The sequence below is a fragment of the Roseivivax sp. GX 12232 genome, assembly GCF_021272185.1.
Lineage (GTDB): Bacteria > Pseudomonadota > Alphaproteobacteria > Rhodobacterales > Rhodobacteraceae > Roseivivax.
On record NZ_JAJSEC010000001.1, the window covers coordinates 453229 to 509114 of the forward strand.

The 55886-nt window shown below is 66.0% G+C and carries 52 protein-coding genes, 2 tRNA genes and 2 pseudogenes (1 of these 56 running past the window's edge); 29 read left to right on the forward strand and 27 right to left on the reverse strand.

Translation table 11 applies throughout. The annotated features are described in order from the left end of the window. A protein-coding gene (locus LR948_RS01990) for an ABC transporter substrate-binding protein (protein WP_232752256.1) crosses the window boundary here: on the reverse strand, positions 1-38 show its 5' end (the start). 1849 nt of this gene lie to the left of the window's left edge; the window shows 38 of its 1887 coding nt (coding positions 1-38); its start codon is at positions 36-38; its stop codon lies off the left edge, out of view. Positions 39-227: 189 nt separating this feature from the next. Between LR948_RS01990 and LR948_RS01995 the strand changes: the two genes are divergently transcribed. Then, positions 228-1169 carry a LysR family transcriptional regulator gene (locus LR948_RS01995; protein ID WP_232752257.1) on the forward strand — a complete coding sequence of 314 codons (942 nt, stop codon included), beginning with the start codon at positions 228-230 and terminating at the stop codon, positions 1167-1169. A 6-nt stretch (positions 1170-1175) separates the two neighbouring features. Here LR948_RS01995 and LR948_RS02000 read toward each other — a convergent pair whose 3' ends face one another. Both LR948_RS02000 and LR948_RS02005 read right to left on the reverse strand, forming a co-directional pair. Continuing rightward, positions 1176-2132, reverse strand: coding sequence for a hypothetical protein (locus tag LR948_RS02000; protein WP_232752258.1), 957 nt, complete (start codon positions 2130-2132; stop codon positions 1176-1178). A gap of 16 nt (positions 2133-2148) precedes the next feature. Next, positions 2149-3270, reverse strand: coding sequence for a CapA family protein (locus tag LR948_RS02005; RefSeq protein ID WP_232752259.1), 1122 nt, complete (start codon positions 3268-3270; stop codon positions 2149-2151). A gap of 363 nt (positions 3271-3633) precedes the next feature. Between LR948_RS02005 and nadA the strand changes: the two genes are divergently transcribed. Then, positions 3634-4686, forward strand: a complete 1053-nt coding sequence (gene nadA, locus LR948_RS02010) for a quinolinate synthase NadA (RefSeq protein WP_232752260.1) — start codon at positions 3634-3636, stop codon at positions 4684-4686. A gap of 117 nt (positions 4687-4803) precedes the next feature. Continuing rightward, positions 4804-5652, forward strand: coding sequence for a carboxylating nicotinate-nucleotide diphosphorylase (nadC, locus tag LR948_RS02015; RefSeq protein ID WP_232752261.1), 849 nt, complete (start codon positions 4804-4806; stop codon positions 5650-5652). A gap of 240 nt (positions 5653-5892) precedes the next feature. Here the strand turns inward: nadC and LR948_RS02020 are convergent, their stop codons facing one another. The 7 genes and pseudogenes from LR948_RS02020 to LR948_RS02050 form a co-directional block, all read right to left on the reverse strand. Further along, positions 5893-9888, reverse strand: coding sequence for an ankyrin repeat domain-containing protein (locus LR948_RS02020; RefSeq protein WP_232752262.1), 3996 nt, complete (start codon positions 9886-9888; stop codon positions 5893-5895). Between the two features lie 163 nt (positions 9889-10051). After that, positions 10052-11968: an ankyrin repeat domain-containing protein gene (locus LR948_RS02025; RefSeq protein WP_232752263.1), complete on the reverse strand. Its 1917-nt coding sequence runs from the start codon at positions 11966-11968 to the stop codon at positions 10052-10054. Continuing rightward, on the reverse strand, positions 11965-12825 hold the full coding sequence (locus tag LR948_RS02030) for a hypothetical protein (RefSeq protein WP_232752264.1): 861 nt from the start codon (positions 12823-12825) through the stop codon (positions 11965-11967). Before LR948_RS02030 ends, LR948_RS02025 begins: the two co-directional genes overlap by 4 nt. A 482-nt stretch (positions 12826-13307) precedes the next feature. Then, on the reverse strand, positions 13308-13475 hold the full coding sequence (locus LR948_RS02035) for a hypothetical protein (protein WP_232752265.1): 168 nt from the start codon (positions 13473-13475) through the stop codon (positions 13308-13310). A gap of 15 nt (positions 13476-13490) precedes the next feature. Next, complete coding sequence (locus LR948_RS02040; protein WP_232752640.1) at positions 13491-13697, reverse strand: hypothetical protein; 207 nt, start codon at positions 13695-13697, stop codon at positions 13491-13493. Positions 13698-13766: 69 nt separating this feature from the next. After that, a pseudogene (locus LR948_RS18975) lies at positions 13767-14033 on the reverse strand (DUF2793 domain-containing protein); the annotation flags it as partial. Positions 14034-14064: 31 nt separating this feature from the next. After that, a complete protein-coding gene (locus tag LR948_RS02050) occupies positions 14065-14271 on the reverse strand; it encodes a hypothetical protein (RefSeq protein WP_232752266.1) in 207 nt (68 codons plus the stop codon). 299 nt (positions 14272-14570) lie between these two features. Here LR948_RS02050 and LR948_RS02055 point away from each other — a divergent pair. From LR948_RS02055 to LR948_RS02065, 3 genes and pseudogenes are all read left to right on the forward strand, one after another. Next, positions 14571-15160 (forward strand): annotated as a pseudogene (locus tag LR948_RS02055) (zinc ribbon domain-containing protein); the annotation flags it as partial. Beyond that, positions 15157-15537 (forward strand): hypothetical protein, encoded by a 381-nt coding sequence (locus tag LR948_RS02060; RefSeq protein ID WP_232752267.1) that lies wholly within the window; start codon positions 15157-15159, stop codon positions 15535-15537. The pseudogene LR948_RS02055 and the gene LR948_RS02060, both read left to right, overlap by 4 nt. A gap of 567 nt (positions 15538-16104) precedes the next feature. Next, complete coding sequence (locus LR948_RS02065; RefSeq protein ID WP_232752268.1) at positions 16105-18423, forward strand: hypothetical protein; 2319 nt, start codon at positions 16105-16107, stop codon at positions 18421-18423. Here the strand turns inward: LR948_RS02065 and LR948_RS02070 are convergent. Then, a complete protein-coding gene (locus LR948_RS02070) occupies positions 18366-19391 on the reverse strand; it encodes a site-specific DNA-methyltransferase (protein WP_232752269.1) in 1026 nt (341 codons plus the stop codon). The genes LR948_RS02065 and LR948_RS02070 overlap by 58 nt on opposite strands. Before the next feature lie 728 nt (positions 19392-20119). On the opposite strand from LR948_RS02070, the gene LR948_RS02075 reads away from it, so the two are divergent. After that, entirely contained in the window at positions 20120-21451 is a 1332-nt protein-coding gene (locus tag LR948_RS02075) for a tyrosine-type recombinase/integrase (protein ID WP_370634843.1), read from the forward strand. Here the strand turns inward: LR948_RS02075 and LR948_RS02080 are convergent. The 4 genes from LR948_RS02080 to LR948_RS02095 form a co-directional block, all read right to left on the reverse strand. Further along, positions 21424-22056: a recombinase family protein gene (locus LR948_RS02080; RefSeq protein ID WP_232752271.1), complete on the reverse strand. Its 633-nt coding sequence runs from the start codon at positions 22054-22056 to the stop codon at positions 21424-21426. The genes LR948_RS02075 and LR948_RS02080 overlap by 28 nt on opposite strands. A gap of 213 nt (positions 22057-22269) precedes the next feature. Beyond that, positions 22270-23037 carry a ParB N-terminal domain-containing protein gene (locus tag LR948_RS02085; protein WP_232752272.1) on the reverse strand — a complete coding sequence of 256 codons (768 nt, stop codon included), beginning with the start codon at positions 23035-23037 and terminating at the stop codon, positions 22270-22272. A gap of 229 nt (positions 23038-23266) precedes the next feature. Then, complete coding sequence (locus tag LR948_RS02090; protein ID WP_232752273.1) at positions 23267-24547, reverse strand: AAA family ATPase; 1281 nt, start codon at positions 24545-24547, stop codon at positions 23267-23269. A gap of 248 nt (positions 24548-24795) precedes the next feature. Then, a tRNA-Ser gene (locus tag LR948_RS02095) sits at positions 24796-24885 on the reverse strand. A 203-nt stretch (positions 24886-25088) separates the two neighbouring features. On the opposite strand from LR948_RS02095, the gene LR948_RS02100 reads away from it, so the two are divergent. The 8 genes from LR948_RS02100 (at position 25089) to LR948_RS02135 (ending at position 33115) form a co-directional block, all read left to right on the forward strand. After that, complete coding sequence (locus LR948_RS02100) at positions 25089-25988, forward strand: SPOR domain-containing protein (protein ID WP_232752274.1); 900 nt, start codon at positions 25089-25091, stop codon at positions 25986-25988. Between the two features lie 67 nt (positions 25989-26055). Further along, entirely contained in the window at positions 26056-27222 is a 1167-nt protein-coding gene (locus LR948_RS02105) for a D-alanyl-D-alanine carboxypeptidase family protein (RefSeq protein WP_232752275.1), read from the forward strand. After that, the gene (tmk, locus tag LR948_RS02110) at positions 27222-27863 is read left to right on the forward strand and encodes a dTMP kinase (RefSeq protein ID WP_232752276.1); all 642 of its coding nucleotides are present in this window, start codon (positions 27222-27224) and stop codon (positions 27861-27863) included. The genes LR948_RS02105 and tmk overlap by 1 nt, the downstream gene beginning before the upstream one ends. After that, on the forward strand, positions 27860-28996 hold the full coding sequence (locus LR948_RS02115) for a DNA polymerase III subunit delta' (RefSeq protein ID WP_232752277.1): 1137 nt from the start codon (positions 27860-27862) through the stop codon (positions 28994-28996). Before tmk ends, LR948_RS02115 begins: the two co-directional genes overlap by 4 nt. Positions 28997-29068: 72 nt before the next feature. Further along, the gene (locus LR948_RS02120; RefSeq protein WP_232752278.1) at positions 29069-29872 is read left to right on the forward strand and encodes a TatD family hydrolase; all 804 of its coding nucleotides are present in this window, start codon (positions 29069-29071) and stop codon (positions 29870-29872) included. Then, positions 29869-30669 carry an MBL fold metallo-hydrolase gene (locus LR948_RS02125; protein WP_232752279.1) on the forward strand — a complete coding sequence of 267 codons (801 nt, stop codon included), beginning with the start codon at positions 29869-29871 and terminating at the stop codon, positions 30667-30669. Before LR948_RS02120 ends, LR948_RS02125 begins: the two co-directional genes overlap by 4 nt. Positions 30670-30688: 19 nt before the next feature. Continuing rightward, positions 30689-31624 carry an AEC family transporter gene (locus tag LR948_RS02130; protein WP_232752280.1) on the forward strand — a complete coding sequence of 312 codons (936 nt, stop codon included), beginning with the start codon at positions 30689-30691 and terminating at the stop codon, positions 31622-31624. A 1017-nt stretch (positions 31625-32641) separates the two neighbouring features. Further along, entirely contained in the window at positions 32642-33115 is a 474-nt protein-coding gene (locus LR948_RS02135) for a hemerythrin domain-containing protein (protein WP_232752281.1), read from the forward strand. 262 nt (positions 33116-33377) lie between these two features. On the opposite strand, the gene LR948_RS02140 is transcribed toward LR948_RS02135, so the two are convergent. Together LR948_RS02140 and LR948_RS02145 are read right to left on the reverse strand one after the other, a co-directional pair. Next, positions 33378-34265 (reverse strand): formate/nitrite transporter family protein, encoded by an 888-nt coding sequence (locus LR948_RS02140; RefSeq protein ID WP_232752282.1) that lies wholly within the window; start codon positions 34263-34265, stop codon positions 33378-33380. A gap of 135 nt (positions 34266-34400) precedes the next feature. Continuing rightward, positions 34401-34475: transfer RNA gene (locus LR948_RS02145), tRNA-Thr, on the reverse strand. Positions 34476-34573: 98 nt separating this feature from the next. Here LR948_RS02145 and LR948_RS02150 point away from each other — a divergent pair. The 7 genes from LR948_RS02150 (at position 34574) to LR948_RS02180 (ending at position 39470) form a co-directional block, all read left to right on the forward strand. Beyond that, complete coding sequence (locus LR948_RS02150) at positions 34574-34723, forward strand: hypothetical protein (RefSeq protein ID WP_232752283.1); 150 nt, start codon at positions 34574-34576, stop codon at positions 34721-34723. A 4-nt stretch (positions 34724-34727) separates the two neighbouring features. Continuing rightward, positions 34728-35996 carry a UDP-N-acetylglucosamine 1-carboxyvinyltransferase gene (gene murA, locus LR948_RS02155; RefSeq protein ID WP_232752284.1) on the forward strand — a complete coding sequence of 423 codons (1269 nt, stop codon included), beginning with the start codon at positions 34728-34730 and terminating at the stop codon, positions 35994-35996. Then, on the forward strand, positions 35993-36454 hold the full coding sequence (locus tag LR948_RS02160; RefSeq protein ID WP_232752285.1) for a DUF2948 family protein: 462 nt from the start codon (positions 35993-35995) through the stop codon (positions 36452-36454). The genes murA and LR948_RS02160 overlap by 4 nt, the downstream gene beginning before the upstream one ends. Positions 36455-36522: 68 nt before the next feature. Next, positions 36523-37821: a histidinol dehydrogenase gene (hisD, locus tag LR948_RS02165; RefSeq protein ID WP_232752286.1), complete on the forward strand. Its 1299-nt coding sequence runs from the start codon at positions 36523-36525 to the stop codon at positions 37819-37821. 78 nt (positions 37822-37899) lie between these two features. After that, a complete protein-coding gene (locus tag LR948_RS02170) occupies positions 37900-38379 on the forward strand; it encodes a UPF0262 family protein (RefSeq protein ID WP_232752287.1) in 480 nt (159 codons plus the stop codon). Then, entirely contained in the window at positions 38380-38829 is a 450-nt protein-coding gene (locus tag LR948_RS02175) for a low molecular weight phosphatase family protein (RefSeq protein ID WP_232752288.1), read from the forward strand. Beyond that, positions 38826-39470: a GNAT family N-acetyltransferase gene (locus LR948_RS02180; protein WP_232752289.1), complete on the forward strand. Its 645-nt coding sequence runs from the start codon at positions 38826-38828 to the stop codon at positions 39468-39470. The genes LR948_RS02175 and LR948_RS02180 overlap by 4 nt, the downstream gene beginning before the upstream one ends. Before the next feature lie 33 nt (positions 39471-39503). On the opposite strand, the gene LR948_RS02185 is transcribed toward LR948_RS02180, so the two are convergent. Together LR948_RS02185 and LR948_RS02190 are read right to left on the reverse strand one after the other, a co-directional pair. Next, positions 39504-39659, reverse strand: a complete 156-nt coding sequence (locus tag LR948_RS02185; protein ID WP_232752290.1) for a DUF2256 domain-containing protein — start codon at positions 39657-39659, stop codon at positions 39504-39506. A gap of 9 nt (positions 39660-39668) precedes the next feature. Then, the gene (locus LR948_RS02190) at positions 39669-39953 is read right to left on the reverse strand and encodes a hypothetical protein (RefSeq protein WP_232752291.1); all 285 of its coding nucleotides are present in this window, start codon (positions 39951-39953) and stop codon (positions 39669-39671) included. A gap of 155 nt (positions 39954-40108) precedes the next feature. Here LR948_RS02190 and pepN point away from each other — a divergent pair, with 155 nt between their 5' ends. Further along, the gene (pepN, locus tag LR948_RS02195) at positions 40109-42661 is read left to right on the forward strand and encodes an aminopeptidase N (RefSeq protein ID WP_232752292.1); all 2553 of its coding nucleotides are present in this window, start codon (positions 40109-40111) and stop codon (positions 42659-42661) included. Between the two features lie 163 nt (positions 42662-42824). After that, on the forward strand, positions 42825-43712 hold the full coding sequence (locus tag LR948_RS02200) for a lysophospholipid acyltransferase family protein (RefSeq protein WP_232752293.1): 888 nt from the start codon (positions 42825-42827) through the stop codon (positions 43710-43712). 89 nt (positions 43713-43801) lie between these two features. On the opposite strand, the gene LR948_RS02205 is transcribed toward LR948_RS02200, so the two are convergent. Then, positions 43802-44725 carry a transglycosylase SLT domain-containing protein gene (locus tag LR948_RS02205; RefSeq protein ID WP_370634844.1) on the reverse strand — a complete coding sequence of 308 codons (924 nt, stop codon included), beginning with the start codon at positions 44723-44725 and terminating at the stop codon, positions 43802-43804. A gap of 144 nt (positions 44726-44869) precedes the next feature. On the opposite strand from LR948_RS02205, the gene gatB reads away from it, so the two are divergent. Then, positions 44870-46384, forward strand: coding sequence for an Asp-tRNA(Asn)/Glu-tRNA(Gln) amidotransferase subunit GatB (gene gatB, locus LR948_RS02210; protein ID WP_232752294.1), 1515 nt, complete (start codon positions 44870-44872; stop codon positions 46382-46384). A gap of 106 nt (positions 46385-46490) precedes the next feature. Further along, positions 46491-47132, forward strand: coding sequence for a DUF4177 domain-containing protein (locus LR948_RS02215; protein ID WP_232752295.1), 642 nt, complete (start codon positions 46491-46493; stop codon positions 47130-47132). A 10-nt stretch (positions 47133-47142) separates the two neighbouring features. Here LR948_RS02215 and LR948_RS02220 read toward each other — a convergent pair whose 3' ends face one another. Then, positions 47143-47400, reverse strand: a complete 258-nt coding sequence (locus LR948_RS02220) for a BolA family transcriptional regulator (protein ID WP_232752296.1) — start codon at positions 47398-47400, stop codon at positions 47143-47145. 77 nt (positions 47401-47477) lie between these two features. Here LR948_RS02220 and LR948_RS02225 point away from each other — a divergent pair, with 77 nt between their 5' ends. Then, positions 47478-48104: a J domain-containing protein gene (locus tag LR948_RS02225; RefSeq protein ID WP_232752297.1), complete on the forward strand. Its 627-nt coding sequence runs from the start codon at positions 47478-47480 to the stop codon at positions 48102-48104. A 148-nt stretch (positions 48105-48252) separates the two neighbouring features. On the opposite strand, the gene msrB is transcribed toward LR948_RS02225, so the two are convergent. The 4 genes from msrB to LR948_RS02245 all read right to left on the reverse strand — a co-directional run bounded on the left by msrB (position 48253) and on the right by LR948_RS02245 (position 50831). Continuing rightward, complete coding sequence (gene msrB, locus LR948_RS02230; protein WP_232752298.1) at positions 48253-48723, reverse strand: peptide-methionine (R)-S-oxide reductase MsrB; 471 nt, start codon at positions 48721-48723, stop codon at positions 48253-48255. Positions 48724-48855: 132 nt separating this feature from the next. After that, positions 48856-49419: a fasciclin domain-containing protein gene (locus LR948_RS02235; RefSeq protein ID WP_232752299.1), complete on the reverse strand. Its 564-nt coding sequence runs from the start codon at positions 49417-49419 to the stop codon at positions 48856-48858. A gap of 108 nt (positions 49420-49527) precedes the next feature. Continuing rightward, positions 49528-50253, reverse strand: a complete 726-nt coding sequence (locus LR948_RS02240) for an anti-sigma factor domain-containing protein (protein ID WP_232752300.1) — start codon at positions 50251-50253, stop codon at positions 49528-49530. Further along, on the reverse strand, positions 50250-50831 hold the full coding sequence (locus LR948_RS02245) for a sigma-70 family RNA polymerase sigma factor (RefSeq protein ID WP_232752301.1): 582 nt from the start codon (positions 50829-50831) through the stop codon (positions 50250-50252). Before LR948_RS02245 ends, LR948_RS02240 begins: the two co-directional genes overlap by 4 nt. A gap of 134 nt (positions 50832-50965) precedes the next feature. Between LR948_RS02245 and cobS the strand changes: the two genes are divergently transcribed. Next, positions 50966-51952 (forward strand): cobaltochelatase subunit CobS, encoded by a 987-nt coding sequence (gene cobS, locus LR948_RS02250; RefSeq protein WP_232752302.1) that lies wholly within the window; start codon positions 50966-50968, stop codon positions 51950-51952. 515 nt (positions 51953-52467) lie between these two features. Here the strand turns inward: cobS and LR948_RS02255 are convergent. After that, on the reverse strand, positions 52468-53028 hold the full coding sequence (locus LR948_RS02255) for a 5-formyltetrahydrofolate cyclo-ligase (RefSeq protein ID WP_370634845.1): 561 nt from the start codon (positions 53026-53028) through the stop codon (positions 52468-52470). After that, a complete protein-coding gene (gene mgtE, locus LR948_RS02260) occupies positions 53025-54422 on the reverse strand; it encodes a magnesium transporter (protein WP_232752303.1) in 1398 nt (465 codons plus the stop codon). Before mgtE ends, LR948_RS02255 begins: the two co-directional genes overlap by 4 nt. Positions 54423-54556: 134 nt before the next feature. Here mgtE and guaD point away from each other — a divergent pair, with 134 nt between their 5' ends. Beyond that, positions 54557-55846, forward strand: coding sequence for a guanine deaminase (gene guaD / locus LR948_RS02265; RefSeq protein ID WP_232752304.1), 1290 nt, complete (start codon positions 54557-54559; stop codon positions 55844-55846). Positions 55847-55886: the final 40 nt, after the last annotated feature.

Consider the following 55886-nt stretch of genomic DNA (forward strand, 5'->3'; position numbering starts at 1 on the left):
CCGGTGCTGGCAAGCAGGGCCGCGAGCGTGACGCCCAAGCCTGTCCTCATGAGAGTCTGAGTGTCGCGTGCCATTCTGTCCTCCTCCATTGGCCACGGTGTGCCCGCTCCTCCGGGGCCGGTTTCGGACCCACCTGAAACGCGCTTACAATCATACATTATCCACTATCTGTCGATTCGACTAATACTCGCACTTGGTTCACCGATAACCGGATGTTATGAGTAGACATGAGCGGCCCGGCCAAACGTATCAATCTGCGCCAAATGGAGATGCTGTGGGCGATCCTGCGCCACGGCACTATGGGCAAGGCGGCACAGGCGCTCAATATTTCGCAGCCGGCGATCAGCCGCATGGTGCGCTACGCGGAGGACCGGACGGGCCTGCAGCTCTTCGAGCGGCGCGGCTCGCGGCTTGTCCCGACACCCGAGCTGCTTCTGCTGGCGGAAGAATTCGACCGTGTCTTCACCAATGTCGACAGCGTCCAGAGGCTGACCTCGGCCCTGGCGGCGGGTTGGGGCCGCCCGATCCGCATCGCCTCGATGTCGATGATCGCCGACAGCTTCCTGGTCGAAAGCATGGCCGCGATGCGCCGCGACCACCCCAAGGTGCCGTTGGTCGTGATGATGAACAACCGCGCGGGCGTCGAGGCCTCGGTCCTGAATGAAAACGCCGATATCGGCCTGGTGCACGGATTCGTCGACGTCGAGGATCTGACCTCGGTGCCGATCGCCCTCGGCGGCGTTGTCTGCCTCATGCCCGAGGACCACCCGCTGGCCGATCTCGACGAGGTCACGCCCGGCGCGCTGGCGGAGGTCGACCTGATCACGATGGGGCGCCGCTCACCGCTCAGCCGGTCCCTCGACGCGGTCTTCGAGGAGCACGGGATCGACCGGCGCATCGCGGTCCAGATCGCGGACTCGCGCCTCGCGGCGGAATTCGTCCACGCGGGCATGGGCGTGGCGCTGGTCGACCCTTATTTCGTCGGCTCCATCCCCTTGGACGGCATGGCGATCCGCCCCTTCCGTCCCGCGGTGGAGACCTCCTGCTTCGTGATCCATGGACGCAATCGCATCCTGTCGAAGCATACCGAGCGGCTGATCTTTCACCTGCGCTCGGTCGGAGAGCGGTGGATGAGCGAACATGCCGCCCATATCCCCGCTCCCCGTTAGACGCGCCTAGCCGGTGGCCTTGGCCGCCGACACATCCTGCTTTCGGACCTGGCCTTTTGCCGCCTGCTCCGCCCAGAACGGGGCGGTATCGTAGTTCGGTGTGTCCAGTTCCTCGGTCTCGCCGCGCCAGAGCTTCGCCCCTTCGCGCATGTAGCGGATGGCGATGGCCAGGGCCTGGCCGTAGACGCTTTGATTGGCCTCGGCGCCTGCCGCAACCTCGTCGATGCGGCCCTGCTCTACCTGCGCACCGGACCGGACGGCTTCGGCCAGTTGAATGGCCGGGTCGTCCTCGCGGTAGAATTCCTCTTCGATCCGGAAGCGCTGCATCTTGTCGGGGTCGGGGTCGACATAACCCTCGACGAGCCGCGCGATGTCGATCGTCACCGGCTGGATGAAATCCACGCTCCGATCGAGCCAGCCGTCCATGTCCTCGATATTGGGCGACAGCGTGTGCAATCCCTGAAGGCCGCGCAGCACCATGGTGCGGGCGTAGTCCTCGATGGCCTGCCCGGTCGAGGTCGGGTTCGCCGCCAGCAGAAACTTGTTGAAGAAGGCGCCGTCCTCGCCGCCGCCGAAGACCTTCTTCAGCACGAAAGCGTCATGGTAGGCGTAGAGCCAGCGGTTGGCGGCCTCCAGCGGCCTCTCATGCGCCTCGTCCCGGCGCACGACCATGTTGCGATAGGGCTTGATGACATTGTCGATCGCCTGGTGCGGCAGGCCGCCCAGCGCATAGGCCAGCTTGCGGTCCTGGGCGGGATGGGCCTCGGCCTCACCCCAGGCGGCGCGGGCCCTCTTGATGATCGGGCCCATCCACTGGTTCCCCCCGCGCGAGACGGTGCCGAGGCGGGCGTATTCCAGGTAGGTTTCGATCACGCGGCTCAGTTCGGGGTCGAACTTGTCGTCCTGCACGGCAATGTTGCGGGCGTCCTCGAAGATCGCCCAGTGAGACAGCATATCGGACATGTCGCGGTCCTTTCGGTCAGAGGGATTCCAGTGCGAGGTCCGGTTTCGGCCGCGCGGCGTCGGCGGGATCCGACAGGGTCAGGTCCAGCGCGTTTTCGGTAAGGGTGATGGCATCGCCCGAGAGTTCCTTCAGCCGGGCGACGATCCTCGCGCCATCGGCGCTGGACAAGCTCAGCGGCGTCACCTGGTTGTCGGCGTCGCGCATCACCGGAACCAGGCGGATCCGGCACCGCTCCGATCCGTCGAAATCGAAGCGCAACATCAGACCGTCCTTGTGGCGGTCGTGCATCTTGGGCCAATCGAAGGCGAAGTTGCCGAGGCTGTAGAAGATCGGCTTGCCGTTGTGGAACTCGATCGGCTGGATCACATGCGGGTGGTGGCCCACGACGATGTCGATGCCCGCGTCGATGGCCAGCCGCGCCAGCTGGCGCTGGTAGTCGGTCGGCTCGGGCGAGCTCGACACCCCCCAATGACAGGACAGGATGGCGATGTCGGTCTCTTGCTTGAGGGCGCGGATCTCGGCCTGCAGCTCCTCGGCGTCGGCGGGCTCGACCCAGGTGACGACCTCGGGCGGGGCGCCCGGCATCTCCAGGGCCCGTCGGCCCGGACGATAGGCCGTGCCCGCACGGATCACCGCCGTGCCGGGCGTATCGCGGTCGGCGGCATGGCGGGACGGCCAGAAGACGGTGGTGAAGCTCAGAACGCCGATGCGCAGATCGCCGTGCCGGAAGATGGCCGGCCGCCTGGCAGCTGCGCGGGTCTCGCCGACGCCGGCAAAGGCCACGCCGGCCTGGCGCAGAACCTGCGCGCTGCGCAGCGCGGCGGTTTGCGGATAGCTGACATTGCTGGCGCAGCTGACGGCGTCGATGCCCGCGTCGGTCAGCGCCCGCACCATGTCGGGATGCGAATGCCGCCAGCGCTCCTTGTGCGGGATGTCCGGGTCGGCGGGATCCTCGGAGGGTTCGCAGAGGGGCCCTTCGAGATGCAGGAACCGGAGATCCGCGGCCTCGAGCACAGGCAGCACGCCCGCCAGCGCCGAGACCGGGTTCTCGCGGTTCTGGATATTGGTTTCGCCCGCGATGACCAGGCCTGTCAGGGCTTGGTCGAAGGGGGCCAGGGGAAGCTCGGATGTCGCCATCGGGTCAGATCTCCGTCACATTACCTGACATAGATCGCCCCTGCCCTTGATAACCTCAAATCAAACTATGTCTCCAGGCCATAACCGATTGTTAAGTCGCACGGCTTACCGCGGGTCTCCATTGCGCCGCGCAGGCCAAAGCGGGGCTGCCTGAACCGCCCCCTCAGCGCCGCCGCGCTGATACGGACCGGGCTTGCGCTTCGCAGTCCATAAACCGGAGACATCCGCGACACCCGCGCGGACCCGCCCAGAAAACCACAACTTGCCCCTACGTCAACTTGCGTCTAATCAAGGCACGCCCGCCTGAGCCCCGCCGTTCAGGCTCAGCCGTTTGACGAATTTTCCGGGAAGGTCTCCTCCGACATGCTGGATCACGCCGCTATCGCCGAGACGCTCGGCGACCACTACGACCTTGCGCCTTCGCCAGAGACCGCGGACCGGCTGGGCCCCATCTACGCGCGCATGCGCCGGGTGGTTCCGCCGGCTGACTGGGCCCTGCATGCCCCCTATGTCGCGGCGATCAACGACCTCAAGGCCGAGCGCAACGCCGTCATCCTCGCGCATAACTACATGACGCCGCAGATCTACCACGGCATCGCCGACGTCGTTGGCGACAGCCTGCAGCTGGCGATCGCCGCCGCCGAGATCGAGGCCGATGTGATCGTGCAATGCGGCGTGCATTTCATGGCCGAGACCTCGAAGATCCTGAACCCGGGCAAGACCGTGCTGATCCCGGACATGGACGCCGGCTGCTCGCTGGCCGAGAGCATCACGCCCGCAGACATCGCTGGGCTGCGCCGCCGCTATCCCGGCGCGCCGGTGGTGACCTATGTGAACACCTCGGCCGAGGTGAAAGCCGCCTCCGACATCTGCTGCACCTCCTCGAACGCCGCGCAGATCGTCGCCGCGCTCGACGCCGAGACGGTGATCATGGCGCCCGACAAATACCTGGCCCAGAACGTCGCGCGGCAGGTGCCGCAGAAGACCGTGGTCTGGCACGACGGGTCCTGCATCGTGCACGAACGGTTCACCGCGCGCGAGTTGCAGGAGTTTCGGGAGTGGCAACCCGACACCCGCATCATCGCGCACCCCGAGTGCCCGCCGGACGTGATCGCCGAGGCCGATTTCTCCGGCTCGACGCATGGCATCATCGACTATGTGACCCGCGAGCAGCCGGGCAAGGCGCTTCTGGTGACCGAATGCTCCATGGCCTCGAACATCTCCGACGCGCATCCGGCAGTGGAGTTCGTGGGCCCCTGCAACATGTGCCCGCACATGAAAAAGATCACGCTCGAAAAGGTGCTCTGGTCGCTGCACAGCATGCAGGGTGTCGTCGAGGTCGATGCGAGTCTTGCCAAACCCGCCCGACGCGCCGTGGAGCGGATGATCGACCTGTCCCGGCAAGCGCAGGCCTGAGGACATGCCGGACCGCAGGACGTTCGAGGCAACTTCCGTTCGGGCAGGGGTTCCCACCTTGCCCCACCCGTCGAAAAGGCCCGCCCGGTCCAACCGCAGATCGAAGGAAAACTCCCGATGCCCGTCCCGCCTCTTCCCGACCTGATCCTTGACCCACTGGTGCGCGCGGCCTTGCTCGAGGATCTCGGGACCTCGGGCGACCTGACCACACGGACGGTCATCCCGCCCGGCACGAGGGCTCGGGCGCGTCTTACGAGCAGAGAGGCGGGCGTGGTCTCGGGCATGCAGATCGCCCGGATGGCCTTCCAGCTTGTCGACCCGGCTCTCTCCGTGACCACGCACTGCCTGGACGGGGCCCGCGTCCGCCCGGGCGAGGTGCTGATGGAGATCGAGGGAGAGGCCGCCGCCCTCCTCGCCGCCGAACGCGTGGCGCTGAATTTCGCCGGCCGGCTCTCCGGGATCGCCACCACCACCGCGGCTTATGTCGCCGAGACCCAGGGCACCGCCGCCCGGATCACCTGCACCCGCAAGACGACCCCCGGCCTGCGCCTCGTCGAGAAACAGGCGGTTCTGCACGGAGGTGGCTTCAATCACCGGTTTTCACTCTCGGACGCGATCCTTGTGAAGGACAACCACATCGCCGCGGCGGGAGGCATCGCCCCGCTTCTGCGCGCGATCAGGGCGCAGGCCTCGCACATGGTGCGCGTCGAGATCGAGGTCGACAGTCTCGACCAGCTTGGCGAAGTGCTGGAGGACGGCGGCGCCGATGCGGTCCTGCTCGACAACATGTCGACCGAGACCCTGCGCTCCGCGGTCGCAATGACCCACGGCCGCCTGCGGCTCGAGGCCTCGGGCTCCATGCGGCTCGACCGCATTGCCGAGGTCGCGGCCACGGGCGTCGACTACATCTCCGTCGGCGCGCTGACCCACAGCGCGCCCACGCTCGATCTCGGCCTCGACATCTGAGGGTTGGGGCGGTTGGTAGGCAGGAATCCTTCCGGAGGGAGGGCGTCGTCAGACCTATGAAAACAAGGGGTTCCGGCGAGGGCAAAACGCTCAGGATCAATGCAAAAAAGCCGGCTGGCGGTGGGAACGGGACCGGCGTCGAACCTTCTCTCCATTTACCTAAGAAAGCCCACTGCACTCTGGTCTCAACGCGAGCCTGCTGTCTGCTGAAAGTCAATCACCTAAGTAATTGATTTCGCTTTAAGGTTCAATAATGACCATGCAGGATTCGTCTTCGTTGCGAGCAACTCCCATAAATATGGCACCCGTTACTGAAGAGCGACGCAACTCGACTTCGAGGTCCAAGCCTAGGCACCGCTCGAGTCTTTGAAGTCTTTGTGGCGTAACCGTACCCGTCACATATAGCTCGCGCTCTGTGTTCGCTAATCTCGTAAGGATCACCGGGGCAGCCAGCCGAGCCTCGATTACTGGTGCCCCCCTGGACCAGCGAGACTGAGTGGTTGGAGGTGCTGGCTCCTCGGCCTCGACAAAATCCGCGGCTTGGGACAAAAGAACTCGTAAGGTTTCAGCCTGTCGCTGCACTTCGAGCTGCTGCGCTTCGTCATGCAGACCAAGCCCGCCAATCAGCCTGTCTTGGTGAAAAAGCCCGTCCTTGATCAGCACTTTCGCGACCTCGACGGCGGCCTCTTCAGAATTGGGATAGAACGCCCGCAGGGTGATTGGCCGAAATTTCGACAGGCTGTTCCACCCCCAACGTTCCAGTCCGACCGTGAAAACCGCCTCCCAGAACCCGAGCTCGTCCGAGGTCGCATAATCGAAGACCACGCTGGTGATCGTGACGAATTGGCCGGCAGGCGCCGCCGATACCAAGAACCGCACCATGTCTTTGAGCCCGTCTCCGGCCGCAACGACCAACCGTTCATGTTCTTTCTGGTCGAAGGTACGCAGCGCCGCCTCGATGGCGACCGCAAGGCGTTTGCGTTCGGGCGGAAGCGCGGCGAAGCCACCTTTCATCCCCGAAACGAAGTCCGCATAGGCGGATCTCAGAATGTCGCCCTGAAGGGTGCCTGCCGGGACGGTGAAAGCGTATTCGAAGAGCGGTGCGACATCGGTGTCTAGAAAGCTCAGCAGGCTACCGTCTTCGCGTATCCAGTAGCTGCCCTGCGGTGTCGTCAAGCGATAGGCTGGCGGGCCTCCGGCCTTGAATCGCGCACGGTCGAACCGCGCGCTGTCCCGCAGCGCCGCAAAGAATACCGCGCGCAGAGCCGCGTTGCCTTGCGTCGGGACCGCAGTATTCCATGCCGTCGCGTCGAAGTCGATCTCGGCTAGCCACGCAGCGATGACACCCTCGGCCCCCGCTGGCGTGAGCAGTGTCAGATCCAAAACGTCGGGTTTGGGATCTCCCAGCTCCGTGCCATTGGCGACAGGCTGGGGCAATTCCGCGACGCGACGCAGCAAGGGATTGAGCCAAGGCTTCCCCGTCATTTGTCGAAGTTCGGCCCCCCATGTGCCGCCGGTGAGGTCGGTGGCCGACAGGGTGCGCACCGCGGCCGCGCTGAAGGCTTCGGTCAACAGTTCCTTCGTGACCGCGATCCGTTCGTCCGACAGGCGCAGTGCTGCCTCCAGCGCTGGCGCTGCGGCGCCGTCGCCATAGGCAATCAGCTCTTCCCGCTCCAGCCTCAACGCGTCTAGGGCACGGTCGAGCGTATCGAGATTACCGGCGATGCCGGCCAAACCGTCCTGGGCCGCCTGCAGCCTTGTCTGATCGTCCGACAGGGCGACCGACAGCGCAAGTTGCGCCAGATGATCGGCACCAAAGATCTGCCATACCAGATCCAGTCCTGCCATAACGGTGCGCATCTCGGCAAAGCCGGGTGCACTGATGCCGGCCGCGTCCATGGACTGCCCGATTTTCTCGATCTCGGCATAGCCCCATAGCGCTTCGCCGGCGACAATCCGGCCGCTGCGCCAGCCGCCGACGAAGGTGACCATGGCGCCATAAAGCCGGTCGTGATCGGGCCCGTAGCGATCCGCGATATGGGTCTCGCGTTCCTTTGCCAGTTCTTCGAGCAAGGCGCGCCGCGCCTCGAAATCCACGGTGTGACGGGCAATCAGCGTCTGCGCGTCGGCATACTCACGCTCCAACTCGCGCAAGTCGAGGCGCTCGTCGTGGTTCAGCTCGTTCAGATCTCGCGCCAGTTGGTCGTCAATCGACTGACGTTGAATTCGAAAGAGACGAAGTTCGTCATCAAGTAGGGCTCTTGTTTGCGCAATACTTGCGCCGACGGTTTGAACTTCGCTCTGGGCTGAACTCAGTATCGTCTCGATGCTATCTCGCTTTGCCATGAATCCGCATGTATCCGGATTGTGGCAATGTGTTCTTTGCGCTTCATTTGCGGCGTCACAGGCAGCAAGATGGTTTTGCAAAGCGACCCTGGCCATTGACTGTAGTCGCTCTGCTCTTGCGACCTTCCGCTCTGCCTCACTAAGTTCGACCAGTTCGTCTCTCAATCGACTTTCGCGCTCTGCTACTTCACCGCGCAAGTTCTGGACTTCTTCAGAATGGAGTGTTCGAAGGTCGTTGCGCAATGAGGCATATATTTCTCTTTCCTCAGAAATCTCGGATGCCGCATGTTTTGCCTTGCGGCGCGCCTCGCCCAGCCTGTCAAAGCGAGCGTCGTTGCCCATCACGAAGTCCTCGTGCAGCGCCTCGAGATCCGATGTGATCGAAAGCACCTCTTGGCGGGCTTGCAAATACTGGTTGAGCAGCGCCTGAAATTCAGCCACACGCGCCATGACGTCCGCACGTTTGGCTGCCCGCGCCTTGTCAAGGCGGGTCAGCTGCGCCTGCAGGTCCAGAACGGTCTGCGACAACCGCGCGCGATCGGCCAATAGCACGTCTTTCTGCTGGCGCAGGGCGGCACGGCGCGCCAAGAATTGCCGCTCCTGATCCGCGATGACCCGCAACCTTTCATCAACCGTGCCGTCGGGCGGCGCTGCCTGGAAGTGGGTGCGAAGGGCGCGATGCTCTTCTGACCGCGCATGCTGCGCGAGCCGGTCGAGGTACTGCGCGATCGGCGGGCCGATCCCGCCATCACCGTCTGCATCCAGTTCAGAGGGAAAAACAGGATCAACCCGGTTAGGGCCCGGCGGCGCATCCGCGAGGATCTGATCCTGATGCGAAGACAAGCCCGCGACATCCGGCGTGATTACCGAACCGGGCGTGCCGACGGGCCGGTTGTTGTGGTCCCGCAAGAGCGCGAGCAGGGTCTGTCCGTCCGGGGCGCCCAGTATCGGGTCGGCCTTGGCCGCAAGCAGGTCGGACACCAGATCGAAGGCCCCGGCTTGCGCCGCAATAACTGCGGCCGGCCGGCCCATTGCATCGCGGCCGTTCGGATCTGCGGCGTTGCGCAGAAGCACGCGCATCGCCGCAGCATGCCCACCCGACACGGCCAAGGCCAGCGCGGTTTCGCCGTTGTCGCGGCTGGCATTCGCAGAGGCGCCCCCCTGCAGCAGAACGTCCATCGTTTCGGCATGCCCGGCGAAAGCGGCCGCGACAAGCGCGGTGCCCTGCGACCCCGACCGCAATTGCGGGTTGGCTCCCGCCTGCAGCAATGCGGCGGCGATGTCGCGGCGTCCAGCCGCTGCGGCCATCATAAGGGAGCGCCTGCCAAACCGATCGGGGGTGTCCGCGGCCGCGCCCGCGCGCAAAAGCGCGGTGACCGCCTCGGTGCGGCCTGAGGCAACGGCAAGCTGAAGCGGCGTGCCAAACCGGCCCGCTGCATCGATCTCGACCGTGCCCCGGCCCAGCAGATGCAAGACAGCCGGCGGGACGTCCTGCGTGACGACACCGGCCAAAACCCCGTCCTGCAGCGAGGCGGGCAGCGAAAAGCGCCGATGCCGGTCGAAATCCGCGCATAAGGTCTCGAGATCGCCGGCGACCGCCGCGCTGCGCCAACGGTCCAGCAGCGCTGTCGAAACGGGTTTCAGCGCCGTGTCCCACTCATCCAAAAGCGTTCTGGTTGCCGCGTGCGCGCCGTCGATCGGACGTCGACCCACACTGTCGAGAATGAAAGGCGAGGCTCCGTATTGCCAGAGAAGGCTCACTATCGCCGCGCCGTCCGATCGCGCCGCGGCTACGGCAAAGATCGTGCGTCTGGCCGGATCCCCATTGGCGCGCCCGTTTGGGTTGGCACCTGCCTTCAAGAGCGTTTCGACAGCGCCGGTATCACCCAACCGAACGGCATTCAGAAGAGCGCCGGGCGTGGGTGATTTCGCAGCCGAAGCGATAGCACTTGCACAGATGCTTGATGGATCCGCCTCCGCCATGCTGGACCAGAGGAAAAGCAGGCCGCTGCAAAGGGTCCGACGGAGTGCGGTTGGCATAGTCACGTGTGGTTCACCGCGCCGGACAGGAGAGACCAAGCGCACTGATCATGCGATCGAGTCTGTCTTCCTTTGTATCGAGAGCCAGATAAGCTTCGCGCTCTGCCTTGAGTTTTTCGCGTAGGTTCGCGGGCATATTTTGCAACATCTCGTCGGATGGAAAGCGCCGGCTTAACATTGCGCGGCCAAACATCGCCTGGCTACACACCGTCTGTTCTAGAGACAGCCTGCCCTGGGGTGTTTCCAACGGGTCGAGGGATATGCCTGCTTTCTCGAGTGGTTCAAGGCATGTGTCACAGGCTTGGCTGACCAGAAAGAAGGCAAAAGACGTCGGTGGGCCGAACGGGCTGGGCACGTCGCGTGCTGTATCTGCACCTTCGGACAGTAGCAGGTCGAGCACCGCGCCATGGTTGCCGGCGACCGTGCGCATCACAGGCGTGAAGCCTTCGTTGTCGACCAATGACACATCGGCGCCGCGAGCGATCAATACCGCCACCTTAGACAGGTTCCCGCGCGTCGCGGCGTAATGCAGAAGGCTGCGCCCTGAGGCATCCGTTGCGTTTACGTCCGCTGCACCCATTCCATCGGCGCGCGGTACAACAGCCAGCACGCGCGCATCGCAGAACCCGGCATCACGATCCGAGAGAACCGGCAGGCTACCATCATTCTGCAACACAAGAAGCTGCAGATCTCTGAGACCCTTTCCTGGCGCGAGGGCAAGGGCGTAATTAGCAATTCGAGTATGCGCGGACGGCTCTGGCAGTCGCCCAGCTTTCAACGCCATCGCGTCGTTGAAAGTCGCCGTCCAGTCGGGGAACGGCACGGGCCCATCATTCGGCGGAATGGCGAAGGCAGGAGGGCCGTCGTCGTCTTGAAAGACGTCGATCCGCAAAGCGGTCTTCGCAGTCGTGAAAAGCCGGCCGTGCAGGTCCTCGAACTCGTCGACTGGCGTTTCTGACAAGATCGGAACACCGCCGATTATGTTGTTTGGGTAAACTGGCACTGGCACGAGAAACAGCGAGAGCTCGCCGGCGATCGTTGTGGCCACAAAGAGTTCGCTTGCGATGCCGGCGAAGGGAGCCGCTGTCAAGGTGATCCGCTCTGCGGCTCCCGGCGTGCCGGTCTCGGAATCCAAGGAAATTAAGTCGATCACCACGTTTGACGCCCGCGCAGCTTGCGACGGAAAGGGCGAATAGACTAACGCAAGCCAAGATCCGACAAAAGCTGCTCCCGCCAGATCCACTGATTGCGAGAGACCGTTCGCATCCGTCATCCGCGGCGCCTCGGGAAGGAACAGTTGTCCGCGGGGCGCAAGCGCACCTTGGGTCAGCGCCAAGGCGTGCAGGACCGGCTGCTGGCCTTTTGCATAGAGCGCGTAAGCGATTGGCAGACTTTGCGAGGACCAGACCCGGGCGCTTTCAAATTGCCAAACCGCCGGAGGCGCCATGGCCGAAAGACGGCCAGTTTGCGTGTTCACGCTATATATTTTCGAGAGCGTCCTGTCGTCTCCGCACCCAGATTGATCATCGAGGATCAGCGCACCAACAAAGCGCTCGCTATCCGCGCTGCAGAACTGGCTTATCTGCCCAAGGCTCGAGACGGACTCGATCAGAGGGAACTGCGTGCGCAGCGCGGCGACATCCGCGTCGTTCTGACGGAACACCTGTCCGATCTGCTGCGCAGCGATCACAACGTCTTCGACCGTTGAAAAAAGTGGACCGACTGGCGGAATGCCGCTCCCACCGCCATAGAGGGTGTCCACGTGAATGCTTGAACAGCGATAGGTCACGGGATCAGGGTTGGAAACGACGAATTCCACCGTCAGGCCATCTTCTGCGACTCGGCTCTGGATACCGAGATCATCGACACCCGCCGCAGCGGTTGTGGCGACAAGGGCGGCTGCCAGAACGGTTCCCGCGTAGCGCGTCATTGTGCGAAGGCCAGAGCTTGGAATTGCGGCTGGGTGATCGCTCCCGCTGCCGTGTAAGGCTTACCCCCGGCGCCAAATTCCGTACCGGCGGCGCCTGACGGCACTTCCCAAGCGCATTCCCCGAAGACACAGCCGCATCTACGGCCGCCGTGGCCGTCTCCGGGAATGCCCGCGGGTCCGCCCCAGCCACCTTGACCTGATTGCAAGTTTAAGCTCATTTGTACGGGTTGCCCATTTCGAAAATATGGGATGGCATCGTCGACCGGCCACCAGCGCACTATCAGCGGGCGCACATTGCCGGGGGCTGCACCAGGACCGCCGTCTCCACCGATGCCACCATCGCCGCCGGGATCTCCATTGCTTCGCGAAAGGCCGCATCGCGATCCGCCGCCTAAACCGCCCTTACCGCCTTGACCGCCATGGCCCCCTGCTTGCGAACGCAAGACGACCTTTAAACCGTCAATTGCAGCGATGCCCAGTTCCAGCGTCAACTGTACGGTGTCCGCCCCCTCGGCCCCTGGGCTGCCACTCCCGCCTTTTTGACCTTTCTGGCCGTAGTCGGGCTGCCCGCCCTGACCACCTTGCCCCCCCATTTTCGCGCGCCGGTCGAACATCTGATAGATGGCGGAACCTTTCGACGCCTCAAAACGACTTACGCGCACCGTCAACGATTTGCCGGCATAACTTTGCGGGATTACCAGCGATGCATTGGTGCCAAGGCTTAGGAATTCGTACTTAATCTCAGCTAGCCCAGCTGGTAATTCAACCCGACCACCTTCTGGAACAATTAACTCACTAGCCTCAGAAATTGCTGCGAAAAAAAGTATAAACGCTCCAGCAAACATGATGCTTTGCAAAGATCCAACCCTCAAACATGTTCAGAACTCAGAAAGAATATAACAGAGGTTAGCGCAGGTTTTGAGTTATTTTCAACTCCGTCGCTTGCTCGGGGTATTCTAAATGCTCCAAGGGTGTGGCTGTGTTTCCCACCTTGTTCTGCAGCCCCACAAGGACGTGTGATCGCCCGCGAAGTGCCCATCATGCGCGCGGAAATATCCCTATAGCCCGACGGCATCACCTGCCGTCAGCGCCACCATCGTCCACAGCCAGAGGGCCGTGACTTCCGAGACATACGTGCCATTGACCTCGGCGATTGAGCCGCGGATTTCGGTCACGCAGTTCAGCACGAGCCGCCCGCGCATCCGAGCCGAGGTGCTGGAATTGATCTAGCAGAGCAGCGTCGCGCCCAAAAGGTATGTGCCGTCCAAGGGGCCGTGAACAGGTTGGTTCCGGCGTCGAACACACCTTGGTAGTTGTAGTCATTGTTGTTCAGATCGATCTACGTCCAAGCCCCCCCCACACCGACATGGTCGTCGTAGTTCGTGCAGGTCTTGCACCGTGGCAGCCGGGGCTGGTCGACGATGCCGTTGGCGTTGTCGACGCTCAGCCCGTCGAAGAAGGTGCTGCCATCGGCCGAGACCGCGAGGCGGAACTTGTCGGAGCCCAACGGGCCCACCAGCACCTAAGCCACGAAGCCGGTTTGCAGCGTGAGGCTGAGATCGTCGGCGGCCATTTCCTTGTTCATGGTGTAGAACAGATCGCCGGTGCCGCCCTCGGCGACGGCCATTGCCGTCCAGAGTGCGGCGTTCAGCTTGGCCGAGAACGGGTTCGATGCGTCCCCCGTGGAGCCCAGCACCAGCAACACGAGGTTCTGCAGCGCTGCGGGCAATGTGCCAATCCAACCTGCACCGTCATAGACCGGCAGCAGGCCCTCGTCCTCGACCCGTGCGCGCCAGCCGGTTCGGAGTGGCAGGCGCAGCCACGCGCCGTGGGTCCAGAACGCGACGTTCAGGTCCCAGTCCGCCCAGTCGCCGGTCGCGCCCGAGCTGACGATCTAAAGGTCCCTGTCGGCGGGGCTGGCGGGCGGCGCGGTCATGTCGCGCTCAAGAACCGAGAGTTGGACGAGCCCGTCGAGCAGTCGCGGCGCCTCGTTATGGGTGACGTGTTTCTGAGCCTGCGCCGCAATGATGTAGGGCAGTAGAAGATATGTCATCGCGTCGGTCATGGGAAAGCCTTCAGAATGTGAGCGTGACAGTTTACGGCGCACCCCGCCCGATGAGGGCAGAGAGATGGAAGATGCGAAGGTCGAGCGTGTCGCCGGCACCGAGCGGCGCAGCCCAATCGACGGTCTGGTCGGCAGACGTGTAGACCATGCTGGTGATTGATGCGCTCAGCACCCGCTTGACGGTCGCGCCGTCGAGAATCTTGACTTCGTAGGCTTCCCGTTCCTCGCTGAGCGGCATCTCAAGCCCGCCCAAGTTTTTGGTCGAGAGCGCGCGGGACCGGAGGGTCAAGCGGATGGTGAGATCGCCGGGCACAGGCGGCGTGAGCCATGACTGCTCGACATGCGCTACGGAGAAGGGTCGCACCCGGCACCGTCGGGCGTGAAGGCCTGCACCACATAGGTCTCGTCGCTGACCGACTGGCTTTTAAGGCCAATGCGCCAGTTCCACGGGATGCCGAGATCTTCCTCTGCGGCCGGCAGTTAGGCGAGACTGTCATGGAGCACCACCACTCGCGCGCCGGCGGCACACAATTGGGGGCGGTCCACAAGTGCGACAGCTACCCCGGAGAGCACGACGCCATCATCGAACGCGAGACGTGGGACCGCGTCCACGCCACTCTGCGGGGGAGACCGCGCAAACGCGCCGGCCGCACAAGCGCCGAGACGCATGTGCTGCTGAAGGGACTGCTGTTCGGCCCGGACAGGGCCGCCTTCTCCCCGACGCACACGCGCAAGGGCGACCGGCACTACCGCTACTATGTCAGCCAGACAGTGCTGAAGCACAGCGCCGGCTCGTGCCCAGTCGGACGTGTGCCTGCGGGCGAGATCGAGGCCGCGGTCATCGACCAGCTGCGCACCGCCTTCCGCCAGCCCGAGATCGTGGCGGGAACGCAGAAGGCGGCGCGCGCCCATGCCGACAACATCACCGAGGCCGACGCCGCGCAGCTCTGCAGCAATTGGACCGGCTGTGGGACGAACTCTTCCCCGCCGAACAGGCCCGCATCGTGGCGCTGCTGGTCGAGCGCGTCGACATCGGTTCGGACGACCTGCACGTACGGCTCTACGTCGACGGGCTCGGTAGCCTCGCGCGTGAGATGCTAGCTGGCGGCATCGAGGCGGCCGCATGACCCGCAGCACGCCGATCCCGGAGACTGTGACGCTCCATGTCCCGTTCCGCCTGGGGAAGCGCGGCGGGCGGAAGGAAATGCAGCTACCCGAGGGCGCCAAGAAGCCGCGCCGGACGGACAGCACGCTAATCAAGGCGCTGGCCCGTGCGTTCCGATGGAAGCGGATGCTCGATTCGGGCGAATACGCCACCATCGGCGAACTGGCCGGACGGGAGGGCATCGCGCCCTCCTACATGACCTGCGTTCTGCGGCTCACACTGCTCGCGCCTGGCATCATCGAGGGCATCTTGGATGGAAAGCAGTGGCTGGAGGTGACGCTCGCTCAGGTGCTAGAGCCGTTGCCCGTGGAGTGGAAACGACAGTTCACAAGGGGCTGAGGCACGTGTGAGCCGACGGCCCTACTCCAAGCGCTGAGAGCGTAGCAAGCACCAATCCCACCCCCAACTTATTAAATTCAAGCCAATACTTAGGGCGCAATCGGCGCGCCTTTTCGTGATGGGGTTTGACTCACTTCAAGTAGTATATTCACCACTATTTCAGCATTACTCCCTAATAGATTTAAGCATGTCTGAAGACATAATTGGCCATAATGATTGACAAAATGCGCCCTAGTGCGCAGCTTTTCGATTGTCAGGCCGTCGCATATGTGACGGAATCGCTTTCGCAAGGAGGCGAACATGGATGGAAGCAGCCACGAAACCAGCGGCGTGAGCGCCAAGCAATCAGAAGTTTCCCGACCTCGCAGAGAGCCGGACCAACAAGGCTCTCGATGCCATTGGGCGTATTGGAAACCTATCGAACCGCTCGATCTACGAATGGGACGACGCTGAGGTTCGAAAGGTCATTAAAGCGCACAAGGACGCTGTGTCCGAGGCCGAGGCGGGCTTCGCTTCGCCCAAGGGAAAATTCGGCGCGAAGATCAAGCTGTAAGTGGGGAGGAGCAGATGGATAACCGAGAGTTCCTGGACCGGCTCATCGCCGCCGAAAACGTGGAGGAAGTCAGAGCGGCTTTGGCGGACTACAGGGAAAACCCGAATGTCGACCTCGTACCTTTCGGTCGGAGAGACAACAACCGTGGTGCGATTGAGGTCGCAAGCGACCCGGCTCGTTCCGCCATCGAACGGGTAACGAACGCACACGATGCGATCCTCGAGTACGAGCATAGCCAGCACGGCGGCAAACCGAAGAGCGGCTCACCACGTGAGGCTGCGGCCCACTGGCTGGGAGTACCAATGAAAGGGGGGCTGTCCGCGCTCGGCCCAGGCGACAGGCAGCGGCTTGCCGCTGAGACTGTAGTTCGCCTTGAGGAGGCTGAAGGTTGGCAATCTCGGCTCCTGACCGTGATCGACAGGGGTACGGGGATCGCACCGGACCAGATGGAAGGCACGATCCTAAGCCTTAATGAGAGCAATAAGATCCAGAAGCACTACCTTGCCGGAACCTACGGACAGGGTGGTTCGAGCACCTTGGTATTCTCCAAGTATGTACTGATCGTCTCCCGCGCCGCCGAGTCCGACGAAATTGCTTTCACGGTGATCTGGTATCAGGACTTGCCGGCTGATCAGTACAAGACGGGCCGATATGTATACCTCACCCGGGACGGTGGGTTGCTTGTCGCCAAAGCGCGCGACGGAGATCCGGAGCGTGGGACGGTGGTGAAGCACTTTGGCTACGACCTGTCTGGCTACACATCATCCATCGGGCCAAAGAGCCTCTACGGTGCGCTCCAGCGGGTCCTATTCGACCCTGTGGCGCCCATCCGGTTTGAAAACCAGGTTCACGGCTGGAACCGGACGATCAAAGGTTCACGGAACGCTCTGAATGGCGCTGTGGACGACGGAGACGAGGGCAGCGGTAAGGGGCCCGATATCGACTACCGACTCCCGACCTTCAACGTCTCGCTCGGCGACCACGGGGAGATCGGGGTCGAATACTGGGTCCTCTCCAGAAAGCTGAAAAAGGACGGCAAGCCCTCGAACGAGGCTCCGTCGCGGGCCTTCGTCGACAATACCAAGCCCATCGTCCTAACGCACAACGGTCAGAATCAGGGCGAGATCACGGGACGCCTGATCCAGAAAGACGCCGACCTGTTCTACCTTCAGAAGCAGGGGCGCCTGATCGTTCACGTGAACTGCGACCGCCTCTCCCCACAGGCGAAGCGGATGCTGTTCTCTTCCACGCGGGAACAGTGGCGAGAAGGCTTTATCCAGAGCACTATTCAGGAGGAGATCATCAGCCTGCTGAAGGCGGACGACGAGTTGCGCCGCCTTAACGAGAAGGCCCGCGACGAAAGCCTTCGCGACAAGGACGACGCGGCAGAGAAGCAGATCCAGCGGCAAGTGGCTCGTCTGCTACGCATTACCGGTCCGGCCGTGGCCGAGGTCGGCGGCGCGGCCGCCTCCAACGCGGGCGACGACAAGCCTAAAGGCGGCGGAGGCGAGTCTAAGCCGCCAGAGCCGATCGAGCCCAGTGACCCTCCGACCTTTGTGCGGATCGTTGCAGACCCGGACAAGCCGATCAAGTTCCACGCGGGACAACGGCGCATGGTTCGCCTCGAGACCGACGCGAACTCCGATTACCACGACCCGGACGATCCCGCGAAGAATAGGCTGAACGTCATCGTGGGCGACGATCTCGGAGTTTATGCCACGAGCCCGATCATTGGAGGCCGCTTCCGCATCGGCGTGAGAGCCAAGACCGAAATCGCACTCGGCAGCTCGGGCAGCATCCGCGTCGAACTCTACCGGCCGGGAGCAACGACCTTGAGCGACGAGCGGGAGTATTCCATCGTTGAGCAACCGAAGCCCAAAGAGGGGCAGAGGAAGAACCCCTTCCCACAGTTTCGTTTCGAGCCCGTCGGGGGACCTGACGACGAGAACTGGCTCTACGTGGCGGGCGACGCGGAAGACAGGGACGTGCGTCGGCACGCCAGTTCGGCTGAGATGACCTCGGAGGGCGTCCTCATCGTTTATTACTCCACGGCCTTCCCCAGGTTTGCAAATGAGAGGCGAAAGCTGGAGCAGCGAAGCCCGGCGATGGCCCTATCCTTCGAGCAGCGGTACAAGCTCTGGCTGGCGGTGCACGCGCTGCTCAAGCACGAGGACGAGGAGGCCTCCGCGGAGGAAGTCGCCGACGAGGAGGTCGCGGCAGAGATGGGCCGCCAAGAGCGTTGCCGGCTTGCGGCAATGGCGGCCATGATGGCAGCTCAGGAGGTGAAGAGTGGCATCTCCGAAGACGACACAGACGACGCGGCGGTGGCCTGACCGTCGTCGACGGACTGCGAGGGCTCCTGCTCGACCTTCGAAACTTGGAAGCCCTCGCACGTCGCTGTGACCGAGTCCGGTTTGAAGCGTCCGATCGAGTGAGCCGCGTAGGTCCAATCCGCCTCGACCGACAGCCAGCGGCGACCCAAGCCCTCCGCCACGGCCCCAGTGGTATTGCTGCCGGCAAACGGATCTAGGACAAGGTCGCCCTCGTCGGTAAGAAACTTGACAAAGAACTCAACCAGTGTGGATGGCATCCGCGCGGGGTGGACTGGGGCACCACGGTCAAGGCAAAACTTGCGGTAGCCGTCGCTGGAGAGCGTGTTGGCCGCCTTCAGCAGGTTGGTTGTCTCCACGAGGTACTCCGCGAAACCCTTCGGGGTGATGACACCGTCCATAGAGGGGAGCGCGTCCACGCCACCGACGTTTGGCGGGATCGCTCCATTGTTGTCCGCCTTGAAGCTTTCCGCGCCGATGTGGTGCTCGGACGGCCGGGCCCCGGCGTTGTACTTGCCGGTCTCGATTAGGCGCTTCATGCTTGGGCTGTATTCGCGCAGCACCTTCCGGTTGTCGGCTTTCGGGCGCGGATTTGGGGACATCCACCAGATGCGGGTGAAGGCGTCTTTGACCCGTGATCGCTCCTTGTTCACCCATTCAACCGGCGATGGCAGCCGGGCGGGGTTGTACCAGATAAACTCCTGGCAGAGGTGCAGGTCGCCCTTCTTGAGGAAGCGCAGGAACGCCTCCAAGACGTGCGTGGACATCGTCGGCTGGCCCGGCATCCAGGCGTTGCCGATCTCGATGACGATGGAGCCATCCTCCGTTACCATATCACGCAGAAGGGGAGCGAACTTGGCGAACCACCGGATGTAGTCTTCCCCCTGCAAGTTGCCGTAGCTCTTCTTAGTGTTCAGAGGAAACGGAGGGGAGGTGAACGCGAGCTGGACTTTGCCTCGCTCCTCCTGCATGGGCCTGCTATTGAGCACCTTGAGGGAGTCACCGCAGTAGGCGGCTCCGAGGTCCGTCTCGTAGACCGGTGTCGACGCTCGGCGCCCTTTCCTGAGCTCCGTAGCGATTGTTACATCGTGTGTCTTCCCCCATCCCGTCATGTCGTGAATCTGTCTCCGTAGGCTTTTCGACCACAATATATACGGTGCCAGCTGCCGTAAACTCCGAAATCTGGTCAGATGCGCTCGTTGCCACGCCCCCTGCGCAACTGGCTCAGGGCTGCATCAGCACCAACGAGTGCTGCCATGTACCCGAGCCACTGATGCCCGATTGGGGGCACCGGAAGCCGACGTCGGAAAGGCCATAGCCTGAGAACATCCGAACCCGGTCGTGGCAGACGCAAACGCGACTCCAATCCGAGCAATCTCAACGGCTTGAATTTTGTCAATACCTACATTGGCTTATGAGAAATTCGCCAAAATGGCGCAGTCATGGGGTCCGGAGAGCATCGGCCCTTAGAGACTGCTTCCGGGCCACCCGGTGCCACTGCCAGTGCTCAGCCCCTCCCGCATAACCCTCGAATACAACGAAAAAATCCGGCCGCGGCCGGATCGGGAGTACGCTTTCGTGGGGGCTAGCTGGCGGAGGAGGTGGGATGTTCCGCCCCTCCATCTGGCCCCCCTTTTTCCCTTGCATCTCAGCTCGTTGGTGGGAGATTTGTGTGTGGTAAACGTGTGGGGGAGACCGTATGCCTCGCTATCTCGAACGGCGGCGTCGTCGCTGGTATGCCGTCTTTGATATCCCTCGTGATGTACGCGGTGCCTTTGGCGGAAAAGCTCGCTTTGTGCAGAGTCTTCGCACAGAGCGCTTGAGCGACGCAGAGAGGCTGGTCGGCGTTGTGATCTCAGGCTGGAAGGCCGAAATCGAAGATGCTCGCACTGGAACGCGTCAGGCGACCAGAGAGGTACTTGAGACGGCTCAGGGCTGGAAAGAACACCTCGACAGCATAAAGGACCCAGATGAGCGTTGGGAGGTGGAGACCATCCTGCACGACGTTGCCGTTGAAATGGACGCTGGGCGACCGGGAGACGGCGCACGGGCATATGGTCTCGCAACAGGACGCCTCAAGGAGACCGGAAGCTACGTCGCAGAGTGGCTTCTGACGCTCTCCAACGAGCCGAAGACGCTGGATATGAAAAGGACTGATCTCCGCCGCTTCGTGAAGCGTTTCCCGCTGACCAAGGACTTATCTGAGCGCTCTCTTCAGCGCTGGGCGGACGAACTGCAACAGCAAGAAAGCCTCAAGCCCTCGACCATACGTAGGATCATATCCGCGTGTCGCGGCTACTGGTCGTACCTCCATCGCCGGGGCGTTGTAGAACTCCACCCAGACGTATTCCGAGGTCTCGTTCAGAAACGCCCCAAGAACAGCAAAGCTCATCACGCAGACAGGCGGCGTCCATTTCCTACAGAGGATATCGTCCGTCTGCTGGCAGAGAGCCTCGCTGAAGGGGATAGACAGGTTGCGTTGCTCATCGCAATTGGGATGTACACAGGCTGCCGTATCGAGGAGATATGCGCTCTGCGAGTCGAGGATGTGACCCAAGACAAGCTATCAATCGTAGATGCAAAGACCGAGGCTGGGATACGAGATGTACCGGTTCATCCCGAGCTATCAGACCTGCTCAAGGCGTCGTGCGCTGATAGCCATGACGGGTACGTCATCCCTGGTCTGACAACCAACAAATACGGTGACCGGTCAAACGCTGTTGGAAAAAGGTTCGGCAGGCTCAAGAAACGGTTGGGATATGGTCCGAGCCAAGTCTTTCATTCGATCCGAAAGACCGTCGCAACCCAACTCGATGCGGAACAGGTTCCCGAAGCGATCAGCGCTCGTATCCTTGGCCACGACATCCCAACCATGACTTACGGCCTCTACTCGGGAGGCGCTCCGCTCAACGTTCTGAGTGATGCGCTTGCCAAGGTGAGCTATCCGTTGAACGCCACGTGTATCGACTTCCTCGCCCACCAAAGGCTTGCCACCGGCGAAGATCACTCCCAGCGAGCGAGTGCTGCTTGAGCTGACGCAGGATCGCTCTTGATACGGAGGACTGTCTGGCGGGAAAGACCTGACGCTTTGGCGATTGGTGTGGTGCCAGCACCATCGGCCAGCATCGCTTCAACCGTTGCAAGCTGCTCCCGGCTGTAGCTGGGCTTCTTGCCTCGGTACTTGCTCCCGTCCGCCTTCGCAGCCTCAATTCCGGCCCGCTGAGCTTCCTTGGTCGCTTCGGCTTGAGCTTGGGCTGTCGCTGCCATGAAGGCGATCAGTGCGTCCCTTACAGCCTCATGCATGGGGTCAGTGGCAGCACCGTCGAAGGTCAGACCGTTGATGACCGTTCTGATCACGACCCCACGGCGCATGAATTCGCGGATCGTATCCGTCACGTCTTGGTAGTCACGCCCAAGTCGGTCCACCCACCTCACGACCAAGGTGTCGCCTCGTCTCAGCCTATCGTGTAGCCGCTTCCCCTGCTCTCTCTCGGACAGCTTCGTGGCGACGCCGGACACGCCATGGTCGGCAACGACCTCGTCGATGCGGAAACCTGCGGCCTCTGCTTGCGTGATCTGATGGTCGAGGGTCTGCTCGGTCGTGCTGACGCGAGCATAGAGAATGGTCTGGGACATGTTACCTCCAGCGTCCGTAAGGGTGCTGTCCGATTATTCTAGTGTACGATAGGAGAAAGCAACCCTTACGGACAGCCTTTCCGCTGCTTACGCAGGCGTACGCTGGGCTATACCCAAAGGGACACCCATGGGGGGATAATTCGACGCTTCCAATTGCATTTTGGGGTACTCAGACGTTTGCGCCGTGAACATCTGCAAACCGACCAGGCCTCATCAGAACGGAAACTCGTCCAGGTCGATATCCTCCATCAAAGGCTGGTAGCCGAGGCTGTCCGCGATCGCCTCCAATTTGTGCCCAGCACAGCGCCTCAGCAGTTCCGCAGCTGCATCAGGAAATCGTTGACACAAGCTTGCGAGGTCTGCGCCATATTTCTCGTCCGCCTTTGCGACCGCTTCCTCTATCCGCTGTTCACGCTCTTGATCCGTCCATTCTCGATGCGTGCCGTTTGCGATGTCGCGTGCTTCAAGCCAGCTGTCTGGCAAAACCTCATCCATGGCTATGAGCTTTCGCTTGAGACTACGCATCGTGCCAACTGTGCGCTCACTTATTCCACTTACCAAGGCCAGCTGCTTTTTGCTCCATCCACCCTCGCACGTTCGCCTCCACGCCCAATTTGCTTTTTCTTGGTATGTCAGCGCCAATCTTGTCTTGGTGTTCTCCTGAACAGAAAGCAGCTTCGCGGTAGAACTGTCGCAACGATACACTTCCGCCACTATTCTGTCGTAGCCCTTGTGCCTCCTGTAAGCTTCAAGTCGATGGTGGCCATCCGCCACGACATACTTATCTGAAGTTTCAGGATCCTCCCACACGGCAATTGGATCAAGCTGTCCTGAACGGCCTATCGCATCCACAAGGCGGGCAATATGGTCGTTGCGAGCCCCTCCAAAGCGAGGCTGGAAGTTGTCTTCATCTGTTTGGATGTCAGCGAGCCGGATGCTCCTACGCTCAGGGCGCGGAAGTTCAAATCGATTCTTGGGCATGTTTGGTTCTTCAGTTTTGATGTTGAGACTGTGCAAATGCACCCCTCAAGGCCTGCACAGGCAGGCCGCAGCTCTCGCGGTCAGTTCGGGATTTTCGGAGCCTTCAAGAGGTACCGAGGAGACCACAACGGCGCGTTCCACAGCTAGAAATTGCCGTGAGCATCGTCGCTGTCTCTTCAATGGTGGGCCCTAACACAATCCACGGTGCCCCCTTGCAACAAAGCCTACTTCAACCGTGTAGTGCGTTCAGGCTCCGGCTCAGCGGATGGTCTGACTGCAGTCTTACACTGTTGAGTTCTGCCTTCAGGCGCACGTAGCCTCGGATCATCTTCTCCGTGTACTCGTACCAGCCCTGTCTTGACCCAGTCAGTATTTCACCGTGCGACGGCTTTTTCAGGCGGTTGATATACTGGCTAAACTTATCACGTGGCAGCGGATCGACACCCCGTTCGAGCTGTATCCGTTTGTAAGACTCGTAGATATGTTTGCTCGGTCGCTTCAGCTGATGGCCGTCTGCTGCGGCCCAAAGAATGGCCGCATATGAGTCACCGTATTTCTCAGTTGCTTTCTCATAAGGGCCCCTCAACTTCATGTCCATCGATCGCGCCGTCTCCTCCATCGCTTGATCAAATAGCTCAGGCGTCACTCTTCCAGCGTTATTTGCTCGGTACACAGCCAAGAAGAGCTTCTCCGCAAGCAGGTGAATATAGTGTGGAAAACCATCACTGATCATCGCAATGCGTATATTGGTTTCACGGTCTATATGTATGCCGAGCGCTTTCGCGGCGTTTACGACAATTTCGTCCCGGGCCTCCCACGGCAGTTGACCTAACTCGACTGCATGAAAATAACGGTCCGCGCTCCCGTGCGCTGACATGATGGCCTCCACGCTCTCCCCAATTCCACAGAATATGAAACGCGCGTTGACGTACTTATCGGCCACCTGCTTGATCAGGTTCGTAAATTCTTTCTGAGAAGTCTTCGAGGTAATCTGATCGAACTCGTCCACCACGAATACTGGTGTACCTCCCTGTTTCTCTACAAGCACCTCGATCAAACGCACAGCATTATTGACGGACAGCGGCTCGTCCGGGGCGTCTACAGTAGTTTCCGAAGCCGCCTCAGCTCTTAGCCATGCAGGCCCCATGCTAAAGCCGCGTTTCTTAATTTCCTCGCGTATGGATGGATGCTTGCCAACCATTTCTTCATAAAGCTCTTTGACTATTGAGCCGAAAGTGCTGGAGGAATCGCACCCCACGATCACAGGATCGCCACCTCGAGAAAGCTTGTATGCGGCTGTGTGAGCGAGAGAGGATTTCCCGACCCCGCGCAGCCCGTGTATCAAAACATGCCGCCCTGGTGCGTACAGAGCTGTCTCGATGCCGCGTAGTTGTTCGCTTCGACCTCTCAGCAGTTCCTCTGACTGCAATGGCCTGGAGGGCGAAAGAACCTCGAACAGTAGCTCGGCGAACTCCGCTTCACCTGCTTCTAAAACGTGACTTCGCGACATCTGCTCACCTGCCTCGGCGTTCGACCGAATCATGATTAACTATAGGTTGTATAAAATACTACATTTCGCCTCCGTTGGCGAACCAGCCACCACTCCTCCAGAGCGTGCTTTGTCTTTTGACGACGTAAGGCCCCATACTTGGCCGGTGATCGTGGGCTGAAAACGTGTGTGGAAAGCGTGTGTGGGGACGCAAACCGCGCCCAGCATTTCCCCATCAAAATCAAACCCTTGAAGGGCACGCCCCGATATGGCGGAGGAGGTGGGATTCGAACCCACGGTACGCTTTCACGCACGCCGGTTTTCAAGACCGGTGCATTCGACCGCTCTGCCACTCCTCCGGCCGCCTTCGCTTAGCCCCGCCCGCGCGATTCTGAAAGCGGCCGCGGCGGGGAAAATCGCCGATGGGGCGGCGCGCTCTTTTCTTGGCGGGCGGGCGCGGCTATGCTCACGACGCATTTGCGGCACAAGATGTGCCGTGCACGCGGCCGCGATCCGGGCAGGCAAGACCCGAGGCGCGGCACAGGCAAGGCGGAGCGGGGACATGGCGGAAATTCTCTCGCGGATCGGCGGCGCGGCGGCGCTGGGCCTGGGGCTTCTGGCGCTCGCGGGCTGCGACAGCGCGGCGATGCCGGGCTTCCTGAAACCGGGCACAGATACCGCCGAGGCCGGCGGCGACGAAGTCAGCCGCGCGGCGACCGGCGCGCGCGACGTCGAGGCGCCCGAGGTCTTCGAGGTCCGCGAGGCGGGCCTCTGGGACGGGCGGCCCTCGCTCGGCGGCGTCTGGGTGGCGCATCCCGACGTGACCGAGCCCGAACGCGTGATCATCCGCAACGAGAAGAACGGTCAATACGTGATCGGCGCGCTCTTCAAGCGCGAGCGCGAGACGCCGGGGCCGCGCATCCAGGTCTCCTCGGACGCGGCGGCGGCCTTGAACATGCTCGCGGGCGCGCCGGTGACCCTGCATGTGGTGGCGCTGCGCCGGGTCGAGGGGCCCGAGACGCCCGCCCCCGCCGATGAAGCGACGCCGACCGGCGGCGAGGCCCTGAGTGCGGCGGGCGAGATCGAGGCCGAGACGCTCGACCCGGTGGCCGCCGGTGCCGCGGCGGCGCTCGACACGCCCGCCCCCGCGGCGGAGACAGAGACCCAGACCGCTGCCGCGACACCCGCGCCCGAGGCCCCGGCCCCGGCGCGCGCCCAGGCCTCGGCGCTGTCGAAGCCGTATGTGCAGATCGGCATCTTCTCGATCGAGCAGAACGCCCGCAACACCGCCACCGCCATGCGGCAAGAGGGCATGGTGCCCACCGTCAAGAAGCAGGAATCCTCGGGCAAGACCTTCTGGCGCGTCGTCGTCGGCCCGGCCCAGACCCGCGACGAGATCGACGCCCTGCTTGCAAAGATCAAGGCATCGGGTTTCACCGACGCCTATGCGGTGTCAAACTGACCGCCAGGTCCGGCGCGCGCCGGGCCGCCGCATCGTTCCGATCCACTCCAGCCTGCGGAGCTGCCCCATGACCGCGATCGCCAAGATCCTCCTTGCCGCCGCCACGGCGCTTGTCCTCTCCGTGCAGGGGGCGCTGGCCTTCGACACCTCGGCGCGCGCCGCCTTCGTGCTCGACCAGAAGACCGGCACGGTGCTGCTGGCCAAGAACCCCGACGAGGCGCTGCCGCCGGCCTCCATGTCGAAGCTGATGACGCTTTACATGGCCTTCGAGGCGATCCGCGACGGGCGGCTCAGCCTCGACGAACGGCTGCCAGTGTCGGAACACGCGATGTCCTACGGCGGCTCGACGATGTTCCTCGACACCACCGACCGGGTGCGGGTCGACGACCTGTTGCGCGGGATCATCGTGCTCTCGGGCAACGACGCCTGCGCGGTGATCGCCGAGGCGCTCTCGCCCAACGGCACCGAGCGCGGCTTCGCCGAGCTGATGACCCGGCGCGCCCAGCAGATCGGCATGACCAATTCCACCTTCCGCAACTCGAACGGCTGGCCCGCCGAGGGCCACCGCATGTCGATGCGCGACCTGGTGCTGCTGTCGAACCGGATCATCGAGGATTACCCCGAGTTCTACGAGATGTTCGAGGAGCAGCGCTTCGAGTTCGACGGCCGCGCGCCGCAGAACGTCTCGAACCGCAACCCGCTTCTGGGGCTCGGGATCGGCGCGGACGGGCTCAAGACCGGCCACACGCAAGAGGCAGGCTACGGGCTCGTGGGCTCGGCCAAGCAGGGCGACCGCCGGGTGATCTTCGCGATCTCGGGCCTCGAAAGCCAGCGCGCGCGGGCCGAGGAAAGCGAGGCCATCGTCAACTGGGCCTTCCGCCAGTTCGCCGAGAAGACCATCGTCGAGGAAGGCCGCTCGGTCGCCGATGCCGAGGTCTGGATGGGCGCCAGCGAAAGCGTCGGGCTGGTCACCGAAAGCGATGTGACGCTTCTCCTGCCGACGCTGACCGGCGGCCCGCTCGAGGCCGAGGTGGTCTACACCGGCCCGCTTCAGGCGCCGATCACCGAAGGCCAGCAGCTCGCCGAGCTGATCGTGCGCCCCGAGGGCCTGCCCGAGCATCGGGTGCCGCTTTTTGCCGAGGCCGCGGTGCCCGGCGCGGGCTTCGTCACCCGGGTGATGACCGTCGCGGGCGTCCTTCTGAAGCGCATCGGGCAGCCGCAGGACGTCATGTGATGGTGCCAACCGGCCCGCGCGGCGCCTTTCTGACCTTCGAGGGCATCGACGGCAGCGGCAAGTCCACCCAGGCCCGCCGCCTGGCCGAGGAGCTGCGCGCCGCGGGCCGCGACGTGGTGCTGACCCGCGAGCCCGGCGGCAGCCCCGGAGCCGAGGAGATCCGCAATCTCCTGCTCAACGGCGACCCGGACCGCTGGTCGGCCGAGACCGAGCTCTTGATGTTCACCGCCGCGCGGCGCGACCACGTGGAGCGCACGATCCAGCCCGCGCTCGAAGCCGGCAAGGTGGTGATCTGCGACCGCTTCGTCGATTCCACCCGGGTCTACCAGGGCATCACCCGCGGCGCGCTGCGCGGCACGGTGGATGCGCTGCACGCCATGATGATCGGCATCGAGGCGGATCTGACCTTCCTGATCGACATGGACCCCGAGGCCGCGCTGGCACGCGCCACCACCCGGCCCGACGCCGAGGAACGCTTCGAGAGCTTCGGGCTCGAACTGCAGGCCACCCTGCGCGAGGGCTTCCTGGATCTCGCCCGCCGCGCCCGGCGCTTCCGGGTGATCGACGGCGCCCGCCCGGCCGAGGAGATCGGCGCGGATGTGACGCGCATCGCGCACAGCTTCCTCGAGACCCCGGCATGAGCGATCCCCAACTGCCCGACCCGACCGCCGTCGAGGGCGCCCCGCATCCCGCCGAGACGCCCCGGCTGATCGGCCAGGAGGCGGCGGAGCAGGCTTTCCTCGACGCTTTCACCACCGGGCGGCTGCATCACGCCTGGATGCTCATGGGCCCGCGCGGGGTCGGCAAGGCGACGCTCGCCTGGCGCATCGCGCGCTTCCTGCTGGCCACCCCCGACCCGGGCGAGGACGACGGCCTTTTCGGCGCCCCGCCGCGCCCGGAAAGCCTGGAGCTGCCCGCCGATCACCCGGTCATGCGCCGCAGCCTCGCGGGCGCCGAGCCCGGGCTTTTCGTCCTGAAGCGCGGCACCAACGACAAGGGCGACCGGCTCGCCGCCGAGATCCGCGTCGACCAGGTGCGCAAGCTGAAGTCCTTCTTCTCGCTCTCGGCGGCCGATGGGGGCCGGCGGGTGGTGATCGTCGATGCCGCCGACGAGATGAACGTGAACGCCGCCAACGCGCTTCTGAAGCTCCTGGAGGAGCCGCCGGCGCGCACCACCATGCTGCTGGTCTGCCACCAGCCCTCGCGGCTCCTGCCGACGATCCGCTCGCGCTGCCGCGAGCTGCGCCTCAGCCCGCTGGGCCCCGAAGAGATGCGCGCGGCGCTCGACCTCGCGGGCGCCGAGCTGGCCCCGACCGAGGCCGAGGCGCTCTCGGCGCTTTCGGGCGGTTCGGTGGGCGCGGCCATGCGGCTTGTCGGGCTCGAGGGGCTGGCGCTCTACCAGCGGCTCCTCGAGGTCCTGGGCAGCCTGCCCGACCTCGACCGCCCCAAGGCGCTGGCCCTGGCCGAGGCGCTGGCCCAGCGCGGGCGCGAGGAACGGCTCGACCTCTTCTTCTCGCTGACCGACACGGTGCTTTTGCGGCTCGCGCGGACCGGGGTGACCGGCCATCCGCCCGGCGATCCCGCCGCGCCCGGCGAGGCCGAGGTCTTCCAGCGGCTCGCCCCCTCGCCCGCCGCGGGCCGCGCCTGGGCCGAGTTGGCCCAGGTCGCCGGCGACCGGGCCCGGCACGGGCGCGCGGTCAATGTCGATCCCGCCTCGCTGGTCTTCGACACGGTGATGAAGCTGCGCGAGACCGCCGCCCGCATCCGCGCCTGACCCCGCCTTGACCCGCCCTGCCCCATCCTAGATATGCGGGGGCAGAGCCGCAGGCAGCCCAAAGGACGGACCATGAGCGTGCCGAGGATCACCGACAGCCATTGTCACCTCGACTTTCCCGATTTCGACGAAACGCGCGACGCGGTCATCGCCCGCGCCCATGAGGCCGGCGTGCACCGCATGGTGACGATCTGCACCCGGCTGCGCCAGGAGCCGCAGGTGCGGGCCATCGCCGAGGCGAACCCGTCGGTCTTCTACGCCGCCGGCACCCACCCGATGAGCGCCGCCGATGAGCCCCTGACCTCGGTTGAGGAGCTGGTGGCGCTGTCGCGGCATCCGAAGTTCGTGGGCCTCGGCGAAAGCGGGCTCGACTACCATTACACCGCCGAGAGCGCCGAGGTGCAGCGCCGCTCGCTGCGCATCCACATCGAGGCGGCGCAGGAGACCGGCCTGCCGCTGATCATCCACGCCCGCGACGCCGACGAGGACATGGGCGACATCCTCGAGGAGGGCTTCGCGAAAAAGCCCTACCCTTGCGTGATGCATTGCTTCTCCTCCGGCGCGCGGCTGGCCGAACGGGCGCTGGAGATGGATTTCTACCTGTCGATGTCCGGCATCGCCGCCTTCAAGAAAAGCACCGAGCTGCGCGAGATCTTCGCCAAGGCCCCCGCCGAGCGCATCCTGGTCGAGACCGACAGCCCCTATCTCGCGCCGCCGCCCTACCGCGGCAAGCGCAACGAGCCGGGCTATACCGTGCATACCGCCAAGGTCGGGGCCGAGGTCTTCGGCCTCTCCTACGCCGAGTTCGCCGCGCAGACCGAGGCGAACTTCGAGCGGCTGTTCTGGAAGGCCGCGGCCTGGGCGGAGGCGGCATGACGGGCGAGCTGCGTTTCACCATCCTCGGCTGCGGCTCCTCGGGCGGGGTGCCGCGGCTGGGCGGGCTCTGGGGCGATTGCGACCCGGAAAACCCCCGCAACGCGCGGCGCCGCTGCTCGATGCTGATCGAGCGCGAGACCGAGGCCGGCACCACGCGGGTGCTGATCGACACCTCGCCGGACCTGCGCGCGCAGCTGCTCGACGCGGGCGTCGGGGCGCTCGACGCGGTGGTCTACACCCATTCCCACGCCGACCACGTGCATGGCATCGACGATCTGCGGATGATCGTTTTCAACATGCGCGCGCGGCTGCCGGTCTGGGCCGATGGCGGCACCCAGGACAGTCTTTATTCCCGCTTCGGCTATGCCTTCGTGCAGCCCGAGGACAGCCCCTATCCGCCGATCCTCGACATGCACACGATCAAGGGCCCGATCGCCATCGAGGGCGCCGGCGGCAGGATCGAGCTGACGCCCTTCGAGGTCACGCATGGCTCGATCGACGCCCTGGGCTTCCGCGTCGGCGACCTGGCCTATCTGCCGGATGTCTCCGAGATCCCCTCGGAGGCCTGGACCGCGCTGCAGGGGCTCGACTGCTGGGTGCTCGATGCGCTCCGCCGCAAGCCGCATCCGACCCATGCCCATCTGGCGCAGTCGCTCGACTGGATCGCCCAGTCCGGCACGCGGCGGGCGGTGCTGACCAACATGCATGTCGATCTCGACTACGAGACGGTGGCGGGTGAGACCCCCGAGAACGTCACCCCGGCCTATGACGGCATGGTGATCCGCTATGCGCTCTAGCCGAGGCCCGCGGGGCTGAATGCAGGCGCTGCTCGACGTCATCCTGCCGGTCTTCATCCTGATCGGCGCGGGCTATGTCGCGACCTGGCGGAAGGTCTTTCCCGAGCAGGCCGTCGACGGGCTGATGTATTTCACCCAGACCTTCGCGGTGCCCTGCCTGTTGTTCCGCGCGATCTGGACGCTGGACCTCGAGGGGTCCTTCAACGCGGGCCTGTTGATCAGCTTCTACACCGGCTCGATCACCGGCTTCACGCTGGGGCTTCTCGCCGGGCGTTTCCTCTTCAAGCGCGACTGGGAGGATTCGGTCGCCATCGGCTTCTGCTGCCTCTTCGCCAATTCGCTGCTGCTGGGGCTCGCGATCACCGAGCGGGCCTTTGGCGCCGATGCGCTCGAGGCGAACTACGCCATCATCGCGGTGCATTCACCGATCTGCTACGGCATCGGCATCACCGCCATGGAGATCGCCCGCGCCCATGCCCATGGCGCCTCGGCCGCCGCCCTGCCCGGCAAGGTGCTGCGCGCCATGCTGCACAACGCGCTGGTGATCGGGATCCTCCTGGGCGCGGTCTTCAACATCTTCTCGATCGGCCTGCCCGGCCCGGTGGAGAACGCGCTCGACATGATGGTGCGCACCGCCCTGCCTGCGGCGATCTTCGGCATGGGCGGGGTGCTGATGCGCTACAAGCCCGAGGGCGATCTGCGGATCATCGCCTTCGTCTGCGCGGTGACGCTGGTGCTGCATCCGACGATCACCTGGACGCTCGGGACGAGCTTCGGGCTGAGCGTGGACGAGTTCCGCTCGGCGGTGATCACCGCGGCCATGGCGCCGGGGGTGAACGCCTATGTCTTCGCCAACATGTACGGGCGTGCCAAGCGCGTGGCCGCCTCCTCGGTGCTGATCGCGACCGCGCTGTCGGTGCTGACGACATGGCTGTGGCTGGCGCTGCTGCCGTGAGGGGGGCTAGGGGGAGCAGCGCGGAAGGGGTGCAACGCTGTCCAAGGTCGGGGCAGAATGACGGTGGGGATGCGGATTGCTCGGAAGATCGGTGTATCCGCTTAGGAACGGGCCGACGAAGAGTGCTATCACCCAACCTCTCCCCCCACCCTTGCGCCGCTCTCAACCCACGCAACAGAGGGCGCGCGCCGGACCGGGGGCCGGCGCTGCCGACCTCTGAGTTATGCGCTTTATCCCAACAAGGTCATTGCTCGTTGTGAGCTAAACACGCCATCCCAAGGAGCGCCGGCCCATCGGGCCGGTCCGGCGCGCGCCCGGCACCTTCGGTGCTATTCGGGCGCAAGGGGGCGCAGGGCGTTCCAAGGTCGGGGGAGAATGACGGTGGGGATGCGGATTGCTCGGAAGATCGGTGTATCCGCTTAGGACCAGGCCGAAGCCGAGAGCAATCTCCCAACCTCTGCACCCGCCCTTTCCCGTTCTCCACCCTTCCCCACAGAGGGCGCGCGCCGGACCGGGGGCCGGCGCTGCCGCCCCCCTGAGCTGTGCGCTTTATCCCAGCAAGGTCAGGGCTAGCGTTCAGCTGTGCACGTCATCCCCAGGAGCGCCGGCCCATAGGGCCGGTCCGGCGCGCGCCCGGCATCTTCGATGCTATTCGGGCGCAAGGGGGGTGCGCTGTGTGTGAATGGGGTGCGTCGTGTGTGACGGTGGGGTGGCGACTGTGAGGCGGAACTCACGGGCCGTGTGGCGCGCGCGTGAAGTCCTGAGGGACTCCTCGGCGTGTGCGCCCCCCTAGTCCGCTCCAACACCCCTCCTCCACCACGCCAACCACCCCTCCCCCACGTCCTCCAACACCCCTTCCCCCACTCAGCAAAATTTTGCCGGGAACCTGCGGGCGAGTCTCACGTTTCTCACCCGGTGCCGATGCGCGCACGACCCGACGGGTTTCTTAACCTCGGCCCGGAGGGCCGCGCGCCTCGGCACCGATTCATCCCGCCAGCCAGCAAGGACGCAGCCACCATGTCTATCTACGACGCCATCAAGGCCGACCACGCGCATCACCGCGAGCTCCTCGCCCGGATCGCCGACACCAGTGGCGACAGCGCGGAGCGGCAATCGGCCTGGCAGGAGTTCTTCTACGACGTGAAGAGCCATGCGGCGGCGGAAGAAGAGACCTTCTACTCCAAGCTGATGTCCAAGACCTGGGGCCAGGATTCCGCCCGCCACTCGGTCGAGGAACACGCCGAGATGGACGACCTCATGGAAGAGCTGAACGGCATGGACATGTCGAGCCCGGGCTGGCTCAACAAGTTCAACACGCTGAAGCACGACTACGAGCACCACATGGACGAGGAGGAAGACGAGGTCTTCGGCCGCGCCCGCGAGGTGATCCCCGAGGACGAGATTGAGGGCTACGGCCAGCGCTTCAAGGCGCGCAAGGCCAAGGAGCTGGGCCTCGTGGACGAGAAACGCGCGGATTCGCTCGAGGATTGAGACGCGGGGCGCGCGCGCCCCTGCCCGCCGAGACATCAAAGCCCCGGTCGCTCCGCGTGAGCGCCGGGGCTTTTTGTATGCGCCGCACGGGAGCGCGCAGGATTTTCATAAAAATGGTGCTGAGTGGCGGGTGCAGCTCGAAGCCTCACCCGTTGGATTTCATGCGCGCTCCAGAAGCGGCGAAAGGCTCACCCCACGCAGCCCCGACCGGCACAAACCACCCGAGGCCGAAGCACACACGCCCCCTGCCCCAAGGCCCCGCCTATTTCTTCTTCCGCCGCCGCGGATTGGCGAGCTCGGGGTCGATCTCATGCGCCACCTGCCCGTAGGCCAGGAGCGCAAAGAGCCCCGTCCCGCCCAGGACGTTGCCCGCGAAGCTCGGCAGGATCAGCCCGAAGATCGCCTTCCCGGCGCTGATCTCGCCCGCCAGCATCAACAGGAAGGCCTCGGCGGAGCCCGCGATCACATGGGTGAACTCGCCCATGGCGATGAGATAGGTGAAGAGGAAGATCACGAAGATCTCGAACCCTTCCGAGGACGGCAGCATCCAGACCAGCGCGGCGATGAAGAAGCCCGCCGGCACCCCGTATTTGAAGGCCTCGAAGGCACTGTATTCGGCAAAGTGCTCCGAGATCTTCATCATCCCGTCGACATATTCGGGCACCACCGTGCCGCCGTGCACGCTCAGGAAGGCAACCACGAAGGTGCCCACCAGATTCGCCGCGAAGACCACCGCCCAAAGCCGCATGGTGCAGGAAAACACCGTGGGCGAGCGGTCCTTCAGCACCGGCAGGACCACGGTGATCGTGTTCTCGGTGAAAAGCTGCAACCGCGAGAGGATCACCAGGATGAAGCCCACGGTGTAGCCCATGTTCTCGATCGGGCCCTGGAAGGCGTAGCCCTCGAAGACCTTGTGCAGAATACCCTCGGCCAGCACCGAGGAGGAAATCCCGATGCCCGCGGCGATGCCCGACCACCAGAGCGACCAGAGCGGGCGCTTCAGCTCCTCGCGGCCCTCGAGCGCCACGACCTCGTAGACCGCGCGCGGCGCCAGCGCCCGGTGCCGGGCGATCTGGACCGATTCCTCGTGCGAATAGCGCGGCGGATTGCCGTAGCCCTGCTTCAGCTCTTCCTCGGTCCTGTCGGTCATTTCCTGTCCCCGTCAAAAAACCCGGTCCCGCAGCGCGGATACCGGGGTCATTCAGGACAGAACCCGAGAAACAGGCCGGAGGTTCCCGGCGACGCGGCGTCGCGGGCGGGGCCTGCACCGATGTAAGGAGAAGAATGGTGCTGCTGGACAGGATTGAACTGTCGACCTCTCCCTTACCAAGGGAGTGCTCTACCACTGAGCTACAGCAGCCCGCCGCCGTTGCGGTGTGGGCGGGTCTCTAATGGCAAACCAAACGGGGTGCAAGCACGAATCTGGACCCTTTTTTGCGGCTCCTATAAAGACCCCCCATGGAGCAGAAACCCCCGCAGAAGCGCCCCGCCGAAAGTGGCCGCGATGACCGGCTGAAAGCCGCGCTCAAGGCCAACCTGGCACGGCGCAAGGCACAGGCCCGCGCCCGCACCGCGCGCGAGACGCAGGACGACAAGGACAAGGATTGAGGCCATGGATTCGATCGTCGTGACCGGCAACGGCCCGCTTTCGGGCGAGATTCCCATCGCGGGCGCGAAGAACGCCTGCCTGACGCTGATGCCGGCGACGCTGCTCAGCGAGGAACCGCTGACGCTGATGAACGCGCCGCGGCTTTCCGACATCCGCACCATGACGACGCTTCTGCAGTCGCTGGGCGCCGAGGTCACCGCGCTGCAGGACGGCCATGTGCTGGCGCTGTCGAGCCATGCGCTCGACAACCACAAGGCCGAATACGACATCGTGCGGAAGATGCGCGCCTCGATCCTGGTGCTGGGCCCGATGCTGGCGCGCGACGGCCACGCGGTGGTCTCGCTGCCCGGCGGCTGCGCCATCGGCGCGCGGCCCGTCGACCTGCACCTGCGCGCGCTCGAGGCGCTCGGGGCCGAGCTGGACCTGCGCGACGGCTATGTGCACGCCAAGGCGCCGGGCGGGCTCAAGGGCGGGGTCGTGGACTTCCCGCTGGTCTCGGTGGGCGCGACTGAGAACGCGCTCATGGCGGCGACGCTCGCCAAGGGCACCACGGTCATCAAGAACGCCGCCCGCGAGCCCGAGATCGTCGACCTGGCGCGCTGCCTGCGCGCCATGGGCGCCCGGATCGAGGGCGACGGCACCCATGAGATCACCATCGAGGGCGTCGACCGCCTGGGCGGCGCCACCCATCGCGTCGTCTCGGACCGGATCGAGCTGGGCACCTATATGCTCGCCCCCGCCATCGCCGGCGGCGAGGTCACCTGCCTCGGCGGCGAGATGCGCCTGGTCGAGGCCTTCGCCGCCAAGCTCGACGAGGCCGGCATCGAGGTCACCGAGACCGACCGAGGCCTGAAGGTCGCCCGCAAGAACGGCCGGGTGCAGGCGGTGGATGTGACCACCGAGCCCTTCCCCGGCTTCCCCACCGACCTGCAGGCGCAGATGATGGCGCTTTTGTGCACCGCCGAGGGCACCTCGGTGCTTGAAGAGAAGATCTTCGAGAACAGGTTCATGCACGCGCCCGAGCTGAGCCGCATGGGCGCGCATATCGACGTCCAGGGCGGCATCGCGAAGGTCACCGGGGTCGAGCGGCTGAAGGGCGCGCCGGTCATGGCGACCGATCTGCGCGCCAGCGTGTCGCTGATCCTCGCCGGGCTCGCGGCCGAGGGCGACACGGTGGTGAACCGCGTCTACCACCTGGACCGCGGCTATGAACATGTCGTCGCCAAGCTCTCGGGCGTCGGCGCCAAGATCGAAAGGGTCAAAGGCGAATGAGCGAAGACGCACGCTTCGAGGACGCCTCGGCGAAACCCTTGAACCTCGGGGCGATGGACCCCGACGACCTGGCGGTGCTGGCCGCGCTGGTGCAGGACGCCGTCCTGCCGGTGACCGAGATCACCTGGCGGCGGGGCCCGCGCCAGCTCGCGCTCCTGGTGAACCGGCTGCGCCGCGAGGAAAGCGCCGCGGGCGTCGAGCGGGTGCAGTCGCTCCTGGTGATCGAGAACGTGACCCGGGTCGCGAGCCAGGGCATCGACCGGTCGGACCGCGACACGGTGCTGCAGATCCTGACCGTGGAGTTCCACCCCGGCGAGGATGCCGCCGGCGCGGTCGAGATCACGCTGGCGGGCGACGGGGCGCTGCGCGCCGAGGTCGAGGCGCTGGAGCTGCGCCTCAAGGACGTCACCCGCCCCTATCACGCCCCCTCGGGCAAGCTGCCGCGCCACCCCGAGTAACCGAACAGACCGATCCGCGCCGCCCCGCCTTCGCCGCATGGGCGGGGCGATGCCACAAAGGATTTGCCATGCCCGTCTTCATCGACAGCCGCGACGCGGATTTCGAGGCACGTTTCCGGGAGCTGCTGACCGCCAAGCGCGAGGACAGCCCCGATGTCGACGACACCGTCGCCGGGATCATCGCCGATGTGCGCGCCCGGGGCGATGCCGCGCTGCTGGATTACACCGCGCGCTTCGACCGGCTCGAGCTTGCGCCCGACGGCCTGGCGCTGAGCCGCGCCGAGGTCGACGCCGAGATCGCCAAGGTGCCCGACAGCGACCGCGCCGCGCTGGAACAGGCCGCCGAGCGCATCCGCGCCTATCACGCCCGGCAGATGCCCGAGGACGCCATGTGGCAGGACGAACACGGCGCGCGGCTGGGCTGGCGCTGGACGCCGGTGGCCGCGGCGGGGCTCTATGTGCCCGGGGGGCTGGCCTCCTACCCCTCCTCGCTCCTGATGAACGCCATTCCCGCCAAGGTCGCGGGCGTGGAGCGGCTGGCAATCACCGTGCCGACGCCCGACGGGGTCATCAACCCGCTGGTCATGCTGGCCGCCCGGCTCTCGGGCGTGGACGAGATCTACCGCATCGGCGGCGCCCAGGCGATTGCCGCGCTCGCCTATGGCACCGAGACCATCGCCCCGGTCGACAAGATCACCGGGCCGGGCAACGCCTTCGTCGCCGCCGCCAAGCGCCGGGTCTTCGGCCGCGTCGGCATCGACATGATCGCGGGCCCCTCGGAGATCCTGGTCATCGCCGAGGGCGAGGTCGATCCCGACTGGATCGCGCTCGACCTGATGAGCCAGGCCGAACACGACGAGAGCGCCCAGTCGATCCTGGTCACCCCCGACGCGGCCCTGGCCAAGGCAGTGGGCGAAGCGGTCGACCGCCGGCTCGAGACGCTGGAGCGCCGCGCCATCGCCGGGGCCTCCTGGCGCGACTTCGGCGCCATCGTGGTGACCCGCGACCTCGACGAGGCGGCGGCGCTGTCGAACCGGGTGGCGCCCGAGCACCTGGAGATCTGCACCACCGACCCCGAGGCGGTGGCCGGCAAGATCACCCATGCCGGGGCGATCTTCCTCGGGCCCTGGACGCCCGAGGCGATCGGCGACTACGTCGGCGGGCCGAACCACGTGCTGCCCACCGCCCGCTCGGCGCGCTTCTCCTCGGGGCTCTCGGTCCTGGATTTCGTCAAGCGGACGACCATCGCCCAGATGACCCCGGACGCGCTGCGCGCCATCGGCCCCGCCGCCGAGACGCTGGCCCGTGCCGAACGGCTCGAGGCGCATGGTCTCTCGGTCACCGCGCGGCTCCAGAAACTGAACTGAGGTCTTCTCCGCAACGCCGCATTGCCGCCGCCGGGCTTTGCCGCTAGGCAGGGCCACACGCCTGCGAGCGAGCCTGCCATGAGCCATATCGTTCACATCGACCTCGACGACGCCAACCTGCCTCCGCCGACCCCGGAGATCGAGCAGGAGCGCCGCGTGGCGATGTTCGACCTGATGGAGAGCAACAGCTTCGCCCTGCCCGCCCGGGGCGATGCGCCCGCGCCGGAAGGCCCCTTCCGGCTGGCGCTGTCGATCCGCGAGAAGCGGCTGGTCTTCGACGTCGCCGGAGAGACCGGCGGGCAGCTCGCGGAGTTCCACCTCTCGCTCTCGCCCTTCCGGCAGGTGGTGAAGGACTACTTCCAGATCTGCAAAAGCTACTTCGACGCGGTGAAGACCCAGCCGCCGAGCCAGATCGAAACGATCGACATGGCCCGGCGCGGCATCCACAATGAAGGGGCGCGCATTCTGCAGGACCGGCTGGAGGGCAAGGTGGAGATCGACGACGACACGGCCCGCCGCCTCTTCACGCTGGTCTGCGTGTTGCACTACGGGGGCTGAATGGCCGCCCCGCTGCCGCAATCGGTGCTCTTCTGCTGCGATCACAACGCGGTGCGCTCGCCCATGGCCGAGGGCATGATGAAAAAGCTCTACGGCACCGAGGCCTACGTGCAGTCGGCCGGGCTGATCCACGACCTCGACATCGACGGTTTCGCCATCGCCGTCTGCGCCGAGATCGGCGTGGAGCTGGGCCGTCACCGGGTCCGCGACCTGCACGAGATGGAGGAGATGGGCGAGGCGCTCTCGGGCTTCGACCTGGTCGTCGCGCTGTCTGAAGGCGCGCGCGACATCGCCGCCGAGATGACCGCGCGCCACGCCATCGCCATGGAATACTGGCCGATCCTCGATCCCACCGGCACATCCGGGCCGCGCGCCGAGAAGCTCGCCGCCTACCGCGCCGCGCGCGACCAGATCCACCGGGCGCTGACCGACAAATGGGGCACGCCATGAGCCGCGAGCGTCGCGAGACCGGGCCGCTGCCCCTTCTCAGCACCACCGCCGCGGCGGGGCTCAGGGTCGAGGTGCTGACCGGGGAGGCGCTGGATGCCGCGCTCGACGACGTGGCGCGGCTCAGGATCTCGGTCTTCCGCGACTGGCCCTATCTCTACGACGGCAGCGCCGACTACGAGCGCGCCTATCTCGAGACCTACCGCCAAAGCCGCGACGCGGTGCTGATCGGCGCCTTCGACGGCGCGCGGCTTGTCGGCGCGGCCACCGGCACCCCGATGGAGGACCACGCCGAGGATTTCGCCGCCCCCTTCGCCCGGACCGGGCTGCCGCTGACGGACATCTTCTACTGCGCGGAATCGGTGCTGCTGCCCGAATATCGCGGGCTGCGCATCGGCCATCTGTTCTTCGACATGCGCGAGGATCACGCCCGGAGCCTCGGGCGCAGCTACGCCTGCTTCTGCGCGGTGCGGCGGCCCGACGACCACCCCTTGAGGCCCGCGGATCATCGCCCGCTCGGCCCGTTCTGGAAGAAGCGCGGCTATGCGCCCCTGCCCGGGGTCGAGGCCAGTTTTCGCTGGAAGGATGTGGACATGCCCGAGGAGACCGCGCATGTCCTGCAGTTCTGGATCCGCGAGCTGTAACGGGTCAGCCCCGGCCTCAGCCCCACGCGCGGATCACCCCGCCTCGCGCCGCCGCGAACGGCGGCAGCGCTCCGAGCAATAGCGCACCTCGTCCCAGACCGAGGCCCATTTCTTGCGCCAGCGGAAGGGCCGCCCGCAGGTCGGGCAGGTCTTCTCCGGCAGCTCCGAGGTCTTGCGCATCTTGCCCATGGCGCGGGATCACTGGTCTTGGATCTGCACCGAGCCGGTGGAATTGCCGCCGGGCTCGTAGCCCTCTTCCTTGTAGTTCTCGAGCGCCGTGGCCTCGGTCTCGCCCTCGACCATCGAGGAGCCGGCGGTGTCGTCCCCGGCGAGCCCCGACTCCTCGTCGCCCGCGGCGAGCGTCACGTAGATCACGAAGATTGTCAGCAGCACCACGCCGTAGATCAGCGCGGCCTTGATCCCCAAGAGCGAGGGACGGTGATTCTGCTCTTGCTTCTCGACATTGGTATCGGGTGCGGACATCGACGGGGTCCCCTCTGGTCATCGGCAATCTGCCGCCGCGGTTTGGTTGCCGCGGGGCCGTTGCGGCAGTAACACTTCGCCGGATTTACCGGTTCCGCCACGCCGGGGGTGCGGATTGACGCACCCGAGACCCGCCAACCACGAGGAGAGCTGCCGTGAAGGACGCCGCGCCCACCACGATTTACCTCAAGGATTACAAGCCCTTCGGCTATGTGGTCGAAGACGTTCACTTGACCTTCCGGCTCTCTCCCGGCGCCACCCGCGTGCTGAGCCGCATCCGCTTTGCCCCGAACCCAGAGGCCAGCGACCGCGACTTCTTCCTCAACGGCGAGGATCTGACCCTGATCGAGGCGAAGATCGACGGCGCGGTGGTCGCGCCCGCGATCAGCGCCGAGGGGCTGCGGCTCGAGGCGCCCGACCGGCCCTTCACCTTCGAGGCCGAGGTCGAGATCGCGCCCGACAGCAACACCGCGCTTGAAGGGCTCTACATGTCGAACGGCATGTATTGCACCCAATGCGAGGCCGAGGGCTTCCGCAAGATCACCTATTACCCCGACCGCCCGGACGTCATGGCGACCTTCACCGTGCGGATCGAGGGCGACCTGCCGGTCCTGCTCTCGAACGGCAACCCGGGCGACAGCGGCGCGGGCTTCGCCGAATGGCACGACCCCTGGCCGAAGCCGGCCTATCTTTTTGCGCTGGTGGCGGGCGACCTGCGCGCCCATCCCGGGCGTTTCACCACCCGCTCGGGCCGCGACGTGGAACTGAACCTCTGGGTGCGCCCCGGCGACGAGGGCAAATGCGCCTTCGGCATGGAGGCCCTGAAGAAGTCGATGCGCTGGGACGAAGAGGTCTACGGCCGCGAATACGACCTCGATGTCTTCAACATCGTCGCCGTGGACGACTTCAACATGGGCGCCATGGAGAACAAGGGCTTGAACATCTTCAACTCCACGGCGGTCCTGGCAAGCCCCGAGACCTCCACGGATGCGAATTTCGAACGTATCGAGGCGATCATCGCCCATGAATACTTCCACAATTGGACCGGCAACCGGATCACCTGCCGCGACTGGTTCCAGCTCTGCCTGAAAGAGGGTCTGACGGTCTTCCGCGACAGCCAGTTCACCGCCGACATGCGCTCGGCCCCGGTGAAGCGCATCGGCGACGTGATCGACCTACGCGCGCGCCAGTTCCCCGAGGACCAGGGGCCGCTGGCCCACCCGGTGCGGCCCGAAAGCTTCCAGGAGATCAACAACTTCTACACCGCCACCGTCTACGAGAAGGGCGCCGAGGTGATCGCCATGCTGAAGCGGCTGGTGGGCGATGACGCCTATTCCAAGGCGCTGGATCTCTATTTCGACCGCCACGACGGGCAGGCCTGCACCATCGAGGACTGGCTGAAGGTCTTCGAGGATGCGACCGGCCGCGACCTTACGCAGTTCAAGCGCTGGTACGCGCAGGCGGGCACCCCGCGCCTCTCGGTGGAAGAGGCCTTCGAGGCAGGCACTTACACGCTGACCTTCACCCAGCGCACGCCACCCACCCCGGGCCAGCCGGACAAGGCCCCGCAGGTGCTGCCGATCGCCGTGGGGCTCTTGAACCCCAATGGCGACGAGGTGGTGCCGACGACGCTCCTGGAGATGACCGAGGAGACGCAGAGCTTCACCTTCGAGGGGCTCTCTGAAAAGCCCGTGCCCTCGATCCTGCGCGGCTTCTCCGCGCCGGTGGTGCTGGAGCGCGCCTCCACCCCCGCCGAACGCGCCTTCCTGCTGGCCCATGACACCGATCCCTTCAACCGCTGGGACGCCGGGCGGCAGCTCGCCCGCGAGAGCCTGATCGCCCAGGTGACCGAGGGCGCGGCGCCCGATGCCGCCTATATCGAGGGCCTCGCCGCGATTGTCTCCGAAGAGGCGCTCGACCCCGCCTTCCGCGCGCTGATGCTCTCGGGCCCGACCGAGGCCGAGATCGCCCAGGTGCTGCACGAACGCGGCGTGACCCCGGACCCCGACGCGATCCACGCCGCGGTGGAGGCCCTGGGTCAGGCCAAGGCCAAGCGGCTCGCGCCGCTCCTGGCCGACCTCAAGGCCGCGACCACGGTGGACGCGCCCTATGCGCCCGACGCCGAGCAATCGGGCAAGCGCGCGCTCTGGAGCGCGGCGCTGGCGCTCGAGACCCGGCTCGACGGCGGCACGGCGGCCCGCGCGGCCTTTGCCGAGGCCGACAACATGACCATCGAGCTCTCCGCCCTGACCGCGCTTGTGCGCGCCGGCGACGACGCCGACGCGCTCGCCCGCTTCGCAGAGACCTGGGCGCAGGACCGGCTGGTCATGGACAAGTGGTTCGCCATGCAGATCGCCGCGACCGCGCCGGAAAACGCCCTGCCCCGCGCCAAGGCGCTGACCGAGCGCGCGGATTTCGACCTGACCAACCCCAACCGCTTCCGGGCGGTGATCGGCGCCTTCGCGATGAACCACGCGGGCTTCCACCGTGCCGACGGGGCGGGCTATGCCTTCCTCGCCGACTGGCTGATCGCGCTGGATGCCAAGAACCCGCAGACCACCGCGCGGATGTGCGCGCCCTTCCAGAGCTGGCCGCGCTACGATGCCGACCGGCAGGCCAAGATGAAGGCCCAGCTGCAGCGCATCGCCGATACGCCGGGCCTCAGCCGCGACACCACCGAGATGGTCAGCCGGCTTCTCGCGGGATGAGCGGGGATTTTTTTCAGGGCGGCGCGGGAACCCCGGCGCGGGGTTCCGCGTTGATCGCCGCAGGCTTCTATCGGTGGCATCTTGCCGCCGAGCTTGCGGCGGTTTTGTCGCTTCCCTTCCCCGAAGCGTCATGTCATGGAACAGTAACGCCACGGAACGACAAATGCCGAGCGACATGAAGGACCGCATCGATCCCCTCATCGAAGAGCGCGCGCCGTGGCTCTTCAGCGACCGGCTTGGCACCCGCCATGCGCGGCGGATCCTGAATCTGCTGCTCGGCTACCGGCGCACGATCGAGCTCGGCAACAGTTTCATCGACAGTCCCACCCCCGAGATCATGGGCACCATGGGCAAGATGCTGGCCCGCGACGTGGAGGTCACCGGCCTAGAGAACGTGCCGCGCAACGGCCCGGCGCTGATCGTGGCGAACCATCCCACCGGCATCGCCGACGGCATCATGCTCTACCACGTCCTGAGCGAGATCCGGCCCGACCTCTATTTCTTCGCCAACCACGACATCCTGCGCGTGCTGCCGCAGATGGAGGACATGATCGCCCCGGTGGAATGGCGCAAGGAAAAGCGCAGCCACGGCAAGACCCGCGAGACCATGGCCTATACCCGGAGCGCGGTGGACGAAGGACGCCTGGGGGTGATCTTCCCTGCCGGACGCCTCGCCAAGCGCCGCGGCCTCTGCCTGCACGAGCGCGAATGGATGGGCTCGGCGGCGATGATCGCGCGGAAGTTCGAACTGCCGGTGATCCCGCTGAACATCCGGGCACGGAACTCGGTGCTCTTCTACCTCTTCGACGTGATCCACCCGACGTTGCGCGACATCACGCTCTTCCACGAAACGCTGAACAAGGGCCGCCAGCCTTACCGGATCACCGTGGGCGAGCCGATCTCGGCCGCGGCCCTGCCCGCGAAATCCGAGGACGGCATCGAGATGCTGCGCCGCGCGACGCTGGCGCTCGGGGGCCACCGGGCCCCGGCGGTGTCGCTTCTGGACAATTCCGCGCGGCCCTCCTGGCTGAAGGCGCTGACCGCGACCTGAGGCGGGGCGGCTTCGGCCCCGCGCGATTTTCCCAGGATTTTACCTAGACTTGCGGGCGTGCTTTCATGCGCGCCTCTTGGCCTGCCCGCTCAGAGCCCCTCGCTCGGGCGCGCCGTCGGGCGGGTGGCGTGGATCGGCTGGCAGTAGGTCTGCTTGCGCGTCCAGGCCATCATGTCGCCGCGCTTGGCCGAGGAATGGAAGGGCCCCCAATCGGCGGCCACCCCGCGCATCCCGTCGCTGACCACGCCGTCGCGCGCCACGGTGCGCGCCATGATCCTCAGCCCGCAGGAGAGGTTCGCCGAACCGTCGAGCAGCGCCGCCCCGGTGTCGGCCCGGCAGCCATAGAGCCGCGCGGTCGAGGGCAGGATCTGCAACAGCCCGTGCCAGCGCCCGCCGCCGCCGATCACCCGCGGGCGATAGGTGCTTTCGTGCCGCGCCAGCGTGGAGACCAGGCCCACCCAGAAAGCCTCGCGCTGGCGCCGGTCGGCATCGGGATAGGCCGGGCACCAGGCCGCGATGTCGGAGGGCACCACCTCTGGCAGCCGGCTGGCATGGCCGTTGAGCGAGGACAGCACCGCCCGGGTCCAGACCGCGCGCTCGCCGGTCTTGCCCCAGCGCGCGTTGGGCAGCTTGTCGCGCCGCGCCTTGGGCCGGGAGGAGGCAGAGACCGCCTCGGGGCTCGGGTCCGGGCGCAGCGCCAGGGGCAGCGCCCCGGCCTGGGCGAGAAGCAGCGGCGCGGCGGGGGATGTGCCTTGTGTGAGCGCGGGCGTGGCGAAGCTCAGACCCGGCGTGGCCCGCGCGAGCGCGCGGCCCGTGTCTGTGGGTTCATCCGTCAGCGCGTCTCCCGCCGACGCCGCCTCGCGCCCGACCGACACCACCGCCCCGGAGGCCACGCCGCCCAGCGACACCTCCGCCCCGGCGACGCCGCCGCCAACCGTCGGCACATCCGCACCAGCCGCCATGCCCGCCGTCGCGCAGACGGCGGCGGCCCCTATCAGCGCCCTCAGATCCATGGCGCACAACATGCCGACAAAGCCCGCCCCTCGGCAAGTCCCGGCCTCTGCGGGATCAGCGGCGAACCGCCGCCTCTTGCCCCTCGCCCCGCGCTATCTTACACGCGAGGCTTGACTGACAAGGCCGCCAGAGGACGCAATCTCATGCTGGATTTGAGCTTCGAGGCTCCGAAACCCAAGGTCATCGCCGGGGCCAAGCACGACTGGGAACTGGTCATCGGCATGGAGGTCCATGCGCAGGTGGCCTCCAAGGCCAAGCTCTTCTCGGGCGCTTCGACCGAGTTCGGGGCCGAGCCCAACTCCAACGTCTCCTTCGTGGACGCGGCGATGCCCGGCATGCTGCCGGTGATCAACGAGTTCTGCATCGAGCAGGCGGTGCGCACCGGGCTGGGCCTCAAGGCCGAAATCAACCTGCGCTCGGCCTTCGACCGGAAGAACTACTTCTACCCTGACCTGCCGCAGGGCTACCAGATTTCCCAGCTTTATCATCCGCTTGTCGGCGAGGGCGAGGTCATCGTCGACCTCGAGCCCGGCATCGCCCGGCGGGTGCGGATCGAACGCATCCACGTCGAGCAGGACGCCGGCAAGTCGATCCACGACATGGACCCGGCGATGTCCTTCGTGGACCTCAACCGCACCGGCGTCGCGCTGATGGAGATCGTCTCGCGCCCCGACATCCGCGGACCCGAGGAAGCGGCGGCCTATATCGCCAAGCTGCGCCAGATCATGCGCTACCTCGGCACCTGCAACGGCGACATGCAGAACGGCAACCTGCGCGCCGACGTGAACGTCTCGGTCTGCCGCCCCGGCGCCTACGAGAAATACCAGGAGACGCAGGACTTCGCCCATCTCGGCACCCGCTGCGAGATCAAGAACATGAACTCCATGCGCTTCATCCAGGCGGCGATCGACCACGAGGCACGGCGGCAGATCCAGATCCTCGAAGGCGGCGGCGAGGTGGTGCAGGAGACCCGCCTCTACGATCCCGACAAGGGTGAGACGCGCTCGATGCGGTCCAAGGAAGAGGCGCATGACTACCGCTACTTCCCCGACCCCGACCTGCTGCCGCTCGAGATCGAACAGGCCTGGGTCGACGATATCGCGGCCAGCCTGCCCGAGCTGCCCGACGCCAAGAAGGCGCGCTTCGTCAAGGACTTCGGCCTGTCGGAATACGACGCCGGCGTGCTGACCGCCGAAGTGCGCAACGCCGCTTACTTCGAAGAGGTCGCGGGCGCCTCGGGCGACGGCAAGCTGGCCGCCAACTGGGTGATCAACGAGCTCTTCGGCCGTCTCAAGAAGGACGACCGCGGCATCGCCGACAGCCCGGTGAGCCCCGAGCAGCTGGCCGGGATCGTGAAGCTCATCAAGTCGGGCGACATCTCGGGCAAGATCGCCAAGGAGGTCTTCGAGATCGTCTACACCGAGGGCGGCGACCCGGCGCAGATCGTCGAGGACAAGGGCCTGAAGCAGGTCACCGATACCGGCGCCATCGAGGCCGCGGTCGACGAGGTGATCGCCGCCAATCCCGCCCAGGTCGAGAAGGCCCAGGCCAACCCCAAGCTCGCGGGCTGGTTCGTCGGCCAGGTGATGAAGGCCACCGGCGGCAAGGCCAACCCCAAGGCGGTGAACGAGATCGTCACCGCGAAGCTGGGCCTCTAGGCGGGCTTCCGCGGGAGTGCCCCCGCGCCGACTGGCCAAGCGGGGCGGGCAGGACTATCTTGCCCGCCTGACCCGCCCTTCCCGTTTTCCCCGGACCGCGAGCGCCATGACCCGATACGAATACCGCGTCCTTCCCGCCCCCGAAAAAGGCAAGCGGGTCAAGGGAGTGAAAGGCGCCAAGGCGCGTTTCGCCCATTCCATCGAGACCCTGATGAACGACATGGGCACCGAGGGCTGGGAGTATGTCCGGGCCGATACGCTGCCCTCCGAGGAACGCGCGGGCCTGGGCTCCACGGTGACCGAATGGCGCACGCTCCTGGTCTTCCGCCGCCCGCGGCTGGACACGGCCGAGGACTTCGCCGTCAAGCGCCTGACCGCCGGGGATGCCGAGGCCGAGACCCGCGCCGAGGAGCCGCCGCTCTTTCCCGCCGCCCCCGCCGCGCTGCGGCCCGCCGCCGCGGAGCCGGAGGCAGGCGCGGAGGGCGACAGCCCGGCGCGCGGGCTCGGGGCACTTCTGAAGGAACGCGCGGCGCAGCTCGTGCCGGGCAATCCCGACGGCCCCGAGGAAGCCCCGCGCGACGGCGTGACGGTGGCGTCGGATGAGACGGCGGAGGGCGATCAGCCCGCGGGCGCGCCAGAGGCGGGCGACGCCGAGGGCTCCGAGGCCCCGCGGGACGAGGCCGACACGCAGGCGGCCGAGGCCGAGGACAACAACGCCTCCCCGCGCCCCGAAGGCGCCCGCGGCTAGCCCCGCGCGCTCATTCCCCGAGGTCGAGCGACAGCGCGTGGATCGCGCCCACCAGCTCGGCCCCAAGCGCCTGATGCACCGCCCGGTGCCGCGCGATGCGCGAGAGGCCCTGGAAGGCCTCGGAGCGGATCACGACGTGGAAGTGGCTCTCGCCCCCTTCCTGGAACCCGGCATGGCCGCGGTGACGCTCGCTGTCGTCGCGGACGGTCAGTTCCCTGGGCGCGAAAGCCTCGCGCAGGCGCGTTTCGATCATGGCGGTCCGGGACATTTTTTCTTGGGCCTCCCCCTGCAATCCGGTCGCGGTTTGTCTAAACTCCAGCGTCCGAGTCGAAAAGGTGTCCGAATATGACCAAACCAGATCCCTTCGGTTTCGACATGTCCGTGAAATCGGCCAAGAAGAAGGCGCCGCGCGGACGGCGTGGCATGTCGGGCGAATCCGAGACCTCCACGCGTGTCTGCGACCACGAGGGCTGCAACCAGCCGGGCAAGTTCCGCGCCCCGAAGGCGCCGGATGTGCTCGATGACTTCTACTGGTTCTGCAAGGATCACGTGCGCGAATACAATTCGCAGTGGAGCTTCTTCGACGGCAAGACCGAGGCCGAGATGAACGCCCAGTCGACCGCCGACAAGGTCTGGGAGCGGCGCACCAAGGACTGGCGCGACCCCGAGGCCCGGGCCTGGGCCCGGCTCGGCATCGAGGACCCCCACCAGGTGCTGGGCGACAATGCGACGCGCAACCCCGGCAAGTCCTCGGGCGGCTCGGGCCGGCGCCTGCCGCCCACCGAGAAGCGCGCCGCCGACATCCTCGAGATCAGCGAGAACGCCTCCAAGGCGGATGTGCGCAAGGCCTACAAGTCGCTGATCAAGGTGCTGCACCCGGATATGAACGGCGGCGACCGCAGCCAGGAAGAGCAGCTGCAACTGGTGGTCTGGGCCTGGGATCAGCTCAAGGACAGCCGGTTCTTCAAGTAGGCGCCCCGCGCGGGCGGCGGCGGCGTCGGACACGCCTTTGCCGCTGCTCAGGGGCCGCACCGTCCCTTCCCCAACAGAAAAGCGCCGGACCCGCAGGGGGATCCGGCGCTTTTTCTTCTGCGACGGCGCGCGCGCCCCGCCCCCGGGATCAGGCCTCCACGAAGGTCAGGCTCACCCCGTTGATGCAATGGCGCTTGCCGGTCGGCGGCGGGCCGTCGTCGAAGACATGGCCCAGGTGCGAGCCGCAGCGCGAGCAATGCACCTCGGTGCGGGTGATAAAGAGCGACCGGTCGGGCTTGGTGCCCACGGCGCTCTCGGCGAGCGGCTGGTAGAAGCTCGGCCAGCCGGTGCCGCTGTCGAACTTGTGCTCCGAGGAGTAGAGCCGCTGCTCGCAGCCGCGGCACTGGTAGATGCCCGGCGTCTTCAGGTCGTGCAGCGGCGAGGTGAAGGCCCGCTCGGTGCCCTCTTCGCGCATCACGCGGAACTCGGCCTCGCTCAGCATGTCGCGCCATTGCGCCTCGCTGCGGGTGACCTCGAAGTCGCCCTTGGCGGCGCGGGCGGCGCTCCCGCCCAGCCCGAGGGCGGCGGCGGTGGTGCCCAGGAAAGTGCGTCGGCTCATCATTTCTGGCCTCCTCTCGTCGATCCGATGGGATCTCATGCAGGGGGCCCGGCCCGTCGCCGGACCGGGCCCCCGCCGCGTCTCGCGGCTCTGCCCGTCAATGTAGGTGCCGCGGGCAGGCCTGTCAGCGTCTCAGCCCGCCTGGCCGGCCGGCAGCAGCACACGGTCGATCACATGGATGACACCGTTGGACTGGTCGACATCGGCGATGGTCACGGTCGCGGTGCGGCCGTTCTCGTCGGTCAGGGTGATCTCGCTGCCGTTCATCTGGGCCTGCAGGGTGCAGCCGCCGACGGTCGGCACCGGGTGCATGCCGCCGTCATCGGCGATCATGCCGGCGATGGCGCCGGACATGGCTTCGGTCGCGACCACGTGGCAGGTCAGGATCTGGGCCAGCTGCTCCTTGTTCTCGTCCATCAGGAGCGCGTTCAGGCTGTCCTCCGAGATCCGGCCGAAGGCGGTGTCGGTCGGCGCGAAGACCGTGAAGGGCCCGGCCGAGTTCAGCGTGTCCACGAGGCCCGCCTGCTGCACCGCGGCCACCAGCGTGGTGTGGATCGGCGAGTTCACCGCGTTCTCCACGATGGTGCGGTCGGCGAACATGTCGGCGCCGCCGACCTGCGGGTTGTCCTGGGCCGCCAGCGGGCTGGCGAGAAGGGCGAGGGCCGCACCGGCGGCGAAGGTCTTGCGAAGGGTCATCTTCATATCTCCCGTTTGCTGTTCTGACGAACCCGTCTCTCTCGACGGGATCACCTCAGCTACGGAGGCGAGACGACGATGGTTTCGCTTGGCGGGAAAAAATCTGCCTCACGTCTCCGTGTAGGGACGGATCGGCCCCACGGCGCGAACCTCGGTCGGGGTGCCGTCGGGCGAGCCGCCCGCCGGTTCGAGCGAGACCGCCAGGGTGCCGCCTTCCAGAAGCGGGCGCAGCTCCTCGGGCAGCACCTGCCGGGCGATCACGCCGGGCTCGCGCGGCACCAGGCCCAGCGAGATCGGCGTGCCGTCGCCGCCGATGATCCACATCTCGTGATCGGCGCCCTCGGGCACCGCGCCGCCGTCGCGGCGGATCAGGAACTCGTTGCTCTCGGCCAGGTAGCCCGCGTGCACCAGAAGCTCCGGCCCCGCCTCGGCGGCGAGATCGGCCACATAGGTGGGCTCGGGCGCCTCCGGCGTCAGCATGCCGGTGGTCAGCACCGCCCAACCGAAGACCGCCGCGGCCACCGCCCCCAGCGCGTAAGGCAGCAGGCTGCGCCACCAGGGTCGCGCGGCGGGCGTGCCGAAGGCCAGCGCCTCGATCCGGCGCTTGAGCTGCGGTGCGGGGGCGACCGGCGGCAGGGCCTCGGCCATGGCGGCGAAATGCTCGGTCCAGCTGACCACCACTTCGACCAGCTCGGGCTCGCGCGCGAGCCGGGCCTCGAAGGCGGGCAACTCGCCCTCCGGCAGGAGCCCGAGCACGTATTCCGCCGCGCGGGCGGCGTCCTCCTCGGGGTCCGGGCCGGTCGGGCCGTCTGTGGTGTCGCCTTGGTCGCTCATCGCGAGAGGCAGTCCTTCAGCTGGATCAGCGACCGGCGCAGCCAGGTCCTGACGGTGTTCAGTTTCACGCCCGTGGCCGCCGAAAGTTCGGCGTAGCTCCAGCCTTGCAGATAGGCCTTCTCGACCATCTCCGCGCGGTCGGGCGCCAGTTCGCCCAGGCAGCCGTAAAGCGCCCGTGCCTCGGAATTCATCGCCGCCTGCGCCTCGGGACCGGGCCCGAGATCCGGCGTCGTCTCGGCCGCGTCCAGCCCTTCGGCCGGCATCGGCTTCTTCTTGCGCCGCCGGTCGATGGCGACGTTGCGCGTCAGCGTGATCAGCCAGGTCATCGGCGAATAGCCGTTGGCCCGGTAGAGCTCGGCCCGGTGCCAGATCCGCAGATAGGCTTCCTGCAGGGCCTCCTCGGCCTCGGCGCGGTCGTTCAAGACACGCAGGGATATGGCGTAGAGTTTCGCGCTGGTGCGGTCGTAAAGCGCGGAAAAGGCCGCCCGGTCCTTCAGGCAGATCCGCGCGAGATAGGCTTCCAGCTCTTCCTGGGGCGTCGTCGCGGCGCTGTCGCCGGCCCCGGTCCTGTCCTGCATGTGCGGCCCTGTCTGCCCTGCCCCGGGAGCCGCGGCGGCGCCCGTGCCGCGCTCCGCGCTTTCCCTTGCTCCTCCCCGCAATATGTTGCACGACGGGCCGGACGAAGGCTGCCGACCAGGAGGACGCGGAAAGAATGGCGGACGGATCGATGGATATCAATGCCAAACCGACGGTCGAAATCTCGGTGCGCGAGACCTTCGGCATCGACAGCGACATGGTGGTGCACGGGTTCGCCGAAGCCAGCGACCGGGTGCCCGACGTCGATTCCACCTATCGCTTCGACCCCGACACCACGCTCGCCATCCTGGCGGGCTTCGAGCACAACCGCCGGACGATGATCCAGGGCTACCACGGCACCGGCAAGTCGACCCATATCGAACAGGTCGCGGCGCGGCTGAACTGGCCCGCCGTGCGGGTGAACCTCGACAGCCACATCAGCCGCATCGACCTGATCGGCAAGGACGCGATCCGGCTCGTCGACGGCAAGCAGACGACCCAGTTCCAGGAGGGCATCCTGCCCTGGGCGCTGCGCAACCCCACGGCGATCGTCTTCGACGAATACGACGCCGGCCGGGCGGATGTGATGTTCGTGATCCAGCGCGTGCTCGAGGTCGACGGCAAGCTGACGCTGCTCGACCAGAACGAGGTGCTGCACCCGCATCCCTTCTTCCGGATCTTCGCCACGGCGAACACCGTGGGCCTGGGCGACACCACCGGGCTCTATCACGGCACGCAGCAGATCAACCAGGGCCAGATGGACCGCTGGAACCTGGTGGCGACGCTGAACTACCTGCCGATGGACGCCGAGGTCGAGATCGTGCTGTCGAAGAACCCCGGCTACGACAGCGACAAGGGCCGCCGCCAGGTGCGGCAGATGGTCACCGTCGCCGAGCTGACGCGGACCGCCTTCATGAACGGCGACCTCTCGACCGTGATGAGCCCGCGGACGGTGATCGCCTGGGCGCAGAACGCCGAGATCTTCCGCGACGTGGGCTATGCCTTCCGGGTGTCCTTCCTGAACAAATGCGACGAGCTCGAGCGCCAGACCGTGGCCGAGTTCTACCAGCGCTGCTTCGACCAGGAACTGCCCGAAAGCGCAGCCAGCGTCAGCATGGGCTGAGCCCTTTCCCTCGCGCGCCCGGCCAAGCCGGGGCGCGCGAGGCAGCCACGCCCGGCGCGGCCCCCTCGCTGGCGGGCCCCGCCACATTCGGCGCGGCGCACACCGCGCAGCCGCCCTTCCCCTCCAAGCTCAAAACGTCACCCGCCTGCGCCGCCAGGCTCTAGTAAGCTCTGCGCTCTAGGCTCTAGGCGCGGCCTCGGCCCACCCGCGCGAAGAACAAGCGCCAAGGCCGCCGAACTGCGCCTCCGCTCCCACTCGCCCGAACAAACCGCCCCACCAGCGCCCACGCGCAAACAACCGCGCCACGCTCCCAACACGCCCCGCCAACCCCGGCGCGCCCCGCGTCACACCCCGCGCCACCCCCCTTTTGCGCATGACCGGGCTGAAAATACCTCCGGGAGCGCGAGGGCAGCGCCCTCGCCCGCCCGATGATCGGCACGATCAGCGGGCCAGACATCCCGCCCGCCGCCAGGCGGGCGTCCCCCCAACAAAACCAAAAACCCCCAGGGAAGCCCTCAGCGCGCCACCTCGATCACCTCGCGCTCGGTGACCACCATGTCGAGCGGCTGGTCGGTGGGCGAGAGCGGCACCTCACCGTCCTCCTGGGCGGCGAAGGCGAAACCGATGGCGAGCGTCGCGCGCATGGCGCGCAGGGCTTCGAGCGTGCGGTCGTAGAAACCGCCGCCGTAACCCAGCCGCCCGCCGGCGCGGGAGAAGGCCAGGAGCGGCACGATCAGGATCTCGGGCACCATGGGCTCGATCCGCTCGGGCACGCGCGCGCCGAAGGGGCCCTCGGTCAGCGCCATCCCGGGCTCCCAGCGGGCGAAGCTGAGCGGGCGGCCCTTGGCCTCGATCACCGGCAGGCCGACGGGGCCATGGGCCGCGGCCTCTTCCATGGCGGGCAGCGGGTCGATCTCGCTCCGGATCGGCATGTAGCCCGAGAGCGGCACGCCTCGGTAGCCCGCCAGCACCTCGGAGAGATGCCCCGCGTCGGCCGCACCGCGGGCCGCGAAAGCCTCGGCGCGGCGCGCCATGGCGGCCTTGCGGGCCGCGGCCTTGATCTCGGCGCCGCTCACAGCAGCACCATGCTCGCCAGCCCCAGGAAGGCGAAGAAGCCCACCACGTCGGTCACGGTGGTCACGAAGGTGCCCGAGGCGAGCGCCGGGTCGACCTTGGCCTTCTCGAGCAGGATCGGGATGCCGATGCCCGCGAGCGCCGCGGCGACCATGTTGATGATCATCGCCGCGAAGATCACCCAGCCGAGCGCCGTCGAGCCGAACCAGAGGACCCCCACGACCCCCATGACCACCGCGAAGGCCAGGCCGTTGATGAAGCCCACCGTGGCCTCGCGGCGGATCACCCGGAAGGCGTTGGAGCCGGTCAGGTCGCGGGTCGCCAGCGCCCGGACTGCCACGGTCAGCGACTGGGTGCCGGCGTTGCCGCCCATGGAGGCCACGATCGGCATCAGCACCGCCAGCGCGGTGACCTGGGCGATGGCGCCCTCGAACTGGGCGATGACCAGCGAGGCGAGGATCGCCGTGGCCAGATTCACCGCCAGCCAGGGAAAGCGCTGCCGCGTGGTCTGCAGGGCGCTGTCCGAGAGCGAGCTTTCCTCGCCCACGCCGGCGAGGCGCAGGATGTCCTCCTCGTTCTCTTCCTCGAGGACCAGCATGGCGTCGTCGATGGTGATCACGCCCACCAGCCGCTCGCTCTCGTCGACCACCGGGGCCGAGATCAGGTGATACTGGTTGAAGGCATAGGCCACATCGGCCTCGTCGCGGGTCGCGGGGATGACGTGGAAGCTGTCGTCGGTGATCTCGGCCAGTTTCACCTCGCGGCGCGAGGACATCAGCTTGCCCAGCGCCACCTTGCCGACCGGCCGCATCCGCGGGTCGACCAGGATGATGTGGTAGAACTGGTCCGGCAGGTCCTCGGTGGCGCGCATGTGGTCGATCGCCTCGCCCACCGTCCAGTGCTCGGGGGCCATGACCACCTCGCGCTGCATCAGGCGGCCGGCGGAATAGTCGGGATAGGTCAGCGACTGCTGCACCGCCACCCGGTCGCTGTCCTCGAGCGCGTCGAGAATCGAGTCGCGCTGCGCGTCCTCGAGATCCTCGAGCAGGTCGACCACGTCGTCCGAATCGAGGTCGCGGACCGCATCGGCCAGGACCTCGGGCTCGAGGATGCGGATCACCTCCTCGCGCAGGCCCTCGTCGAGCTCGGTCAGGATGTCGCCGTCGAACTCCTGCCCGTAGAGCCGGATCAGCCGCATCCGGTCGAAGGCGTTCATCTGTTCGAGCATGTCCGCGATGTCGGCGGCATGCAGCGGCTCGAGCAGCTCTACCAGCCGCGCGCGGTCCTGCACCTCGACGCTGTAGAGGATCGCGGTGATGGTCTTGGGATCAAGCGCATAGGCGTCGCTCTCCTGATCCTCCGGCTCGGGGGCCACGTCGAGCTGATCTTCCGCCATCGCGCACTCCTCGGGGACTGGGGTCAGGCGGAGAGTAGGGCAGCGCGGGGGGAAGAAACAGGGCCGCCGCCAGATTTACCTCGCCTGCCGCCCGGCCTAGTGTCGCGCCGGCGGAAGAAGCCGGGAGACAAGGCATGAGCGCGGATCACTTGCTGACGGGCCGGGTCCTGATCTGGGACGGCAACCCCCTCATCGAGGGCCCCGAGGCGGCCCGGATCGAAGAAGGCTGGGGCGTCCTGATCGCCGAGGGCACGGTGGCCGCCATCGGCCCCGCGGCAGCCCTGCGCGAGGCCGCCCCCGAGGTGCCCGAGACGACCTACGGCCGCGACCTGATCGCCCCGGGCTTCGTCGATGCCCATGTGCATTACCCCCAGACCCGGATCATTGCCTCCTGGGGCAAGCGGCTGATCGACTGGCTGAACAGCTACACCTTCCCCGAGGAGATGCGCTTCGGCGATCCCGCTTATGCCCGGGAGGTGGCGGGCGAGTACCTCGACCTCGTGGCGGCCCATGGCACCACCACGGTGGCTAGCTACTGCACCTCGCATCCCGAGAGCGCCGAGGCCTTCTTCGAGGCCGCCGCGGCTCGCAACATGCGGGTCTTCGCCGGCAAGACCTGCATGGACCGCAACGCCCCCGAGGAGCTCTGCGACGACGCGGTCAGCGCCTATGACGACAGCGCCGCGCTGATCGCGCGCTGGCACGGGACCGGCCGGGCGGGTTATGTCATCACCCCGCGCTTCTCGCCGACCTCGAGCCCCGAGCAGCTCGAGGCCCTGGGCGCGCTCTGGGCCGAACATCCCGACTGCCTGATGCAGACGCATCTGTCGGAGCAGACCGACGAGATCGACTGGGTGAAGGGCCTCTACCCCGAGGCCCGCGACTACCTCGACACCTACGAGCGCTACGGGCTCCTGGGCGAGCGCGGGCTTTACGGCCACGCGATCCACCTCGAGGAGCGCGAGATCGACCGCCTGGCCGAGAGCGGCGCGTCCCTGGTGCATTGCCCGACCTCCAACACCTTCATCGGCTCGGGGCTCTTCGACATGGGTGGGCTCAGCGCCCGCGGCATCCCGGTGGGGCTCGCGACCGACACCGGCGGCGGCTCCTCCTTCTCGATGCTGCGCACCATGGCGGCGGCCTATGAGATCGGCCAGCTGCGCGGGCGGCCCCTGCACGCCGCCGAGCTGCTCTGGCTCGCCACCGAGGGCTCCGCCCGGGCGCTGCACGCCGAAGGGCTGATCGGCCGCCTTACCCCCGGCGCCGAGGCCGACATCGCGGTCCTCGACCTCGCCTCGACCGCGGCCATCGCCCAGCGCGCGGCCCAGGCGGAGGATGCCTGGGAAGAGGTCTTCGCCACAATCATGATGGGCGACGACCGCGCCCTGCGCGCGGTCTGGGTCGGGGGCGAGAAGCGGGTCTGAGGGTGTTTGGGCTTGCTTGGGTGGCTGTGTCCGTCCGGCC

What these genes read in the sequence shown, in the direction of transcription:
- LR948_RS02160 (WP_232752285.1), top strand. Translation starts at nt 35,993, where the DNA reads ATGAGCGAAGACGCACGCTTCGAGGACGCCTCGGCGAAACCCTTGAAC.
- msrB (WP_232752298.1), bottom strand. Translation starts at nt 48,723, where the DNA reads ATGAGCCGACGCACTTTCCTGGGCACCACCGCCGCCGCCCTCGGGCTG.
- gatB (WP_232752294.1), top strand. Translation starts at nt 44,870, where the DNA reads ATGCTGGATTTGAGCTTCGAGGCTCCGAAACCCAAGGTCATCGCCGGG.
- LR948_RS02225 (WP_232752297.1), top strand. Translation starts at nt 47,478, where the DNA reads ATGACCAAACCAGATCCCTTCGGTTTCGACATGTCCGTGAAATCGGCC.
- LR948_RS02200 (WP_232752293.1), top strand. Translation starts at nt 42,825, where the DNA reads ATGCCGAGCGACATGAAGGACCGCATCGATCCCCTCATCGAAGAGCGC.
- LR948_RS02115 (WP_232752277.1), top strand. Translation starts at nt 27,860, where the DNA reads ATGAGCGATCCCCAACTGCCCGACCCGACCGCCGTCGAGGGCGCCCCG.
- mgtE (WP_232752303.1), bottom strand. Translation starts at nt 54,422, where the DNA reads ATGGCGGAAGATCAGCTCGACGTGGCCCCCGAGCCGGAGGATCAGGAG.
- LR948_RS02190 (WP_232752291.1), bottom strand. Translation starts at nt 39,953, where the DNA reads ATGTCCGCACCCGATACCAATGTCGAGAAGCAAGAGCAGAATCACCGT.
- LR948_RS02080 (WP_232752271.1), bottom strand. Translation starts at nt 22,056, where the DNA reads ATGTCCCAGACCATTCTCTATGCTCGCGTCAGCACGACCGAGCAGACC.
- LR948_RS02105 (WP_232752275.1), top strand. Translation starts at nt 26,056, where the DNA reads ATGACCGCGATCGCCAAGATCCTCCTTGCCGCCGCCACGGCGCTTGTC.
- LR948_RS02220 (WP_232752296.1), bottom strand. Translation starts at nt 47,400, where the DNA reads ATGTCCCGGACCGCCATGATCGAAACGCGCCTGCGCGAGGCTTTCGCG.
- LR948_RS02185 (WP_232752290.1), bottom strand. Translation starts at nt 39,659, where the DNA reads ATGGGCAAGATGCGCAAGACCTCGGAGCTGCCGGAGAAGACCTGCCCG.
- hisD (WP_232752286.1), top strand. Translation starts at nt 36,523, where the DNA reads ATGCCCGTCTTCATCGACAGCCGCGACGCGGATTTCGAGGCACGTTTC.
- LR948_RS02215 (WP_232752295.1), top strand. Translation starts at nt 46,491, where the DNA reads ATGACCCGATACGAATACCGCGTCCTTCCCGCCCCCGAAAAAGGCAAG.
- LR948_RS02240 (WP_232752300.1), bottom strand. Translation starts at nt 50,253, where the DNA reads ATGAGCGACCAAGGCGACACCACAGACGGCCCGACCGGCCCGGACCCC.
- LR948_RS02100 (WP_232752274.1), top strand. Translation starts at nt 25,089, where the DNA reads ATGGCGGAAATTCTCTCGCGGATCGGCGGCGCGGCGGCGCTGGGCCTG.
- LR948_RS02090 (WP_232752273.1), bottom strand. Translation starts at nt 24,547, where the DNA reads ATGTCGCGAAGTCACGTTTTAGAAGCAGGTGAAGCGGAGTTCGCCGAG.
- nadC (WP_232752261.1), top strand. Translation starts at nt 4,804, where the DNA reads ATGCCCGTCCCGCCTCTTCCCGACCTGATCCTTGACCCACTGGTGCGC.
- LR948_RS02085 (WP_232752272.1), bottom strand. Translation starts at nt 23,037, where the DNA reads ATGCCCAAGAATCGATTTGAACTTCCGCGCCCTGAGCGTAGGAGCATC.
- LR948_RS02005 (WP_232752259.1), bottom strand. Translation starts at nt 3,270, where the DNA reads ATGGCGACATCCGAGCTTCCCCTGGCCCCCTTCGACCAAGCCCTGACA.
- LR948_RS02180 (WP_232752289.1), top strand. Translation starts at nt 38,826, where the DNA reads ATGAGCCGCGAGCGTCGCGAGACCGGGCCGCTGCCCCTTCTCAGCACC.
- LR948_RS02025 (WP_232752263.1), bottom strand. Translation starts at nt 11,968, where the DNA reads ATGACGCGCTACGCGGGAACCGTTCTGGCAGCCGCCCTTGTCGCCACA.
- LR948_RS02170 (WP_232752287.1), top strand. Translation starts at nt 37,900, where the DNA reads ATGAGCCATATCGTTCACATCGACCTCGACGACGCCAACCTGCCTCCG.
- LR948_RS02235 (WP_232752299.1), bottom strand. Translation starts at nt 49,419, where the DNA reads ATGACCCTTCGCAAGACCTTCGCCGCCGGTGCGGCCCTCGCCCTTCTC.
- LR948_RS02245 (WP_232752301.1), bottom strand. Translation starts at nt 50,831, where the DNA reads ATGCAGGACAGGACCGGGGCCGGCGACAGCGCCGCGACGACGCCCCAG.
- LR948_RS01995 (WP_232752257.1), top strand. Translation starts at nt 228, where the DNA reads ATGAGCGGCCCGGCCAAACGTATCAATCTGCGCCAAATGGAGATGCTG.
- LR948_RS02205 (WP_370634844.1), bottom strand. Translation starts at nt 44,725, where the DNA reads ATGGATCTGAGGGCGCTGATAGGGGCCGCCGCCGTCTGCGCGACGGCG.
- LR948_RS02060 (WP_232752267.1), top strand. Translation starts at nt 15,157, where the DNA reads ATGACCCGCAGCACGCCGATCCCGGAGACTGTGACGCTCCATGTCCCG.
- LR948_RS02000 (WP_232752258.1), bottom strand. Translation starts at nt 2,132, where the DNA reads ATGTCCGATATGCTGTCTCACTGGGCGATCTTCGAGGACGCCCGCAAC.
- LR948_RS02125 (WP_232752279.1), top strand. Translation starts at nt 29,869, where the DNA reads ATGACGGGCGAGCTGCGTTTCACCATCCTCGGCTGCGGCTCCTCGGGC.
- cobS (WP_232752302.1), top strand. Translation starts at nt 50,966, where the DNA reads ATGGCGGACGGATCGATGGATATCAATGCCAAACCGACGGTCGAAATC.
- LR948_RS02065 (WP_232752268.1), top strand. Translation starts at nt 16,105, where the DNA reads ATGGATAACCGAGAGTTCCTGGACCGGCTCATCGCCGCCGAAAACGTG.
- guaD (WP_232752304.1), top strand. Translation starts at nt 54,557, where the DNA reads ATGAGCGCGGATCACTTGCTGACGGGCCGGGTCCTGATCTGGGACGGC.
- murA (WP_232752284.1), top strand. Translation starts at nt 34,728, where the DNA reads ATGGATTCGATCGTCGTGACCGGCAACGGCCCGCTTTCGGGCGAGATT.
- LR948_RS02150 (WP_232752283.1), top strand. Translation starts at nt 34,574, where the DNA reads ATGGAGCAGAAACCCCCGCAGAAGCGCCCCGCCGAAAGTGGCCGCGAT.
- nadA (WP_232752260.1), top strand. Translation starts at nt 3,634, where the DNA reads ATGCTGGATCACGCCGCTATCGCCGAGACGCTCGGCGACCACTACGAC.
- LR948_RS02050 (WP_232752266.1), bottom strand. Translation starts at nt 14,271, where the DNA reads ATGCCGCTCAGCGAGGAACGGGAAGCCTACGAAGTCAAGATTCTCGAC.
- tmk (WP_232752276.1), top strand. Translation starts at nt 27,222, where the DNA reads ATGGTGCCAACCGGCCCGCGCGGCGCCTTTCTGACCTTCGAGGGCATC.
- LR948_RS02120 (WP_232752278.1), top strand. Translation starts at nt 29,069, where the DNA reads ATGAGCGTGCCGAGGATCACCGACAGCCATTGTCACCTCGACTTTCCC.
- LR948_RS02175 (WP_232752288.1), top strand. Translation starts at nt 38,380, where the DNA reads ATGGCCGCCCCGCTGCCGCAATCGGTGCTCTTCTGCTGCGATCACAAC.
- LR948_RS02130 (WP_232752280.1), top strand. Translation starts at nt 30,689, where the DNA reads ATGCAGGCGCTGCTCGACGTCATCCTGCCGGTCTTCATCCTGATCGGC.
- LR948_RS02140 (WP_232752282.1), bottom strand. Translation starts at nt 34,265, where the DNA reads ATGACCGACAGGACCGAGGAAGAGCTGAAGCAGGGCTACGGCAATCCG.
- LR948_RS02135 (WP_232752281.1), top strand. Translation starts at nt 32,642, where the DNA reads ATGTCTATCTACGACGCCATCAAGGCCGACCACGCGCATCACCGCGAG.
- LR948_RS02075 (WP_370634843.1), top strand. Translation starts at nt 20,120, where the DNA reads ATGCCTCGCTATCTCGAACGGCGGCGTCGTCGCTGGTATGCCGTCTTT.
- LR948_RS02070 (WP_232752269.1), bottom strand. Translation starts at nt 19,391, where the DNA reads ATGCAGGAGGAGCGAGGCAAAGTCCAGCTCGCGTTCACCTCCCCTCCG.